Genomic DNA, 57,671 nt, shown 5'->3' with positions numbered 1-57,671 from the left:
GCCGCTCGGTGCGCTCGTCCACGGGGATCGGCCCGATCGCCTCGACGCCCAGGTCCGCCGGCAGGTCGGCCGCCAGCTTCTCCGGCTCGCCGTTCGGCCCGGTCAGCGCCGCGAACTTCATCACCGGCGGGAAACCGAGCTCGGCCCGGTCCTCGAGCTCCTGCCCGGCGAACCACGCCGCGTCCCAGCGGATCAGCGCCTGCACCACCGGCAGGCCGCCGTCCGCGGTGACCACCGCGGTGCCGCCGGGGGCGCACAGGGCCACCGCGTTCATCCAGATCCGCAGGGCCTCCTCGGAGGCGGTGAGCTCGGCCCGGGTCAGCTGCGCCCACGTGTCGACCAGCAGCACCGCGCCGTAGCCTCGCGGCGCGACGGGTTCGACCCCCGGCGTCGACACCACGACCCTCGCTCCCTCCGGGACCGAGTCGAGCCGCTCCGACGCGTTCGACTCCACCACCTCGACGCCGGGGAACGCGCTCGCGACCTCCTCCGCCGTGCGCCCGGCCCCGATCACCACGGCCCTGATGCGGTCCGACCCGCACTCGGCGCAGCGGTGCGAGCCGTCGACCCGGCCGCACCAGGTGCACACCGGGGGCCGGCGCGGCCCGGTCAGCCGCAGCGGCCCGGTGCACTCCGGGCACAGCGCGCGGGCGCGGCAGCGCTGGCACGAGACCGCCGGGACGTACCCGCGGCGGGGCACCTGGAGCAGCACCGGCAGGTCGGCGCCGAGGGCCTTCCGGGCGGCCTCCCAGGCGACCGAGGGCAGCCGGGCGGTCGAGCTGGAGGGGTCGATCGCGAGGTCGGCGTCGTCGCCGATCGGGACCACGCGCGGCGCGGCTGCGCGCAGCGCGTCGCGGCGGCCCGCGGCCGAGACGGCCCAGCCGGTCTCGACCAGCAGCTGCGCCTGCGCCGTCCGCGCGAAGCCGCCGACCGCGCAGGCGGCCCCGGCGAGCTCGGCCCGGGTCAGCAGCACCTCCCGGGCGTGCGGGTGCGGGGCGTGGAGGCTGACGAGGTTCTGGTCGCCGTCGTCCCAGACGGCGACCAGGCCGAGGTCGTCCACGGGGGCGAACATCGCGACCTGCGTGCCGGCGACGATGCGGACCTCGCCGCGGAGCGCCTTGAGGAAGGACCGGTACCGCGGCGTGGGGCCCATGGCGTTGGAGAGCGTGACGTGCCGGTCCGGGCCGAGCACGGCGGTCAGCGCGCGGTCCAGCCGCTCGAGGTCGTACTGGTCGGGGACCACCAGCAGCGCTCCGCGGCCGGCCGCGGCCGCCGCCGCGGCGGCCTCGGCGAGGCGGGAGGTCCAGTCCTCGCCGGGCAGGGCGCTCCAGACGATCCTCGGCGCCTTGCCTTCGCGCACCGCGCGCAGGAATGCCTCGCCTGCGTTATATCTATCCCAGTGAGTCGAGGTCGGGGGGTCCACCGGCAGGCGTTCGGCCGGGGGCTCCTTCTCGACGCGGACCTTCCGCTCGGGGAGGGCCAGGCGGAGGACGTCCGCGAGGTTGCCCGCGTAGCGGTCGGCGATCCGCTGCGCGAGCCCGGCGACCTCGGCGGTGAGCACCCGGCCGGGCGGGAGAACGTCGAGGATCGGCAGGATCGTCCCGGAGAAGTCGGCGTGGTCGCGGACGGCGAGGACGGTGCCCTTGAGCCTGCGGTTGCTGAACCGGACCGCCACGCGGCACCCGGGCTCGACCCGGTCGAGCAGTTCGGCGGGGATGCGGTAGTCGAACAGCTGGTTGAGCTGCGGCAGTGGGTGGTCCACGCAGACCGCGGCATACCTGGCTGGGGACTCGTCCATCCGAATAAAATACCGGGCGCCCCCGACCGTCGGGGGCGCCCGGTGCGAAGCCGTGGGGCGCTAGTTGACGGCCTCCTTGAGGGAGGCGGCGCGGTCGGTGGCCTCCCAGGTGAACTCCGGGAGTTCGCGGCCGAAGTGGCCGTACGCGGCGGTCTTGGAGTAGATCGGGCGGATCAGGTTGAGGTCGCGGATGATCGCGGCCGGGCGCAGGTCGAAGACCTCCAGCACGGCGCGCTCGATCCGCGAGGGGTCCACGGTGCCGGTGCCGAGGGTGTCGACCGCGATGCTCACGGGCTTGGCCTTGCCGATCGCGTAGGCGACCTGGACCTCGCAGCGCTCGGCGAGCCCCGCGGCCACGACGTTCTTGGCGACCCAGCGGGCGGCGTACGCGGCCGAGCGGTCGACCTTCGACGGGTCCTTGCCGCTGAAGGCGCCGCCGCCGTGGCGGGCGTAGCCGCCGTAGGTGTCGACGATGATCTTGCGGCCGGTCAGGCCCGCGTCGCCCATGGGGCCGCCGATCTCGAAGCGGCCGGTCGGGTTGACCAGGAGCTTGTAGTCGGCGATGTCGAGGTCGAGGCCGGAGACGACCGGGGCGATGACGTGCTCGGCGATGTCGGGGGCGAGCAGCGAGTCGAGCGAGATGTCGGGCGCGTGCTGGCTGGAGACGACCACGGTGTCCAGGCGCACGGGCTTGAGCCCGTCGTACTCGATGGTGACCTGGGTCTTGCCGTCCGGGCGCAGGTACGGCACGGTGCCGTCCTTGCGGACCTCGGTGAGGCGCTGGGAGAGGCGGTGGGCCAGGGCGATCGGCAGCGGCATCAGCTCGGGGGTCTCGCGGCACGCGAAGCCGAACATCAGGCCCTGGTCGCCCGCGCCCTGGAGGTCGAGCTCGTCGAGCTCCCCGGCGTCCAGCCGGGACTCCCAGGCCTTGTCGACGCCCTGGGCGATGTCGGGACTCTGACCGCCGATCGAGACGTTCACGCCGCAGGAGGCGCCGTCGAAGCCCTTCTTGGAGGAGTCGTAGCCGATCCGCAGGATCGTGTCGCGCACGATCCGCGGGATGTCCGCGTACGCGTGGGTCGTCACCTCGCCCGCGACGTGCACCTGGCCGGTGGTGATGAGGGTTTCGACCGCGACGCGGCTCAGCGGGTCCTCGCCCAGGAGGGCGTCCAGGATCCCGTCGGAGATCTGGTCGGCGATCTTGTCCGGGTGGCCCTCGGTGACCGACTCGGAGGTGAACAGGCGACGTGCCACGGCACTCCTCAACACACATATCCACGCCGCCGGGCGGCGCTCTCAAATGACTTCGCAGCTCACAAGTCTATGCGGTCCCGATCTTGCCACCAACTCGGCGCGCGGGGCCCAGGCGGTGCCCCGGGCGTCCACTGAGCGGGAGCGGCGTCAGGGCAGCGCTGCGGAAACGGCGTCCCAGATGGCGTGGGCGACCGATTCCTTGGAGGCGTGGGCGAGCGCGTCGACTTCGCCACGTTCGTCGAAGAGGGTGACCGAGTTCTCCGCCGAGCCGAACACGGCGCCGCCGGAGACGTCGTTGAGGACCACGAGGTCGGCGTTCTTGGCCTCGCGCTTGGCGCGGGCGTGCTCGGGGCCGTCGTGGGTCTCGGCCGCGAAGACGACGAGGACCTGGCCGGGGCGCTTGGTCCGGCCGACCGCGGCGGCGATGTCCGGCGTCGAGGTCAGGGCCAGGTCGAGGTCGCCCTTGCGTTTGAGCTTGCGGTCCGAGGAGGACTTGGGGGTGAAGTCGGCCGGGGCGGCGGCGAGCACCGCGGCGTCGGCCCCGGCGGCGGCCTCGACGGTGGCGTCGTAGAGCTCGGCGGTGGTCGCGACGCGCTCGACGCGGACGCCGGCGGGCAGGGGGGCGTCCACGTGGGCGGCGATGAGGGTGACGTCGGCGCCGCGCGCGGCGGCCGCGGCGGCGAGGGCGATCCCCTGGCGGCCCGAGGAGTGGTTGCCGATGAAGCGGACCGGGTCGATCGGCTCGCGGGTGCCCCCGGCCGAGACGACGACCTTGCGGCCGACCAGGTCGCGTCGGCCGGTAACGGATGGAGCGTCCGCTCCGGTTCGGGGGTCGGCGTCGCGCAGCGGCGCCGGGTGCCGGAGGAAGCCCTTGAGGAGGACGAAGAGCGACTCGGGCTCGGGCAGGCGCCCGGGGCCGGTGTCGGCGCCGGTGAGGCGGCCCGAGTCGGGCTCGACCACGTGGGCGCCGCGCTCGCGCAGCAGGGCGACGTTGGCGCGGGTGGCCGGGTGCTGCCACATCTCGGTGTGCATCGCCGGGGCGAAGACGACCGGGCAGGTCGCGGTCAGGAGCGTGGAGGTGAGGAGGTCGTCGGCGCGGCCGTGCGCGGCGCGCGCGAGGAGGTCCGCGGTGGCCGGGGCGACGACCACGAGGTCGGCCTCGCGGCCGAACCGCACGTGCTTGACCTGGTCGACGTCGGTGAACACGCCGGAAGCCACCGGGTGGCCCGACAAGGCCTCCCAGGTGGCTTCACCGACGAAGTTGAGCGCCGCCGCGGTCGGCACGACGCGGACGTCGTGGCCGGACTCCTTGAGCAGGCGGAGCAGTATGCAGGCCTTGTAGGCGGCGATGCCGCCCGACACGCCCAGGACGACGTTCAAGGCCTACGCCTCGGGGTCGTCGAACGCCTTCGTTTCGAGGAGGCCCTTGTCGAGCTCGCGCATGGCGATCGACAGCGGCTTCTCCTCGGGCGTGGTCTCGACGAGCGGGCCGACGTACTCGAGCAGGCCTTCGCCCAGCTGCGAGTAGTAGGCGTTGATCTGGCGCGCCCGCTTGGCCGAGTAGATGACCAGCTGATACTTCGACTGGCTCTTCTCGAGCAGGTCGTCGATCGGCGGGTTGGTGATGCCGACGGGGTCGGCGACAGTCCCTGGCACGTGTAATCCTTCGTGTGCGACTTGTGGTTGCCTCAGAAGCTTCCGGTCTTGACGATGGCCGGAGAACTGAGCAACTCTACCAGCTCAGCGGCCGCCTGCTCGATCGACACGTTCGTGACTGTGTGATCGAACTCGGCTTCCGACGCGAGCTCGGAGCGGGCGGCGTCCAGGCGGCGCGCGATCGTGGCCTCGTCCTCGGTCCCCCGCCCGGTGAGGCGGCGGACGAGCTCGTCCCACGACGGCGGCGCCAGGAACACCAGCTGGGCGTCGGGCATGGCCCGGCGGACCTGGCGGGCGCCCTGCAGTTCGATCTCCAGCAGCGCCGGGAGTCCGGCGCGCAGGCGCTCCTCGACCGGGCCGCGGGGGGTTCCGTAGAGGTTCCCCGCGTAGGAGGCCCATTCAAGGAACTCCCCCGCGGCGATCATCGACTCGAACTGCTCGGTCGACACGAAGTGGTAGTCGGCGCCGTCGACCTCACCCGGGCGCGGCTTGCGGGTCGTGCAGCTCACGGAGAGCCAGACCCACGGGTAGTACTCCTGGATGAGGGCCTTGACGCTGCCCTTGCCCACGCCGGACGGGCCGGAGAGCACTGTCAGGCGCTGGGCGAGGGCGGCGTGGTGGTGGTCGATGCTCACGCGACTACTACTACCCGAACTTAGGCCTGGTCGCCCTTGAATTCATCCAGAAGCGCGGCGCGCTGGTGCTCGCCCAGGCCGCGCAGCCGACGGGAGTCGGCGATCTTGAGCTTCTCCATGATCTGGGCGGCGCGCTTGTCGCCGATGCCCGGGAGGGCCTTGAGCACGGCCGAGACCTTCATCTTCCCGGAGATGTCGTCGGTGGCAGCGGACTTGAGGACCGCTTCCAGGGTGGTCTCGCCCGACTTCAGCTTCTCCTTGAGCTCGGCGCGGGCCTTGCGGGCCGCGGCGGCCTTCTCAAGGGCTGCGGCGCGCTGTTCCGGAGTCAGTTTAGGGAGCGGCACGGGGTCTCCTTGCAGTCGATGGTTTCGTCCCTGTGGACCTTGACGTGCGGGTATCGGTGAAGCATACCCAGCTCGGGAACGGTAACCCCAGGGTCCGACACGCCTGCGACCGGGGGTGGGGCATTTCCCGGAGGCGGAATGGGGCGGTTCATTCCCCGGTCGCGGCGCGGCATTCCTCCTGCAACGCCTCGACGGCGGTGCGAATGCTCGCCACGGCCGGTCCCGGCTGTGCAATTTGTCGGGAATAGGACGGTATTGCGAAGTTTGCAGCCGGGCCGAGGACGCGCGGAAGATCACTCGGGCGACCACCCTGGGCGCCCATGCCCGGGACCAGGATAGGGCCGTTGAACTGGGACAGGTCGTGAGCGGAGTCACGTTGGCTCACGGTGGTGTGGGTGATTCCGTAAGTCGACTCACGCAGGCGCGCCTCGCCCTCGCTGACGCAGGCGCCGATGGTCGCGCCCATGACGATGCCCAGCGAGCCCATCGGCTCGGCGTCGCCGTTGCGGGCGGCCACCTCGTCGATGATCCCCTGGGCGACCGACTTGCCGTCGCGGCGCTTGGCCATCTGGACCTGCTTGCCCTCGGGGTTCGAGGTGCGCGCCAGCACGAACACGCCCTTGCCGTGCGCCGAGGCGAGGTCGAAGGCCGGCTGGAGGGAGCCGGTGCCCAGGTACGGGCTGACTGTGATCGCGTCGACCGCCAGCGGCGAGGCCGGGTCGAGGTAGGCCTGGGCGTAGGCGGCCATCGTCGAGCCGATGTCGCCGCGCTTGACGTCGAGGATGACCAGGGCCCCGGCCTTGCGGGACTCGGCGATCACCCGTTCGAGCAGCGCGATGCCGCCCGAGCCGAAGCGCTCGAAGAACGCCGACTGCGGCTTGACGAACGCGCACTGCTCCGCGACCGCCTCGGTCAGGGTCAGCGCGAACCGCTCGGCCCCCGCCAGGTCGTCGTCGAGGCCCCAGCTCAGCAGCTGCGAGCCGTGCGGGTCGACGCCGGCGCACAGCGGCCCGCGCTCGCGCGCCAGGCGGTGGGCGCGGGCGCCGAAGTCCTTGGTGGTTGACATGTGGAGGCTCCTCAGGGGCGGGCGGTGGCTCCGCGGCGGGCGGTGGACTTCTTGTAGCGGCGCACGCTGCGGCGCACCACGCCGGGCCCGTTGAAGACGAGCCCGGAGTAGAACTGGACGAGGCTGGCCCCGGCGTCGAACATCGCCTGGGCGTCGTCGGCGGTCATGACCCCGCCCGAGCCGATGATGGGCAGGCGGCCGCCGGTCTCGCGGTGGACGAAGCGCACGATCTCGCGGGCGACCGCGGACAGGGGCCTGCCGGACATGCCGCCGGGCTCGGCCGCGATCGCGTCCTCGACCGGGTCGACCCCGTCGCGCCCGAGCGTGGTGTTCGTGGCGATGACGCCCGCGACGCCGGACTCGAGGCAGACCTCCAGGAGCTGGGCCATGGCCGGCTCGGTGAGGTCGGGGGCGATCTTGACCAGGACCGGGCGCACGGGGCGCCCGGCGGCCAGGCGCGCCCCCTCGTCCCGCAGCGCCCCCAGCAGGGCCCTGAGGGCCCCGGCGTCCTGGAGGCTGCGCAGGCCCGGGGTGTTGGGCGAGGACACGTTGACCGCGAAGTAGTCGGCGAAGGGGTAGAGGAACCGCATCGACTGGAGGTAGTCCTCGACCGCGCCCTCGAGCGGCACGTCCTTGGACTTCCCGATGCTGATCCCGAGGGGGCAGTTCACGGCCGGGGCGGCCGAGAGGCGCATGGCCAGGGCCTGGGCGCCGTTGTTGTTGAAGCCCATGCGGTTGACGATGCCCTGGGAGCGGGGCATCCGGTACATGCGCGGCTGGGGGTTGCCGGGCTGGGGCAGGGCGGTGACGGTGCCGATCTCGGCGAAGCCGAAGCCGAGGGCGGGCCAGGCGCCGACGGCGACGCCGTTCTTGTCCATGCCGGCGGCGAGGCCGACGGGGTTGGGGAAGGGGATGCCGCAGACGGTGACGGGGGCGCTGACCCGGTTGAGCTTGATGAGGGCGTTGCGGGCCTGGCGCTGCCCGGACAGCCTGGTGAGCCAGCGCAGCGTGAACTCGTGCGCCCGCTCGGCGTCGCCGCGTCCGATCCGGAACAGGACCGGGCGGGCCAGATTCTGGTACAGCATGGTCATTCCTGTATACGTCAACGCGCCGGGTGAGCGACTCGTGGCCGCTCACCCGGCACTGCCTTAGGCCGTTGCGGACTCGCGGGTCGCGAGCGCCGCCGGGGAGGTCTCGGCGCCGCGCAGGCGCCGGTGGAGCTCTTGGAGCGAGGCGACGCGGATCTCGCCGCGGGAGGCCGACTCGATGGCCTGGGTGGCCGCCGCGGCGCCCTGGATGGTGGTCACGCAGGCCACGTCGGCGACGACGGCGGCCGAGCGGATCTCCCAGCCGTCGGTGCGCGGCCCCGAGGAGGCCGAGGGCGTGGTGATGACCAGGTCGACCCCGCCGGAGGCGATGAGGCCGACCGCGTCCTGGACGTCGCCGTTGTTGCCGCTGTGGCGCGCCACGGGCGTGAAGTCGATGCCGTGGCGCTTGAGGACCAGGCCGGTGCCCTCGGTGGCGTAGACGGTGAAGCCGAGGTCGACGAGGCGGCGCACCGGGAAGACCACGGCGCGCTTGTCGCGGTCGGCGACGGACACGAAGAGCCTCCCGGAGGCCGGGAGCCTCCCGTAGACGGCGAGGGTGGCCTTGGCGAAGGCCAGGCCGAAGGACGAGTCGATGCCCATGACCTCGCCGGTGGACTTCATCTCCGGGCCCAGGACGGCGTCGAGCCCGGCGCCCTCGACGGTGCGGAAGCGCTTGAACGGCAGGAGCACCTCCTTGACGGAGATGGGGACCTCGGGCCCGGCGTCGGAGCCGTCGCCCTCGGGCAGGAGCATCCCCTCGGCGCGCAGCTCGGCGATCGTGGCGCCGAGGGCGACGCGCGCGGCGGCCTTGGCGAGCGGGACGGCGGTGGCCTTGGAGACGAACGGGACGGTGCGGGAGGCGCGCGGGTTGGCCTCCAGGACGTACAGCTGCTCGTCCTTGAGGGCGTACTGGACGTTCATGAGGCCGCGCACGCCGATGCCGAAGGCGAGCTTGGCGGTGTAGTCGCGGATCTGCTCGATGACGGCGGCGCCGAGCGTGATGGGCGGGAGCGCGCAGGAGGAGTCGCCGGAGTGGACCCCGGCCTCCTCGATGTGCTCCATGATGCCGCCGAGGTAGAAGTCGGTGCCGTCGCAGAGGCAGTCGACGTCGATCTCGATCGCGTCGTCGAGGAACCGGTCGATGAGGATCGGGTGCTCGGGGCTGGCCTCGGTGGCGCGGGAGATGTACCCGGCGAGGGTGTCCTCGTCGTAGACGATCTCCATGCCGCGCCCGCCCAGGACGTAGGAGGGCCGGACCAGGACGGGGTAGCCGATCTGGGCGGCGACCTCGCGGGCCTCCTCGTAGGAGGTGGCGGTGCCCCCGTCGGGGGCGACGAGGCCGAGCTCGTCGAGCAGGCGCCCGAAGACGCCGCGGTCCTCGGCGTTGTCGATGGCCTTCGGCGAGGTGCCGACGATGGGCAGTCCCGCCTCCTCGAGGCGCTCGGCGAGGCCGAGGGGGGTCTGGCCGCCGAGCTGGACGACGACGCCGACGACGCCGGGGCCGCCCGCGGCCTTCCCGGACTCGTGCTCGGCCTGGAAGACCTCGGTGACGTCCTCGAAGGTGAGCGGTTCGAAGTAGAGCCGGTCGGCGGTGTCGTAGTCGGTGGAGACGGTCTCGGGGTTGCAGTTGACCATGATGGTCTCGTAGCCGACCTCGCGCAGCGCCTGGACGGCGTGGACGCAGGAGTAGTCGAACTCGATGCCCTGGCCGATGCGGTTGGGCCCGGAGCCGAGGATCATGACCTTCGGCCGGTCCGAGGGCGCGACCTCGGTCTCGTCCTCGTAGGTCGAGTAGTGGTAGGGCGTGTGGGCCTCGAACTCGGCGGCGCAGGTGTCGACGGTCTTGAAGACCGGGCGCAGGCCGAGCCGGTGACGCAGGCGGCGCACGCCGGCCTCGCCGGCGAGCTCGGGGCGCAGGGCCGCGATCTGGGCGTCGGAGAACCCGTTGCGCTTGGCGCGCAGCAGGAGCGCCTCGTCGACGACGGCGGCGGCCTCGATCTCGCCGCGCAGGTCGATGAGCTGGGCGACCTGGTCGAGGAACCACGGGTCGATCTTGCAGGCCTCGTGGACCTGGGCGACCGTCGCGCCGAGGCGCAGGGCGCGCTCGGCGGTGTAGAGGGTGCCGTCGTGGGCGGTGCGGAGCGCCTCGAGCGTGTTCTCGAGGGTCGCGCCCTCGGGGTCGGGGCGGGTCCAGAACCCGGCGGCCTTGGTCTCGGTGGAGCGCAGGGCCTTCTGGAGGGCCTGCTTGAAGGTGCGGCCCAGGCTCATGGCCTCGCCCACGGACTTCATCGTGGTGGTCAGGACCGGGTCGGCGCCGGGGAACTTCTCGAAGGTGAAGCGCGGGACCTTGACGACGACGTAGTCGAGGGTCGGTTCGAACGCGGCCGGGGTGGCCCTGGTGATGTCGTTGGGGATCTCGTCGAGCGTGTAGCCGATGGCGAGCTTGGCGGCGATCTTGGCGATCGGGAAGCCGGTGGCCTTCGAGGCGAGCGCGGAGGAGCGGGAGACGCGCGGGTTCATCTCGATGACGATCATGCGGCCGTCGGCGGGGTCGATCGCGAACTGGATGTTGCAGCCGCCGGTGTCGACGCCGACCTCGCGCAGGATGGCGATGCCGATGTCGCGCATGTGCTGGTACTCGCGGTCGGTGAGGGTCATCGCGGGGGCGACGGTGACGGAGTCGCCGGTGTGGACGCCCATGGGGTCGACGTTCTCGATGGAGCAGACCACGACGACGTTGTCGTCGCGGTCGCGCATGAGTTCGAGCTCGTACTCCTTCCAGCCGAGCACGGACTCCTCGATGAGGACCTCGGTGGTCGGGGACTCGGCCAGGCCGTTGCCGGCGATGCGGTCGACGTCCTCCCAGGTGTGGGCCATGCCGGAGCCGAGGCCGCCCATGGTGAAGGAGGGGCGGATGACCACGGGCAGGCCGAGGTCCTTGACGGTGTCGTGGACCTCGTCCATGGAGTGGCAGACCGCCGAGCGCGGGACCTCGCCGCCGACCCTGAGGACGACCTCCTTGAACTGCTGGCGGTCCTCACCGCGCTGGATGGCGTCCATGTCGGCGCCGATGAGCTCGACGCCGTGCTTCTCGAGGACGCCGGCCTCGTGGAGGGCGACGGCGGCGTTGAGGGCGGTCTGGCCGCCCAGGGTCGCCAGGACCGCGTCGGGCTTCTCCCTGGCGATGATCTGCTCGATGACCTCGGTGGTGATCGGCTCGACGTAGGTGGCGTCGGCGAACTCGGGGTCGGTCATGATCGTGGCGGGGTTGGAGTTGACGAGGGTGACCCGCAGGCCCTCCTCGCGCAGGACGCGGCAGGCCTGGGTGCCGGAGTAGTCGAACTCGCAGGCCTGGCCGATCTGGATGGGCCCGGACCCGATGACGAGGATGTGCTCGAGATCGTCGCGCTTAGGCATCGGCCTTGGCCCCCTTGCTGTTCACGGCTCCGCCGTGTTGAGTGTCGATGAGTTCGATCAGGCGGTCGAACAGGTAGTCGGCGTCGTGCGGCCCGCCGGCGGCCTCGGGGTGGTACTGCACGGAGTAGGCGGGCACGTCGAGGCAGGTGAGGCCCTCGACGACGTCGTCGTTGAGGCACACGTGGCTCACCTGGACGCGGCCGAACTCGGTCTCGAAGAACTCCCCCGACTCCGGCGCCGCCAAGGCGAAGCCGTGGTTGTGGGCGGTGATCTCGATCTTCTCGGTGTGGCGGTCGAGCACGGGCTGGTTGATGCCGCGGTGCCCGTACTTGAGCTTGTAGGTGCCCAGGCCGAGGGCGCGGCCGAGGATCTGGTTGCCGAAGCAGATGCCGAAGACCGGGACGCGGCGGCGCAGCAGCTCGCGGGTGAGCTCGACCTGGTGGTCGGCGGTGGCCGGGTCGCCGGGGCCGTTGGAGAGGAACACCGCGTCGGGGCCCTCGGCGAGGAGCTGGTCGACGGTGGCGTAGGCCGGGTAGACGGTGGTGGTGATGCCGCGGGCGGCGAGGCGGCGCGGCGTGTTGCGCTTGATGCCGAGGTCGAGGGCGGCGACGGTGTACTTCGCGGTGCCTTCGGCCGCGTAGGTGTACGGCTCGGAGGCGGTGACGGCGCCGACGTGGTTGGCGCCGGCCATCTGCGGGCTGATGCGGACCTTCGCGAGGAGTTCCTCGACGTCGGTCGAGCGGGAGGAGATGCCCACGCGCATGGCGCCGGCCTCGCGCAGGTGCCGGGTGAGGGCGCGGGTGTCGACCTCGCAGATGCCGACGACGCCCTGGGAGGCGAGCTCGTCCTCCAGGCCGCGCTCGGCGCGCCAGTTCGAGGTGATGCGGGAGGCGTCGCGCACGACGTACCCGGCGACCCAGATGCGGCGGGACTCGTCGTCCTCGTCGTTCCAGCCGGTGTTGCCGATCTGCGGCGCGGTCTGGGCGACCACCTGCCCGTAGTAGGACGGGTCGGTGAGGGTCTCCTGGTAGCCGGTCATGCCGGTGCTGAAGACGGCCTCGCCGAAGGTCTCGCCGACCGAGCCGAACGCTTCGCCGCGGAAGACGCGGCCGTCCTCGAGGACGAGGATCGCTGGTGCCCTGCTGCTCATTCGGTCGTCTCCTCTTCGCTGTCGTTCGGAAGCACTGCGCCGTTCAAGACGGTGGCGCGCCCGCGCAGGAACGTCGCCTGGACGGTGACCGGGAGTTCCATCCCGGCGTAGGGGGTGTTCCGCGACAGGGACGCGAGTCCTTCGGGGACGACGGTCCAGGTCGCGGCGGGGTCCACGAGGGTGAAGTTGGCCTCGGCGCCCGGCCGGGGGTCGCGGCCGTGGGCCTCGAGCCCGGCGATGCGCGCCGGGGTGCGCGAGGTGCGCTCGGCGAGGACGTCCCAGTCGACGCCGGCCGGCCCGCCGAGGGCGAGCACGCTGATCGACAGGGCGGTCTCCAGGCCGAGCATCCCGGGCCGCGCGGCGGCCCACTCGCACTGCTTGTCCTGCGGGGCGTGCGGGGCGTGGTCGGTGGCGACGGCGTCGATGACGCCCTCGGCGAGGGCGGCGCGCAGGACCGCGACGTCGGCTTCGCGCCGCAGCGGCGGGTTGACCTTGTAGACGGGGTCGTAGCTGCGGGCGGCCTCGTCGGTCAGCAGCAGGTGGTGCGGGCAGACCTCGGCGGTGACCTTGGCGCCGCGGGCCTTCGCCTCGCGGATGATGTCGACGCTCCGGGCGGTGGAGACGTGGCAGAAGTGGACGCGCGCGCCGGTGTACTCGGCGAGGAGCACGTCGCGGGCGATGATCGCCTCCTCGGCGACCGCGGGCCAGCCTGGCAGGCCGAGCTCGGCCGAGACGGCGCCCTCGTTCATCTGGGCGCCCTCGGTCAGGCGCGGCTCCTCGGCGTGCTGGGCGACGAGCCCGCCGAAGGTCTTGACGTACTCGAGGGCGCGGCGCATGAGGACCGGGTCGGACACGCAGTGGCCGTCGTCGGAGAACATGCGCACCTTCGCCGCCGAGTGGGCCATCGCGCCGATCTCGGCGAGCCGCTCGCCTGCGAGGCCGACGGAGACGGCGCCGATGGGCTGGACGTCGGCGTACCCGGCGGCGCGCCCCAGCGCGGCGACCTGCTCGACGACCCCGGCGGTGTCCGCCACGGGGTGGGAGTTCGCCATGGCGCACACGGCGGTGTAGCCGCCCTTGGCGGCGGCGCGGGTGCCGGTGTGGACGGTCTCGGCGTCCTCGCGGCCGGGCTCGCGCAGGTGCGTGTGGAGGTCGACCAGGCCGGGCAGGAGGACCAGGCCGTCGGCGTCGACGGTCTCGGCGCCCTTGGCGTCGATCGAGCCGATCTCGGCGACGCGGCCGTCGCGGACGAGGACGTCCTGGCGTCCCCTGCCGATCAGGTCGGCGCTCTTGATGAGGAGGTCGGTCACCGGGCTTCTCCGTTCGTGAGGAGGAGGTAGAGGACGGCCATGCGGACCCAGACGCCGTTGGTCACCTGCTCGGTGATGGTGGCGCGGGGCGAGTCGGCGACGGTGGCGGCGATCTCCATGCCGCGGTTCATCGGGCCGGGGTGCATGACGATCGCGTGGTCGGGCAGGAGCGCCAGGCGGCGCTCGTCGAGCCCGTAGAGGCGGGAGTACTCGCCCGCGGTCGGGAAGAACGCCGCGTTCTGGCGCTCGCGCTGGACGCGCAGCATCATGACCGCGTCGACGCCCTTGAGGCTCGCGTCGAGGTCGTAGCCGATCTCGACCGGCCACCCGTCGATGTCCTTGGGCAGCAGGGTGGGCGGGCCGATCAGGCGCACGTTGGCGCCCAGTTTGGACAGCAGCCACACGTTGGAGCGGGCGACCCGCGAGTGGAGGATGTCGCCGACGATCGCGACGGTGCGGCCCTCGACGCCGCCGAGGCGCCGCTTCATGGTGTAGGCGTCGAGCAGGGCCTGCGTCGGGTGGGCGTGGGTGCCGTCCCCGGCGTTGAGGACCGCGCCGTCGAGCCACTCGGTGAGCCGCTGCGGGGCGCCCGCGGCGGGGTGGCGGATGACGACGGCGTCGGCGCCCATGGCCTGGAGGGTGAGCGCGGTGTCGCGCAGGCTCTCGCCCTTGTTGACGCTGGAGGTCTTGGCCGCGAAGTTGACGACGTCGGCGCTGAGGCGCTTGGCGGCGGTCTCGAAGGAGGTGCGGGTGCGCGTGGAGTCCTCGTAGAAGAGGTTGACGACGGTGCGCCCGCGCAGCGCGGGGAGCTTGGGGACCTCGCGCCCGGTGACGGCCTCGGCCATCTGCTCGGTGACGTCGAGGATGAGCTCGGCCTCGTCGCGGGTCAGGTCCTTGGTGGTGAGCAGGTGCTTCATCGCTCCCGGCCTCCGGTCAGCACCACCGCGTCGAGGCCGTCGTACTCGACCAGGCGCACGGCCACGTTCTCGTCGCGGGCGGTGGGGATGTTCTTGCCGACGTAGTCGGCGCGGATGGGCAGCTCGCGGTGGCCGCGGTCGACCAGGATGGCGAGCTGGACGCTGGCGGGCCGGCCCAGGTCGTAGAGGGCGTTGAGCGCGGCGCGCACGGTGCGCCCGGAGTAGAGGACGTCGTCGACGAGGATGACGCGCTGGTCGTCCACGCCGCCGGGCGGCAGCTCGGTCGGGCCGAGGGCCCGGAGGGCGTTGCGGCGCAGGTCGTCCCGGTAGAGGGTGATGTCGAGCGTCCCGGCGGGGACGTCGAGGTCGGCGAAGCGCCTGATGCGGTCGGCGAGGCGGCCCGCGAGGGCGACGCCGCGCGTGGGGATGCCCAGGAGCATGGTGTCGGGGGCGCCCTTGGTCTTCTCGAGGATCTGGTGGGCGATCCGGTCGAGGATGCGGCCGATGTCGTCGGCCGCGAGGATGTGCTTGCCCGACGGGTCTTCCTCGTTCTGCCTGAGGGCAGGGGAAACCACGCGAACCTCCTTCTCCGCCTCACTGGACGGTCTGTTAAAGAACGGTTTCGTCGCGGGCCATCCTACGTCGCCGGTGACGGAGCGTAAAGACCGATCCCAAATGCAGGGCGCCGATACGCGGCATGATGACGGGTTTAGTAAGGTTTGCCTGGCGGTTGCGAGGGGTCCACGCGACGAAGAACACTGTTTGGGGGCACCCCAACGGCCGATGGTCACCGACCGTAGTCAACAATAGGATTCCTCTCGTACCGAAAATTGGAGTTGATCCCAGCATGGCGACATCTGACTACGCCAAGGCGCTCGGCAACCGGCTGCGTGACATCCGCATGCAGCAGGGGCTGTCGCTGCAAGGCGTCGAGGACAAGTCCGGCGGCAAGTGGAAGGCCGTCGTCATCGGTTCCTACGAGCGGGGCGACCGGTCCATCACGGTCAGCCGCCTCGCCGAGTTGGCCGACTTCTACCGGATCCCGGTCTCCGAGCTGCTCCCCGAGGGCGTGCCGCTGCCGGTCGAGCAGGCCGAGAAGATCGTCCTCAACCTCGAGGCGCTCTACGACCACCCCGACCCCGAGCTGGAGCACGTGGCCAAGCTGGCGCGCTCCATCCAGCAGCGCCGCGGCGACTACAACGGCCGGATCCTCTCGATCCGCGCCGACGACCTCTACACCCTCGCGGTGGTCTACTCGACCACGCCTTCGGGCCTGATCGAGAAGCTCGAGGACTACGGCGTCCTCGTGCACGACCTCCAGGCGTTCTTCGCCTCGGACGGCGAGTAGCGCCCCACCCCTCGAAGACGAGGAAGCGGCCGGGCCCCGGATCGGGGGGCCCGGCCGCTTCCACTTCGCCTGCGGCACCGACGCGCCCGGACCCCGACCACGCTCACCGGAACGGGCCCCGGCCGCTTTCACTTCGCCTGCGGCACCGCATGGCCTGACCGGGCTCAGGGGGCCCCGGCCGCCTTCGCTCTAGAACTCGTCCCGGTCCTCGTCCAAGGCGACCCGGTTCCAGCCCGGCACGTCCTCTTCCGGCTTCGGGGCGGCCTTGGCGGCCGCGTCGAGGACGGCGTTGACGAACGAGGTGTCGTCGGAGGAGCCGATCTGCTCGGCGACGCGCATGGCCTCCTTGATGGCCACCGCCGTGTCGACGTCGTCGACGTGGCGGATCTCGTAGAGGCCCACGCGCAGGACGTTGCGGTCGACGGCGGGGAGTCGCTCGACGGCCCAGCCGGAGGCGGCCCGGCCGATGGCGTCGTCCAGCTCGTCGAGCTGCTCGGCCACGCCGCGCACGAGCGTCTCGGCGTAAGCGGGCAGACGCGGGGCCTCGGGATCGTCGAAGGCCCGGGACGCGCGCTCGGCGAGGACCTTCGAGGGCTCGACGTCGCGGCTCTCGGCCTCGTACAGGATCTCGACGGCGCGCATCCGCCATTTGGTGCGGGCGGAGAGTCGTGAGGGTCCGTGCTGCTGGTTCCCCACGCCTATGCCCGGGAGAGGTATTTGCCGTCGCGGGTGTCGACCTTGATCTTCTCGCCGTTGTCGATGAACAGCGGCACCAGGACCTGGGCGCCGGTCTCGACGGTGGCGGGCTTGGTGCCGCCGGAGGAGCGGTCGCCCTGGAGGCCGGGCTCGGTGTAGGTGATGACGAGCTCGACCGAGGCGGGCAGCTCGACCGAGAGCGCCTTGCCGTCGTGCCAGGCGACGGTGACCTCGGAGTTCTCCAGCATGAACTTGGCGGCGTCGCCGACCAGGGCGGGGCCGAGCGGGAACTGCTCGTAGGACTCCATGTCCATGAACACGAAGTCCTCGCCCTCCTTGTAGAGGTAGCTCATGGTGCGGCGGTCGACGTTCGCGGTGTCGACCTTGGTGCCGGCGTTGAAGGTCTTGTCGACGATCTTGCCCGAGGGGATCTGCTTGAGGGTGGTGCGCACGAACGCCGGGCCCTTGCCGGGCTTGACGTGCTGGAATTCCTGGACCTGCCAGAGCTGGCCCTCCAGGTTGAGCACCATGCCGTTCTTGAGGTCGTTCGTGGATGCCACGGGCGTTCGTCTCTTTCGGTAGAGGTTCTGACTTGACCGACCGTCAATGGTAGCGGGCGGGCGGGCACCGGCCCTTCCCGCCCGCACCGGCTGTGAACAGCGGCGCAGCGCTCCTGCTCAGGAGGCGGCGGCGCCGAGCACCAGGAAGGCGCAGACGAGCACGAAGAGGATCAGGAGCAGCGGGGCGACGAAGCGCAGGTAGCGGTCGTAGCGGACCTTCGCCAGGGCGAGGCCGCCCATGACGACGGCGGTGGTCGGGGCGATGAGGTTCATCCAGCCGCTGGCGGACTGCCAGGCGGTGATCACCAGGGAGCGCGGGACGCCCGCGAAGTCGGCCAGGGGCGCCATGATCGGCATGGCGAGCGTGGCGTGCCCGGAGGTGGAGGGGATGAGGAACGCCAGCGGGATGTTCACGACGAAGACCGCGACGGCGAAGACGCCCGAGGAGGTCCCCGAGACCACTCCTTCGAGGGAGTGCAGGACCGTGTCGGTGATGTGGGCGTTGTTCATGATGACGGTGACGCCGCGGGCGAGGACGATGACCAGGCCCGCGCCGACGAAGTCGCCGAACCCGGCGACGATCTTCGACGTCAGGCCCTCCTCGCCGAGCCCTGCGACGATGCCGGTGACCACCGCGGCGACCAGGAACATGGCGGTGAGCTCGGGGAAGTACCAGTCGAGCTGCCACGGGTAGGACGCGGCGTCGGGCCCTTCGACCACGGAGGCCCACGGGATGATCGCGAAGATCATGAACAGGAACGTGAGGGCGACGAACCAGAGCGCGAACCGCTGGCGGCCGGTGAGCGGGTCGGGCACGGGCGCTTCGGAGGCGCTCGCCTCGCGGTCGCCGTCCTGCCAGCCCGAGAGGGACTTGGCGGGGTCCTTCTTGACGCGCCGGGCGTACCAGAGGACGTAGCCGATGGTGGCGGCGGTGAGGACGACGAGCATCGCCAGGCGCAGGCCGATGCCGTCCCCGATGGCGACGCCCGCGGCGGAGGAGGCGGTGCCGGTGGCGAAGGGGTTGACGGTGGAGCACAGGACGCCGACGCCCGCGCCGAGGATGATCGCGCCGACGGCGGTCATGCGGTCGTAGCCGAGCGCGAGGGTCAGGGGCACCAGCAGGGCGTAGAAGCCGAGGGTCTCCTCGGCGAAGCCCTCGACGGTGCCGGCGATCGCGAAGACGACCATGACGCCGAGGACGAGGAGGATGCCGCGGTCGCGCAGGCGGTGGGCGAGGCGGCCGATGCCGCGGTCGAGGGCGCCGGTGGCGAAGGTGACGGTGATGAAGGCGCCCACGGCGAGCACGAAGAGGAACACCGAGACCGCGCCGTAGAGGTCGCCGGTGTTGCCGGGGGCGACCAGGCCCGTGGCGGGGTCCTGGACGCCGTAGAGGCCGTTGACCGGGGAGAGGAACAGGTCGTAGAGGCGGTCGCCGAAGGACTGGTCGCCGTCGATCCGCTCGTAGGAGCCCTGGACGGGGCGGCCCTCGTCGTCGAGGGCGTACCGGCCGGGCGGGATGACGAAGGCGAGGGCCCAGACGGCGAGGGTGACGACGGCGAGCACGGTGTAGGCGGTGGGGAACTTCCACTGCCTGGACTCGGGTTCGCCGGTGCCGGTGCCATCGGTACCGGTGCCGTCGGTGCCGGCCCCGGCGCCGCTCGTCTCGGCGCTCATCGCCGGGCCGCCTTCGCGTACTCGTCGAAGAACGCGGCCTCGGCGAGGACGGTCTTCTCGACCTCGTCGAGGAGGACCCTCTCGTTGGGGCCGTGGAGGCCGCATTCGCCGTCCTCGGCGCCGAACATGAGGATCTCGGCGTCCGGGTGGGCCGCGGCGAGCGCGTTGACGAGCGGGATGGACCCGCCGGAGGCCATCTCGACGACCTCGGTGCCCCAGGCGGCGCCCATCGCGCGCTGCATGGCGCGGTAGGCGGGCCCACCGGTCTTCGCGGCGAACCCGGCCCCGGCGTCCCCGGCAGTGACCTTGAGCTCGATGCCGAAGGGCCGCAGGGACTCCAGGTGGCGCATGACAGCGGCCCGGCCTTCCTTGACGTCCTGCTCGGGGTGGACGCGGACGTTGAGGTAGGCGCGCGCGTAGGGCACGACGGCGGAGGCCGCGGTGTCCACGGCGGGCGCGTCGAGGCCGATCACGGTGATCGCGGGGCCGTGCCAGAGGCGCTCGCCGATGGGGCCGGTGCCGAGCTGGGCGGTGCCGGGGAGCATCCCGGTGAGGTCGGCGAACTCCTCGTCGGTGTAGGCGGTGCCGTCCCAGGCGTCGCGGCGCAGCTCGGGGACGGCGACGTTCCCGTCCGCGTCGTGGAGGCTCGCGAGGGCGGCGACGAGGGTGAGCAGGGCGTCCGGCGCGGCGCCGCCGAACTCGCCGGAGTGGACCGGCCGCGCGAGCGTGCGGACCTCGACGAAGACGTCGGCCGCGCCGCGCAGGGCGACGGTGAGGGTGGGCGAGCCGGGCCGGACGTTCCCCATGTCGCAGATGAGCATGGCGTCGGCGGCGAAGCGGCCGGGGTCGGTGGGCGGGTAGTCGTCGAAGGCGGAGCCGTACTCCTCCTGGCCTTCGAAGGCGATGCGGACGCCCACGGGCGGCCTGCCGCCGTGGGCGCGGAGGGCGCCGATGTGGGCGATGAGGTTGCCCTTGCAGTCGGCGGCGCCGCGGCCGTGGATCGCGCCGTCCCTGCGGACGGGGGTGAACGGCGGTGTGTCCCAGGCTGTTTCGTCGCCGGGCGGTTGGACGTCGTAGTGCCCGTAGAGGAGCACGGTGGGCGCGCCGGGCGGGGCCGGGATGCCGCCGGTGATCACGGGCGCGGTGTCGGGGAGGTCGAGCCGCTCGATGTCCTGAACACCCGCGTCGCGGAGCAGTTCGACCACGTGGTCGTGGGCCTGCTCGACGGGTTCGCTCGGATGGTTCGGGAAGGCGATCGACGGGATGGCGACGAGCCGTTCGAGGTCGTCGGCGAGCCGCGGCATGAGCCCGGCGACGGTGTCCTTGAGTTCCACCAGGTCATATAACCACCGCGGCGGGGCGGTCACGCCCGGTTTCGGCAGCTCCGCCGCGGTCGGCGCCTCCGGGCCGCCGCGGGGTTCAGCGGGCGGCGAGGTGCCGCAGCGCGGCCGTGTAGCCGTCGGGGCCGAGGCCCGCGATGACGCCCTCGGCGTGGGCCGACACGAACGAGTGGTGCCTGAACGCTTCGCGTTTGTGGACGTTGGAGAGGTGGACCTCGATGAGCGGGGCCGTGAGCTGGGCGCACGCGTCGCCGACGGCGACGGACGTGTGGGTCCAGGCGGCGGCGTTGAGGACCACGGGGCAGGCCTCGTCGGCGGCCTCGTGGAGCCATTCGAGGAGTTCGCCCTCGTGGTTGGTCTGGCGGAAGTCCACGTCGAGGCCCAGCTCCTCCCCCGCCTTGGCGCAGAGCGCCTCGAGGTCAGCGAGCGTCTGCGACCCGTAGATCGCGGGCTCGCGCTTGCCGAGCCGGTTCAGGTTGGGGCCGTTGAGGACGAGGACCTTCATGCCGTGAGCCTCTCGTAGGCCTCGCGCTGCTGCTCGGCCGTGACGTCGTCGACGACCACGGGTTCGGCGAGCGCGTCGAGGAGCACGAACCGCTGGGTCGCGCCGACGTTCTTCTTGTCGATCTTCATGACCTTGAGGAGGTCGTCCCAGCGCCCGGCCTCGTACGCGGTCGGCAGCCCGAGCGAGGCGAGCACGGCCTTGGTGCGCTCGACGAGGTCGACGCGGCCGGTGATCGCGTTCAGGTGGGCGGCGTAGACCATGCCGACGGCGACGGCGTCGCCGTGGCGCCAGCGGTAGTGCTCGAGCTTCTCGATGGCGTGGGCGAAGGTGTGCCCGTAGTTGAGGACGGCGCGCAGGCCGCCCTCCTTGAGGTCGGCGGCGACCACGGCGGCCTTGACGGCGATGGCGCGCTCGACGAGCTCGGCGACCACGGGGCTCGCGGCGTCCAGGGCGGCCTCGGGGTCGGCCTCGACGAGGTCGAGGATGACCGGGTCGGCGATGAACCCGGCCTTGACGACCTCGGCGAGGCCCGCGGCGAGGTCGCGCACGGGCAGGGTCGCGAAGTTGTCGAGGTCGACCAGGACCGCGCGCGGCGGGTGGAAGGCGCCGACGAGGTTCTTCCCGGCGGCGGTGTTCACGCCGGTCTTGCCGCCGACGGCCGCGTCGACCGCGCCGAGCAGGGAGGTCGGGACGTGGACGACGCCGACGCCGCGCAGCCAGCAGGCGGCGACGAACCCGGCGAGGTCGGTGACCGCGCCCCCGCCGACGCCGACGACGAGGTCGGTGCGGGTGAAGCCCTCGGCGCCGAGCGCCTCCCAGCACTGCTCGGCGACGGCGACGGTCTTGCCGTCCTCGGCGTCGGGCAGCTCCATGAGGGTCGCCTCGACCCCGTCGGGGACGAGGGCGCCGACGCGTTCGGCGAGCTGGGCGGTGCTGGCGGTGTGGAGGACGGCGACGCGGGCGGCCTTCCCGAGGAACTCGGAGAGGCGGTCGGTCGTGCCGTGTCCGATGAGGACGTCGTACGGCGCGTCGGCGTCGTTCACGGTCACGATCCGCACGGCCAGGCGCACGGTGATCTCGTCGGTCACGTCGGCCACGTCCCTTCCGGTGGTGTCGATCTCGATGTCGGCGACCTCGCGGTAGAGCGGCAGGCGCTCGTCCATGAGCCGGCGCAGGGTGGCGCGGGGGTTGACCTGGAGGAGCGGGCGGCCCCGGTCGAGTTCGGTGCGCTTGACCGCTTCGGCGAGGTCGACCCGCAGGTGGACGACGGTGACGTCGGCGAGGAGCTTGCGCGTGGACTCGGCGAGGACGGCGCCGCCGCCCAGGGCGAGGACGCCGTCGTGCTCGGCGACGGCGCGGCGGACCGCTTCGCGCTCGAGGAGGCGGAAGTGGTCCTCGCCGTCGTCGACGAAGATGTCGGGGATCGGCTTGCCCGCGGCGGCGGCGATGTCGGCGTCGGCGTCGCGGAAGGGCGCGCCGAGCGCCTCGGCCAGGGCCTGGCCGATGGTGGTCTTGCCCGACCCGGGCGGCCCGACGATGACGACAAGACTCATCAGTGTTCACTCCGGTTCGGGGAAGGCGAGCGCAGCGAGCCGGCTGGGCGGGGCGGCGGGTGCGGGCTCATCGGCGTTCACTCCGGTTCGGGGAAGGTGAGCGCAGCGAGCCGGCTGGGCGGGGCGACGGGTGCGGGCTCATCGGCGTTCACTTCCGTTCGAGGGAGGCGGGTTCCGGGAGGGGCCGCCCTGCGGCGGCCCCTGCGGGCGGGTCTACTTCACCCGCAGGTGCTCGAGGTAGCCCTCGAAGTTGCGGCGGGACTCGGCGACGGCGTCGCCGCCGAACTTCTCCAGGGCCGCCTCGGCGAGGACGTAGGCGACCATGTGCTCGGCGACGACGGCCCCGGCAGGGACGGCGCAGACGTCCGAGCGCTGGTTGATCGCCTCGGCGGCCTCGCCGGTGGCGGTGTCGACGGTCCGCAGGGGGCGCGTCAGCGAGGAGATGGGCTTGAGCATGGCCGAGACGCGCAGCGGCTGGCCGGTGGTGATGCCGCCTTCGAGGCCGCCGGCGCGGTCGGTGAGGCGCTCGACGCCGTCGGGGCCGGGCACGATCTCGTCGTGGGCGGAGGAGCCGCGCACCGAGGCCTGCACGAGGCCGTCGCCGATCTCCACGGCCTTGACCGACTGGATCGACATGAGGGCGGTGGCGAGGCGGGCGTCGAGCTTGCGGTCCCACTGGACGTGGGAGCCGAGCCCGGGCGGGAGGCCGTAGGCGAGGACCTCGACGACGCCGCCGAGGGTGTCGGCGTCCTTCTTGGCGGCGTCGACCTCGGCGACCATGCGGGCCGAGGCCTCGGGGTCCATGCAGCGCAGCGGGTCGGCGTCGACGGCCGCGGCGTCGCCCGGGGCGGGGACGAGGCCGTCCTTGGCGCGGACGGGGCCGAGGGCCTTGACGTGGGAGACGATCTCGATGCCGAAGGCCTGCTTGAGGAAGGCCTTGGCGACGGTGCCGCCGGCGACGCGGGCGGCGGTCTCGCGGGCGGAGGCGCGCTCGAGGATCGGGCGGGCGTCCTCGTGGTCGTACTTCTGCATCCCGGCGAGGTCGGCGTGGCCGGGGCGGGGCCGGGTGAGGGGGGCGTTGCGGGCGACTCCGGCGAGTTCGGCGGGGTCGACCGGGTCGGCGGCCATGACGGCCTCCCACTTGGGCCACTCGGAGTTGCCGACGCGGATGGCGACGGGCGAGCCGAGGGTGCGGCCGTGGCGCAGGCCGCCGATGAAGCTGACGACGTCGGCCTCGAACTTCATGCGGGCGCCGCGGCCGTAACCGAGCCGCCGGCGGGCGAGCTCGGCCGCCACGTCGCCGGTGGTCAGCTCGATCCCGGCGGGCAGGCCGTCGAGCGTGACCACGAGTTCGGGGCCGTGGGATTCTCCAGCTGTCATCCATCGCAACACGCCGTCAAGTCTGCCACTGGGGCGGGTGTGATTCGGCACCTGGTGGACGTGGCGTCCCACCGGCTGGGCGGCGCGGTGCGGCGGCGGCACGCGGGGCCCGCGGCGCGGGAGTGCCGGCAGTGGCGCGGGAGGCCCTGCGGGGCAGCGGTTCACGCGTCCGGCCCGGTTTCCGGGGTCCGGTCGGCGGGACGGGGACCGCTAGACTCGAACGATCATGTTCGCAGGTCAACCGCAAGATAGTGAAGATTTCAACAAAGCTGCGTACGGAAGGACGGCGGTGCGATGACCCCTCGACCCGCACGGCGATCCGCAGACCGCTCCCCGGCACCGCGGTCGCGCAAGCCCACGATGGCGGACGTGGCCGCCGAGGTCGGCGTCTCCCGCGCCCTGGTCTCGCTGGTCTTCCGCGGCCGGCCGGGCGCGAGCCCCGAGACCCGCGAGCGGGTCTTCGAGGCGGCGGCCCGGCTCGGCTACGAGCCCGACATGGCCGCCCGGCTGCTCGCGCGCGGGCGCAGCCGGGTGCTCGGCGTGCTGTTCACCGCGCGCAACCCCTACCACGTGGACCTGGTGGAGGCGATCTATCCGGCCGCCGAGGAGCTGGGCTACGACCTGGTGCTGAGCGCGGCGGTGCCGACCCGGGACGAGCGCAAGGCGATCGAGGCGCTGATCGGGCACCGCAGCGAGGCGCTGCTGCTGTGCGGGCCGAACATCCCCGACGCCGAGGTCACGACGCTGGGCGGGCGGCTGCCGACGGTCGTGATCGGCCGCCACATCAAGGACGCGGGGGTGGACGTGGTGACCTCGTACGACCGGCCCGGGGCCCGCGAGGTGGTCGACTACCTGGTGGGGCTGGGGCACCGGGACATCGTGCACGTGGACGCCGGGAGCCAGCCGGGCGGTCCGGAACGGCGGCGGGCCTACCGGGACGCGATGCGCTCCCACGGGCTCGGCGAGCGGATCAGGGTGATCCCCGGCAGCCACTCGCAGGAGGGCGGATCGGAGGCGGCGCGGCTCCTGCTGAAGGAGGAGCGGCCGCTGCCGACGGCGGTGTTCGCGGCGAACGACCAGTGCGCGCTGGGGCTGCTGGACGTGTTCACCAGGGCGGGCGTCAACATTCCCGAAGAGGTCTCGATCGTGGGCTACGACGACAGCCACATCGCCGGGCTCAGCCACATCGACCTGACGACGGTGCGCCAGGACGTGCCGCGCCTGGCGCGGCTGGCGGTCCAGGCGGCCGACGAGCAGCTGCGCGGCGCCCGGCGGCCGGGGGCGAGCCTGAAACTGGAGTCGCGCCTGGTCGTGCGCGGTACGAGCGGGCCGCCGAACGCGGGATGAGGCGGCCGACGCCCGAAATGAAAGCGCTTGCGGCCGTAGGGATCTCAAACGAACGCGAAACCGATTGCCGCAATTCCTGCGGAAATGGCTTATTGACATTCATAAATTTCAATGACAGGATGTGCGTGGTAACGCTCCCAAAATCCTTGCAGGAGGGCATTCCCATGCCGCTGTCCGCACCCGAACGACCGCCCTGGTCCCGGCGCCTGGCATTCGCCGCCGCGACCGCACTCGCCGTGGGGATGGCCGCGGCCGCACCCGCCGCGCAGGCCCAAGAGGAAGAACCGACGAACCTCGTCACCAACGGCGACTTCGCCGACGGCACCACCGCCTGGTGGACCACCGCGAACCTCACCGGCGCGGTCGCCGACGGCGAGTGGTGCATCGACGTGCCCGGCGGCACCCTGAACCCCTGGGACGCCATCGTCGGCCAGGACGGCCTGCCGCTGGTCACCGGCGAGTCCTACGAGCTCCAGTTCACCGCCCGGGCCTCGGCCGACGTGAGCGTCCGCGCCCTCGTCCAGCAGCCCGTCGACCCCTGGGTCACCGCGCTGGAGGAGTTCCCGGCCCTCACGGCCGAGCCGCAGTCCTTCAGCTACGCCTTCACCGCCGGCGCGGACTTCCCCGCGGCGCAGCTCGCGTTCCAGATCGGCCGCAACGACGAGCCCTGGCAGTTCTGCCTCTCGGAGGTCGCCTTGCTCACCGGAGCCGAACCGCCCGTGTACGAACCCGACACCGGCCCGCGCGTGCGGGTCAACCAGGTCGGGTACCTCCCCGACGGACCGAAGCGGGCCACGCTCGTGACCGAGGCGACCGACCCGGTCCCGTGGCAGCTGCACGACGCGGCGGGCACCCTCGTCGCCGACGGCGAGACCGCGGTCCACGGCGACGACGCCGCCTCGGGCGAGTCGGTCCACGTCATCGACTTCTCCTCGGCCGCCGCGACCGGCGAGGGCTTCACGCTCACGGCCGACGGCGAGACCTCCTACCCGTTCGCGATCGGCGGTGACGCCTACGGCGCCATGGCCGTCGACGCGCTGTCGTTCTACTACCCGCAGCGCTCGGGGATCGCGATCGACGACGCGATCGCCCCCGGGTACGGCCGCGAGGCCGGGCACGTGGACGTCGCGCCGAACCAGGGCGACGGGGCCGTCACCTGCTACGGCGGCGCCTGCGACTACGCGCTGGACGTCACCGGCGGCTGGTACGACGCGGGCGACCACGGCAAGTACGTGGTCAACGGCGGCATCTCGGCCGCGCAGGTCATGTCGGTCTACGAGCGGGCGCTCCACGCGCCCACCGGCGACGCGGCCCGGTACGCGGACGGCTCCCTGCGCCTGCCCGAGCACGGCGACGGCGTCCCCGACGTCCTCGACGAGGCGCGCTGGGAGGTGGAGTTCCTGATGTCGATGCAGGTCCCCGCGGGCGAGGAGCTGGCGGGCATGGCCCACCACAAGATCCACGACGAGAACTGGACCGGCCTGCCGCTCATGCCGGCCGACGACCCGGAGGCCCGGTTCCTCGAGCCGCCGTCGACGGCGGCGACGCTGAACCTGGCGGCCGCGGCCGCGCAGGCCTCGCGCCTGTTCGAGCCGTACGACGCCGAGTTCGCGGCGCAGGCCCTGGAGGTGGCCGAGACCGCGTTCGCTGCGGCGCTGGAGCACCCCGAGATCTACGCGGTCGACCGCGGCGCCGGCGGCGGCCCCTACGGGGACGACAACGTCACCGACGAGTTCTACTGGGCCGCGGCGGAGCTGTTCCTGACCACCGGCGAGCAGGCCTACCAGGACCAGGTGACCGGTTCGGAGCTGCACGAGGGCGACGTCTTCGGTCCGGGCGGCTTCTGGTGGGGCGAGGTGGCCCAGCTGGCCAAGATCGACCTCGCCACCGTGCCGAACGCGCTGCCCGACCGCGACGACGTGATCGCGCAGGTCGTGGCCGGCGCCGACGCCTACCTGGCCCAGCAGGACGCCAACCCGTGGGACCTGGGCTACGGGGCCTCGGGGACCTTCGACTGGGGCTCGAACAGCGCGGTGCTCAACCGGCTCGTGGTGCTCGGGACGGGCTTCGACCTCACCGGCGACGCGAAGTACCGCGACGGCGTGCTGGCCGGCCTGGACTACATCCTGGGCCGCAACGCCCTCGGGAACTCCTATGTGACCGGCTACGGCTCGCACTACTCGCAGAACCAGCACTCGCGCTGGTACGCCAACCAGCTCGACCCGAGCCTGCCGAACCCGCCCGTCGGGACGCTGTCGGGCGGGCCGAACTCGGCGGCCTCGACCTGGGACCCGGTCGCGCAGCGCTGGCTGACCGGCTGCGTGCCGCAGCGGTGCTACATCGACGACATCGGGTCGTGGGCGACCAACGAGCTGACGATCAACTGGAACGCGTCGCTCGCGCAGGTCGCGGCGTTCGCGGCCGAGCAGGAGGCGGCCGTGCAGGGCACCCCGTCGTGCTCGGTCGAGTACCTCGTCAACGGCCAGTGGCCCAGCGGGTTCAACGCGCAGGTGGCGGTCACCAACACCGGTGACGAGCCGCTGGAGGGCGTGACGCTGCGGTGGACGATGCCCACCGGGCAGTCGATCGTGCACTCGTGGAGCGCGGCCCTGGACCAGAACGGCCACACGGTGACCGCGACCGAGCTGGGCGGCGGCTACGCGCTGAAGCCGGGCCGGACGTTCACGTTCGGGTTCATCGGGGCGAAGGACGCCCGGGCCGCGGTGTCGCCGGCGACGGTGACCTGCACCGTCGGGTGAGGCCCGGCGCGAAGGTGACGCGCGGCGGCCCGTGACGGGGCGTCGGCGAACAGCACGAGGGCGGCCACAGTGACACTGTGGCCGCCCCGTCAGTCTTTCATGCCGCCGCATGAGGGACTTGCAGAGTCGGGACCGGCGCTGCGACGCGCCGCCCTAACTCCGGGTCGAGGACCTTAGTCGTCCCAACCGTGGTGCTTCTTGTGGTCCCAGTGGTGACCGCCATCGATGTCGGCGTCGGTGTCGTCGACCATCGTGTTGATGTCGGTGTCGTTCATGTCGCAGGAGGCGCCGCCGAGAGCGGTGAGCACGTCGACGTCCACCAGGTCGACAACGTCGGCGACGTTGACGCAGAGGTTGGACAGGATGTCGATCCCGAAGTCGTTCTGGCTCAGGTCGTAGTTCGACTCCGCCATGGCGGGCGAAGCCGCACCGACGGCGAGCAGCGTCGCGGCCCCGGCGACCACGGCGCCCTGAACTGCTTTGCGAAGCATAAAGGCTCCCTTGGTTTGATGTGACTGAACAGTCCTGATTGACAGGACTGACACGACCTTAGGTGATTTCACGGTGATTTTGAGTGATTTCTCCTGGCGCGTCGAAAAAATTACATTGATCCGATTTCGCAAGGATTTCGCATGTTCCTGCCGGGCGAGAGCGGTCACGCCCAGAGCGAAGGTGCGGCGGCGAGGCCCGCCGCCGCACCGAGCAGCATCGCCGGCCCGAACGGAAAGTCCTTGCGGCGCAACAGCAGCACTGCGACGGCCTGCACTCCTCCGATGAGGACGGCCGCGAGCGCGGCCAAGACCGCGGACTGCCACGACCCCCAGCCCAGCACCAGGCCGAGGAGACCGGCCAGCTTCACGTCGCCGAAGCCGAACTGCCCCGCGGCGCAGCCGATGCCGTAGAGCGCCATGCCGGACGCCGCGCACAGCGCCGCCCGCAGCATCGCGTCGCCGTCGCCGGTCGCCAGCAGCAGCGCCCCGACCGCCGGGTACGCCGGCAGGACGAGCACGTCGGGGAGGCGGCGCTCGTACGCGTCGATCCAGCCCGCCGCCGTCCCGGCGAGGGCGACCAGCGCCAGCGCGCAGCCGTACAGGAGTCCTTCGGCGCGCCAGGCGATCAGCAGCGCCGCGCCGACGCTGACGGCGGCGAGGAGGCGCGGGTCCGGGCGCCTCGCGGTCGCCAGCGCGACCCCCCGGATCAGACCGGGGACGGCGAGGATCGCGGCTGCCGCCGCACTCACGAGGACCATGCTGCCGAGGACCATGCCGCCGATGCTCGCACCCGGTTGCGGCGCAGCACGAGAGCGACGCGGCCGAAAACGGCCGCGTCGCTCTCGTCGATGTGGCGATCCGCCGCCCGGCCCTGCGGCCGCCGGCGGTGCGCTACTGCTTCTTGCGTCCGTTGCCGGACTTGGCCCTGCGGGCCGCCGGGCCGTCCCCGTTGCCCTCGCCGTCGAGGCCCAGCAGCGGGCGCAGGTAGGCGCCGGTGTGGCTCGCCGCGATCGCGGCCACCTCCTCCGGCGTGCCCGCCGCGACCAGGGTCCCGCCCTTGTCGCCGCCCTCGGGGCCGAGGTCGATGACCCAGTCGGAGCACTTGATCACCTCGAGGTTGTGCTCGATGGTGATCACCGTGTTGCCCTTGTCCACCAGGCCGTCGAGCACCCCGAGGAGCTTGCGCACGTCCTCGAAGTGGAGGCCGGTGGTCGGCTCGTCCAGGATGTACACGGTCTTGCCCGTGGAGCGCTTCTGGAGCTCCGAGGCGAGCTTCACGCGCTGCGCCTCGCCGCCCGAGAGCGTCGGCGCGGGCTGGCCGAGCCGCACGTAGCCGAGGCCGACGTCGTTGAGGGTCTTCAGGTGCCGGTGGATCGACTGGATCGGCTCGAAGAACTCCGCGGCCTCCTCGATCGGCATGTCGAGCACGTCCGAGATGGTCTTGCCGCGGTAGTGGACCTTGAGCGTGTCGCGGTTGTAGCGCGCGCCGCCGCACTCCTCGCAGGGCACGTACACGTCCGGCAGGAAGTTCATCTCGATCTTGAGCGTGCCGTCGCCGCTGCACGCCTCGCAGCGCCCGCCCTTGACGTTGAAGGAGAACCGGCCCGGGCCCCAGCCGCGCACCTTCGCCTCGGGCGTGCCCGCGAAGAGCTTGCGGACCTTGTCGAACACGCCGGTGTAGGTGGCGGGGTTCGAGCGCGGCGTGCGCCCGATCGGGGACTGGTCGACGCCGACCACCTTGTCGACCCCGTCGAGGCCGGTGATGGTGCGGTGCTTCCCGGCGACCAGCTTGGCCCCGTTGATCTCCGCGGCCAGCGTGTTGTACAGGATCTCGTTGACCAGCGTGGACTTGCCGGAGCCGGACACGCCCGTCACCGAGACCATGCAGCCCATCGGGAAGGCCGCGTCGATGCCCTTGAGGTTGTTCTCCCTGGCGCCCTTGACGACCAGTTCGCGGCCGGGATCGACGGGGCGGCGCTTGCCGGGCACCGGGATGTGGCGGCGGCCCGCGACGTAGTCGCCGGTGATCGAGCCCTCGGCCTCGGTGAGCCCGGCGACGGGCCCGGAGTAGATGACCGAGCCGCCGTGCTCGCCCGCGCCGGGGCCGATGTCGACGATGTGGTCGGCCACGCGGATGGTGTCCTCGTCGTGCTCGACGACGATGAGCGTGTTCCCCAGGTCCCGCAGGCGCTCCAGGGTCGCGATGAGCCGGTTGTTGTCGCGCTGGTGCAGGCCGATCGAGGGCTCGTCGAGGACGTACAGCACGCCGACCAGGCCCGCGCCGATCTGCGTGGCCAGGCGGATGCGCTGCGCCTCGCCGCCCGACAGGCTCCCTGAGGCGCGGGCCAGGGTCAGGTAGTCGAGGCCGACGTCGAGCAGGAACTGGAGGCGCGCGGTGACCTCCTTGACGATCGGCGCGGCGATCATCGTGTCGCGGTCGGAGAGCTTGAGCGCGTGGAAGAAGACGGCGCACTCGGCGACCGAGAGGGTGCAGACCTCGTGGATCGACAGGCCCTCGACGGTGACCGCGAGGACCTCGGGCTTGAGGCGGGCCCCGGCGCAGGTCGAGCACGGGATCTCCCGCATGAACTGCTCGTACTTCTCGCGGGTCCACTCCGAGTCGGTCTCGTGGTGGCGCCGCTCGACCCACGGGACCAGGCCCTCGAAGCGGGTCTCGTAGGAGCGGCGCTGGCCGCGCTTGTTGCGGTAGGAGACGTGGAGGGTCTCGTCGTAGCCGTACAGGACCGCCTTCTGGGCCCGGTCGGGCAGATCGGCCCAGGGCGTGTCGACGTCGAAGCCGACCGCCTCGCCGAGGGCGACGATCTGGAACAGGAAGTAGTCCCCCATGCCCACCGAGGACCACGGCGCCAGCGCCCCGTCCCGGATGGTGGCCTCGAGGTCGCGGATGACCAGCTCGGGGTCGACCTCCTTGCGCACGCCGAGGCCGTGGCAGACCGGGCAGGCGCCGAAGGGGGCGTTGAACGAGAAGGTGCGCGGCTCCAGCTCGTCGAGGGTGAGCGGGTGGTCGTTGGGGCACGCGAGCTTCTCGGAGAAGCGCCGGGTGCGGGCCGGGTCGCCCTCGGGGACGTCCACGAAGTCGAGGACCACCACGCCGTCGGCGAGGCCGAGCGCCGACTCGACCGAGTCGGTGACGCGCTGGATCGAGGAGGGCTTGACGACGAGGCGGTCGATGACCACGTCGATGTCGTGCTTCTCCTGCTTCTTGAGCTTGGGGACGTCGGTGAGGGCGTACACCTCGCCGTCGACGCGCGCGCGGGCGTAGCCCTGCTGCTGGAGGTCGGCGAACAGGTCGAGGAACTCGCCCTTGCGCTTGCGGACCACGGGGGCGAGCACCTGGAAGCGGGTGCCCTCGGGCATGGCCATGATCTGGTCGGTGATCTGCTGCGGGGACTGGCGGCCGATCTCCTCGCCGCAGACGGGGCAGTGCGGGACGCCGACGCGGGCGTACAGGAGCCGCATGTAGTCGTAGATCTCGGTGATGGTGCCCACCGTCGAGCGCGGGTTGCGCGAGGTGGACTTCTGGTCGATGGAGACCGCCGGGGACAGGCCCTCGATGAAGTCGACGTCGGGCTTGTCCATCTGGCCGAGGAACTGGCGGGCGTAGGCCGAGAGCGATTCGACGTACCGGCGCTGGCCCTCCGCGAAGATCGTGTCGAACGCCAGGGAGGACTTGCCCGAGCCGGACAGGCCGGTGAAGACGATGAGGGAGTCGCGGGGCAGGTCGAGGTCGACGTCCTTGAGGTTGTGCTCGCGCGCGCCGCGCACGACGATCGCGCCGGAGGCGTGCGTCTCGGTGTCAGTCATGTGCGCTGCTGAAGAAAGCTGCTCGTTCGCCACGGTGGGAATCTAACGTTCGGGTCCGACAGTTCTGGGAGGCCCGCTGTTCGAAGCCGTCGCGGTCGCGGGCCGCCCGTCGAGGCTACCTCGCGCGGAGCTGCGGGTTCCGCCGCCGGTGTGACCTTTCCCTCAGCGTTCGCGCAGAGCGCAGCGGCCCGGGGAGAACCCGGGGCCGCTGCGCCGTCGCCCGGCCGCGTCAGTCGAACCGGTAGAGGTCGTAGTCGTCCATGATCCCGATGAGCTTCTCGGCGTACTTCGGGTCGGTGGCGTACCCGGCCTTGTGGATCTCCTTCGCGAAGCGCCTCGGGTCGTCGGCGTGGTCCATGGCGGTGGCGTAGCGCGACCAGTTCGACAGCAGGTCGCCGTGGTCGCGGTAGGAGTCGGCCACCGTCTTGTAGGCGCGGAAGGTCGCGTCCATGTCGAAGCACCCGCCGGTGGGGCTGCACTCGAAGGTGGCGTAGTCGCGGCAGCCCACGGCGTGGTCGCCGGGCGAGCCGAAGCACTTCATGCCGAACAGGTTGTGGTCCTCGCGGGCCAGCGCGCCCCTGCCCCAGCCGGTCTCGAGGATCGCCTGGGCGAGGGTCACCGAGGCGGGCACGCCGGTGGCGTCGTCGCTGGCCTGGGCGGCGGCCGCGTGGGCGTCGATGAAGCCCTGGTTGCCGCCGCGCGGCACGGACGGCGGGTCCTGGCCGCACCACGGCAGCCACGGCTCGCCCCGGCTCCAGCCGACGTAGGCGGCGCTGACGTAGCGCTTGTCGCCGATCTTGTACCAGACGCCGGTGGTGCGGGCGGTGCCGTCGACCTCCTGGCCCCAGACCTGGCACTGGACGAGCAGGCCGGCGCCGTTGGCGTAGGCGCCCTGGTGGCCGGCCGTGGAGTTCGCCGCGGCGCGGACGTTGAGCTCGCCGCCGCCGGTGGTGACGCGGGCGGTGGTGGCCTCCTGGGTGGACGCGGCGCACCAGGGGACGTCCTGCGAGGGCGACCAGGCGACGTAGGCGTTGGCGATCCAGCGGTCCTTGCCGATGCGCAGCCAGGTGGAGGAGTTCCGCACGTGCCCCTTGATGAGCTCGCCGCGGACCTTGCAGAAGACCTCGGGGTTGGCGCCCTTGGCGAGGGTGCCGACGGTCTTGCGGTCGGTGGCGGGGCCCGAGCGCACGTTGACCGGGCCCGAGTCGGTGGAGACGACCGCTCCTGTGATCTTCGCGTAGGTGGGCAGCGCGCCGACGAGGATCGCTCCGGCGGCGAGTGCGAGAACCATAACGAATCGGATGGATATATGGAATACGCCCATAAATCGCAGTGTAAGTGTCGTCAGACATTCGATCATGAAAAGGCATAATGTGAGCGTTGTTTCCGTAGTGTTCGCCCACTTGGTGTCCGCGATCACCAGGGTTGACGCCAGGCCGGTCATGTGCTTAGGCGACAATGGTCGTCGTGTCTACACGCTCTGATCTGCGAAACATCGCCATCGTCGCCCACGTCGACCACGGCAAGACCACGCTCGTCGACGCCATGCTGAAGCAGGCCGGCGCCTTCCGCGAGGGCGCCGCGGTCGACGACCGCGTCATGGACTCGGGGGACCTGGAACGCGAGAAGGGCATCACGATCCTCGCGAAGAACACCGCGGTCCACTACACCAACCCGGCCGACGACTCCGCGATGGTCATCAACATCATCGACACGCCCGGCCACGCCGACTTCGGCGGCGAGGTCGAACGCGGCCTGTCCATGGTGGACGCGGTGGTCCTCCTCGTCGACGCCTCCGAGGGCCCGCTGCCCCAGACCCGCTTCGTGCTGCGCAAGGCCCTCACCGCGCGGCTCCCGGTCATCCTGTGCATCAACAAGACCGACCGCCCCGACGCCCGCATCGACGAGGTCGTCAACGAGACCTACGACCTGTTCCTGGACCTCGACGCCGACGAGGAGCAGATCGAGTTCCCGATCGTCTACGCCTGCGCCCGCGACGGCGTCGCCTCGCTGACCAAGCCCAAGGACGGCACCGTCCCCGAGGACTCCGACAACCTCAAGCCGTTCTTCGACACCATCATCGAGCACGTGCCCGCGCCCGAGTACACCGAGGGCGCGCCGCTCCAGGCCCACGTGACGAACCTCGACGCCGACAACTTCCTCGGCCGCATCGCCCTGTGCCGCGTCGAGGAGGGCGAGCTGCGCAAGGGCCAGACCGTCACCTGGATCAAGCGCGACGGCACCATGTCGAACGTGCGCATCACCGAGCTGATGATGACCGAGGCGCTCACCCGCAAGCCCGCCGAGAAGGCCGGCCCCGGCGACATCTGCGCCATCGCGGGTATCCCCGACATCATGATCGGCGAGACCCTCGCCGACCCGGAGAACCCGGTGGCGCTGCCGCTGATCACCGTGGACGAGCCGGCCATCTCGATGACCATCGGCACCAACACCTCGCCGCTGGTCGGCAAGGGCGGCAAGGGCCACAAGGTCACCGCGCGCCTGGTCAAGGACCGCCTCGACCGCGAGCTGGTCGGCAACGTCTCGCTCCGCGTCCTCCCGACCGAGCGCCCCGACGCCTGGGAGGTGCAGGGCCGCGGCGAGCTGGCCCTGGCGATCCTGGTCGAGCAGATGCGCCGCGAGGGCTTCGAGCTCACCGTGGGCAAGCCCGAGGTCGTCACCAAGCAGATCGACGGCAAGACCCACGAGCCGGTCGAGCGCCTGACCATCGACTCCCCCGAGGAGCACCTGGGCGCGATCACGCAGCTCATGGCGGCCCGCAAGGGCCGCATGGAGACGATGACCAACCACGGTTCGGGCTGGATCCGCATGGAATGGCTCGTGCCTTCCCGCGGCCTCATCGGCTTCCGGACCGAGTTCCTGACGCAGACCCGGGGCACCGGCATCGCGCACTCGATCTACGAGAAGCACGAGCCGTGGTTCGGCGAGCTGCGCACCCGCAACAACGGCTCGCTCGTGGCCGACCGGGCCGGGGCGGTCACCGCGTTCGCGATGATCAACCTCCAGGAGCGCGGCACGCTGTTCGTGGGGCCGACCACCGAGGTGTACGAGGGCATGATCGTCGGCGAGAACTCGCGCTCGGACGACATGGACGTGAACATCACCAAGGAGAAGAAGCTCACGAACATGCGCGCGGCCTCGGCGGACTCGACCGAGAACGTGGTCCCGCCGCGGGCGCTGTCGCTGGAGCAGTCGCTGGAGTTCTGCCGCGAGGACGAGTGCGTGGAGATCACGCCCGAGACCGTGCGCATCCGCAAGGTCGTGCTCGACCAGAAGGAGCGCGGCCGCACCGCCTCGAAGGCGAAGTACAACAAGTAGGCAAGTAGTTCGTGGAGTAGCGAGGGCCGGGGCCTGGCGGGCCGCGGCCCTCGCTCGTATTCAGTTGTGCGCGGCGCGGTCTGGTGGAGGTGCCCGGGCGCGGGAGCCACCCCGCGACCCGAGTCTTGCGGCGGTCCGCGCGGTCCCCTACTAACCGCCTACCTACACCAAAACTGGGGCAAGCTTTACGCAGAAAGTCAATGCGCTCAAGACATTCTTTTTGCCTGTGGATAACTCTGCGAGCAGGGGACGCGTTCGTTCGCGGGGCTGTGGACAACTGGTCGTCCTCGCCTCGCCGGCGTTCGGGCAGACGCTACTGGTCGTCCTCGCCCCGGTGAGGCGGTGGGCGGCTTGTCGTCTTTGCCTTGCTAACACTCGGCCAGGCCCTACTTGTCGTCCTCGCCTCGCCGGCGCTCGGCCAGGCTCTACTTGTCGTCCTCGCCTCGCTGGCGCTCGGCCAGGAAGTGCTCGAAGGCGGCGCCGAGTTCGTCGGCGGTGGGCATGCGGCCGTCCTGGAGCATCTCGTCGGCCTCGGCGGCCTCGGTGAAGGAGTCGTACTGGTCCTCGAGGGTCTTCACCACCTCGCCGACCTCTTCGGACTCGGCGACCTGCTCGGCGATGTCCGAGTCGACTTGGGAGCGTTCGAGTTCCAGTTCCTCGTCGTCGGGCAGGTCGAGGCCGGTGGCCTCGCGGATGCCTTCGAGGAGGCGCATGGTGGCGGCCGGGTAGGTCATCTGCATGACGTAGTGCGGCACGTGGACCGACAGGCCGATGGCGTCGCGCCCGGACTCGCCGAGGCGGTACTCCAGGAGCCCCGCGGCGTTGCCGGGGACCGTGACCTCGTTGAAGACGGGCCGGTTGTCGAAGACGAGTTCGGGGCGGGTGGCGTGGACGGTCATCCCGAGCGGGCGCGTGTGCGGGACGCCCATGGGGATGCCCTGGAAGCCCAGGGTCAGCGGCACGTGCCAGTGCTCGACCAGGTCCTCGACCGAGTCCACGAAGCGTTCCCAGGCGAAGTCGGGTTCGGGGCCGGTCATGAGCAGGAAGGCGCGGTCGGACGCGTCCCGCATGAGGTAGACCACCAGCTGGGGGGCTTCGAAGTCGGACCAGCGGTCGATCGAGAACGTCAGGTTGGGGCGCCGCGAGCGGTAGTCGATGAGCTGGTCCACGTCGAAGGACGCGATCGGGGTGTGCTCGCAGATCTTGAAGAGGTGGTCGACGACCCCGCGTCCCGCCTGCCCCGCGTCCATGTAGCCGTCGAGGAAGTGCAGCAGGACCGCTCCCCGGGCCTCCGGCGGCTCGGCGAGGACTTCACACAGTGCCCAAGGGTCAACGTTCAAAACAATCGGCTCCTTCTTCCTTGACGCCTTCGATGCTAACGCCCTGAGCCGACCCCCGATTCCCCCTCGGGGAGAACTTCGGAGGAGCGTCACTCGCCCCGTCTGCACCTGAGCGCGAGCGGGTTCGGTGCGCTTCGCCCGTGCCTGCCGCCGTGTCCTGGGCGCGGGTCGGGGCGGGTTCGCGGCGGTTCGGCTCCGCGCGCCCGCCGCCCCGCTCCGGAGGGGCTTCGCCGCGACTCACCCCCACACGTCGAACACCGGGGCGGGTTCGGTGGCGGGGCGGACCCCGAAGTAGCCCAGGGCGAACTCGTTGATCTCCTTGAACGCCTCGCCGGTCGTCGAGCCGCCGCCGCCCCCGCCGGGGACGTAGACGCTGACGGCCACCACGTACTGGGGGTCCTCGGCGGGTGCGAAGCCGACGAAGGAGGCGACGTGGCCCTCCGCGTACTCGCCGTCCACGACGAGGCCGCCGGTGCCGGTCTTCCCGGCCAGGTGGTAGTGCTCGAGGGCGGCGTTGCGGCCCGTGCCGGTCTCGTCGACGATCGGGGCCTGGAGCAGGTACTGGAGGTTCTCGGCGGTCTCGGTGGAGATCACCCGATGGGTGTCGGGTTCGGGGCCCTCCTCCTCGACTTCGCCGCTGGAGTCCAGGAGGTGGTCGATGAGGGTGGGTTGGACGTAGACGCCGTCGTTGGCGATCGCGGCGTACATGGCGGCCATCTGGATGATGGTGGCGGTGCCTTCGTGGCCGATCGGGACGGAGCCGTAGGAGGTGCCCGACCAGTTGTCGGGCGGTTGGAGGATGCCGGCGGCCTCGCCGGCGACGCCCACGCCGGTGGGTTCGCCGAGGCCGAAGGCGAGCTGGTACTCGTAGAGCTTCTCGGGGCCGAGGCAGTCGGCGAGTTGGATGGTGCCGACGTTGGAGGACTGGGCGATGATGCCGGCGAGGCTCAGGACGGCGTCGCCGTGCGGGTAGCCGTCCTCGTAGATCTCGCCGCCCTTGTTGATGGTCTGCGCGACGGGCATGGTGCCGTCCGGTTCGATGCAGCCCTCTTCGAGGGCGGCGGCGAAGACGATGGCCTTGTGGATCGAGCCGGGGTCGACGGTGGCCTGGGTGCCGTAGTCGCGGTAGGCCTCGTCGCCGTCGACGTCGAAGGGGTTGGCGGCGTCGTAGGTCGGGGTGGAGGCCATGGCGAGCATCTCGCCGGTGCCGACCTCCATGACCATCGCGGAGCCGAACTCGGCGTCGTGCTCCTCGACGGTGTCCTCGAGGATGTTCTGCACCTGGAACTGGAGGTCGGCGTCGAGGGTGAGCTGGACGTCGTTGCCGGGGACGGCCTCCTCTTCGCGGTAGAACGCGCCGGGGATCGGCTGGCCGGACTGGCTGCGCTCGTAGGAGACCTCGCCGTCCTCGCCGGAGAGCCATTCGTCGTAGGCGGCCTCGAGGCCGCCGAGGCCTTCGCCGTTGTCGCCGCCGGTGAAGCCGATGACGTTGGCGGCCAGGTCGTGTCCGGGGACGATGCGGCGCTCGTCGTCGCCGATGATGAGGCCGGGGTCCTTCATCTCGCGGATCTGGTCGCCGATGGCGAGGTCGACGCCGCGTTGGAGGTAGGTGAAGCGGATGGCGTCGCCTTGGGGGGTCTCCTTGGTGGCGATGAGGGGTTCGAGTTCGGAGGCGGGGCGGCCCAGGAGGGGTCCGAGTTCGGCGGCGACGGCGGCGGGTTCGCCTTTGAGCATGACGGGGTCGACGGCGATGTAGTTGGCCTCGATGGAGTAGGCGAGGCGGTTGCCGTTGCGGTCGAGGATGGAGCCGCGTTCGGCGGGGAGGGGTTCGGTGGTGAGGCGCTGGTTCATGGCCTCGGCGGCGTAGGCGGCGGAGTCGGTGACCTGGAGTTGGATGAGCCGGGCGCCGGAGACGGCGAGGAGGACCATGACGAAGGCCGCGGCCATGCGCATGCGCCGTGAGGAGCTGCCGAGGCGCGGGAGGCGCGGGGCGGGGCGGACGGGGACGGGCCCGGTGGTGCGGTTCGCGGGGCGGCGCTGGGAGGCGATGGTGCCGGTGCGGCGGGTCCGGGCGGGTCGGGGGGCGGTGGTGCGGCGGGTCTGCTCGCGGGTGGCGCCGGTGCGGCGCACCGGTTCCGATTTGACGGTGCCGGTGCGCCGGGTGCCGGTGGCGCCGGGTTCGGCGGTGACGGCGCCGGTCTCGCGTTGGCGCCGTTCGCGGGAGCGGGCGGCGGCCTCGCGGCGGCGTTTGGCCGCGAGGTCGCCGGTCTCCTCCTGTTGGGCCCGGTTGCGTTCGCGGCGCGCGGCCTCGCGGTCGCGCGCCCCGTTCTCGCGGGCCCGGTTGTCCTCCGGCCCCGCGGCCTCGCGGACGGTGCGTCCGCGGGGCGTGTAGCGGCGCGCCCGGCTGATCGAGGAGGGGTCGCGCCGCCTGCGGGGGTCGGACTCGGTCATCGGCGTCCCTACTCCTTGGTCCAGGGCAGCTCGACGGTCTCGCCGCCGGGCAGGTACAGGTAGGTCACCTTCTCGGGGCGGACCATGCCGTACTCCAGGGCCCGGGCCTCGAGGTTGTTGGGCGAGTTCAGCCTCGTGAGGTCGTCGGCGAGGGTCTGCTCGGCCTGGTCGAGCTCGCCGGCCTGGGTCCGCAGCTCCTGGAGCCGGTAGGCGTCCTGGTTGATGACGGTGTTGAGCAGGAGCAGGCCGACGATGCCGGCGACGACCAGTGCGATCACGCCGCCGACGAACGCCGGGCGGGGCACCTCGACCGGTTCGGGCGCGGGGTTCGCGGCCGGGCGCTCGGCGGTCCTGGTGCGGGGGATGACGACGGTCTCGCGCTGCGGCGCGGCGGGGGCCGGGGCCTCCACAGGGGATTCGACCGGGGCGGGCTGGACCGCGAGGTTCCCGTCGAAGACGGGGGCGTCGGCGGGCTCGCCCACGAGGGACCTGCGGCGCGAGGACGCGGCGCGGGCCCGGCGGCGGGCGGCCTTGATGATCTCCTCGGGGTCGGCTTGAGCACGGCGGTACTGGTCGCTCATGGTGCGCCTCCTGGTCCTGTGGACGGTGCGATGCGTTCCGCGGCGCGGAGCCGGGCGGGCGCCGATCGCGGGTTGCGGTCGAGTTCGTTCTGGGTCGGTTGCTGGGCCTTCTTCGTAAGGAGTCGAAAGGTGGGCTCGGTGCCGGGGAGGTCGACCGGGAGGCCGGCCGGGCTGGAGGAGCTGGCTCGGCGGGCCAGTTCCCGTTTGGTGATGCGGTCTTCGAGCGAGTGGTAGGACATGACCACCACGCGCCCGCCGGGGGCGAGTCGGTCGAGGGCGGCGGGCAGGGCCCGCTCCCAGGTGTCGAGTTCGCCGTTGACCTCGATGCGGAGGGCTTGGAAGGTGCGTTTGGCGGGGTTGCCGCCGGTGCGGCGGGCCGCGGCCGGGATGGCGTCCCGGACGAGGTCGGCGAGGGCGGTGCTGGACGTGATGGGTGCTTTGTCCCTCGCGTTCGCGATGGCCTTGGCGACGCGGGGGGCGAACTTCTCCTCGCCGTACTCGCGCAGGATGCGGACGAGTTCGGGTGTGTCGTAGGTGTTGACGACGGTCTCGGCGGTGAGGTCGTCGTCGGGGTTCATCCGCATGTCCAGGCGCGCGTCCTGGCTGTAGGCGAAGCCGCGGTCGGCTTGGTCGAGCTGCATCGAGGAGACGCCGAGGTCGAACAGGACGGCGTCGGCCTCGTCGAAGCCGTTGTCTCCCAGTACCTCAGGGATCGCGTCGTAAACGGCTCGGGCCGGGATGAATCGCCGGCCGAAGTCGACGAGCCGCTTGGAGGCGAGTTCGAGGGCGTTCGGGTCGCGGTCGACGCCGATGACCGTGAGGCCGGGGTGAGCGGTCAGGAGGGCCTCGGTGTGGCCTCCGGCGCCGAGGGTGGCGTCGACGGCCACCGCGCCGGGGCGGGCCGCGGCGGGTGCGAGGTGGTCGAGCACCTCGTCGAGCATGACGGGGATGTGCGGTGCGAGCATTTCGCTCACCTCCTTCTCTACAGTCCTTCGGGCAGGTCGCCCTCTTCGATGTCGGCGAAGGCCTCTTCGGAGGCCTCCAGGTATTCGTCCCAGGTGGCGGTGTTCCAGATCTCGACGCGGTTCGAGGCGCCGATGACGGCCAGGTCGCGGTCGAGGCCGGCGTATTCGCGCAGGCGGGGCGGGATGGTGACGCGGCCCTGCTTGTCGGGGACCTCGTCGTGGGCTGAGGCGAAGAACACCCGGCTGTAGGCGCGGGCGGTCTTGCTGGACATGGGGGCCTGCTGGAGGGCTTCGGCGATACGCCCGAACTCCGCTTGGGGGAAGACGTAGAGGCACCGCTCCTGGCCCTTGGTGATCACGACTCCCTCCGCCAATCCCTCCCTGAATTTGGCGGGGAGGATGACGCGGCCCTTGTCGTCCAGGCGGGGGTTGTGGGTACCGAGGAACATCGGCGCCACCCCCCGTGACTCTCAGGCTGCGCGGCCTCCCCGACCGCGCCGGCGGGCCACCAGTCCCGCCAGTGCGCCCCACCTTACTCCACTCTCCCCCACCTTTGGGGGTTGTTTCCGCGCGGCTTTCATGGTGAGTGGGGTGTATCGGCTGGTCATCATCTGTGGAGGAGAGTGGAGTGACGGGTGGGCGGCAGGGGGGCTCACAAGTGAGATTCATTCGATGTTCACCGCTTCGGGTGCCAAGGGCGGCAACCGGAACGGCGGCGAGGGCGACGGTCCGGCCACGCAGGGCCACGACGGTCGGCACGGTCCGAGAGCGAACGATCACTGTGGAGTGAGTGCGCGGCGGGCGGCGGGGCGCGGGCGCGGCCCGGGGGGCGGGAGCGGCGGCGGCGCCCGGGGCGCGGGCGGGGCGGCGGGTGCGGGGGCATCGGCGTTCGTCACTGCGGCCGGAGCGGGGCCTGTCGCAGCTCACGGACCGGTGCCACGCATCACCGGTTCCGGGGGCCGTGTGACAAACTCTTCTTCGTAGTCGTCGCGTCCGATCAAGCCGAAAGCGAGTCCGCATGAGCGCGAATCTGACCCCACGCGCGAAGTTCGCCACCACGCTGCTCAGGACCGCGGCCGCGCTCTCGCGGGCGACCGGCCGGGGCGACGGGTCGGTGATCGGCGGGCGCGTCGGGTTGATCGTCGAGCCCCGGCTCCTGGAGCTCCTGGCCGAGGGGCGCCATGTGGTGCTCGTCTCGGGCACCAACGGCAAGACCACGACCACGCGCTTCGCGACGGCCGCACTGGAGGCGATCGGGAAGGTCGCCACGAACTCGTTCGGGGCGAACATGCCCACCGGGCACACGACGGCGCTCGCGAAGGCCCCGAAGGCCGAGTACGCGACCCTGGAGTGCGACGAGCACTACCTGGGGCAGCTGCTGGACGCGGCGAGCCCGAAGGTGGTGGCGCTGCTGAACCTGTCGCGGGACCAGCTCGACCGGGCCATGGAGGTCACGGCGCTGGCCGCGAAGTGGCGCCAGACGCTCCAGGCATCGGCGGGGCAGACCACGATCGTCGCGAACGCGGACGACCCGCTGATCGTGTGGGCGGCCTCGGTGTGCCAGCGCGTGGTGTGGGTCGCGGCGGGCCAGAGCTGGACGGCGGACTCGGCGATCTGCCCGAACTGCGGGGCGCACCTGGACCGGTTCGGGGAGTTCTGGCGCTGCACGAACTGCGGCCTGAACCGCCCGAGCCCGCAGTGGTCGGTGGCGCAGCAGGGCGAGGCCGTGGTGGGTCCCGACGGGCGCCGCTACGAGTTGAACCTCCAGCTGCCGGGGCGCGTGAACCGGGCGAACGCGGCCACGGCGCTGGCGGTGGCGAGCCTGTTCGGGGTGGACCCGGCGCAGGCGGCGCCGCGCCTGTCGGAGGTGGCGTCGGTCGCGGGCCGGTACGCGAAGGTCGAGCGCGAGGGCCGGCAGCTGCGGCTGCTGCTGGCGAAGAACCCGGCGGGCTGGCTGGAGTCGTTCGACATGATCGAGCAGGGCCCGCCGGTGGTCCTGTCGCTGAACGCGCGGGAGGTCGACGGGTTCGACACCTCCTGGATCTACGACGTGGACTTCACGTCCCTGGCGGGCCGGAAGGTGGTCGTCACGGGCGACCGCCGCACCGACCTGGCCGTGCGGCTGGAGGTCGACGGGGTCGACTTCCTGGTCGTGGACGACGTCAGGGCCGCGATCGCGGCGGTGCCGCCGGGCCCGGTGGAGGTCGTGGCGAACTACACGGCGTTCCAGGACATCCGCGCCGAATTCAACCGGGTCAACTGAGAGAGCGAGTCTCCCATCGTGGCACTGAGCACCCTGCGCATCGTCTGGCTCTACCCCGACCTGCTGTCGACGTACGGGGACCGGGGGAACCTCCTGGTCCTGGCCCACCGGGCCCGCATCCGCGGGATCGACGTCGAGCCGATGCAGGTCCGCAGCGACCAGCACGTCCCGCACACCGCGGACATGTACCTCATCGGCGGCGGCGAGGACGGCCCGCAGGCCGTCGCGGCCGAGCGGCTGCTCCAGGACGGAGCGCTGGGGCGCGCGGCCGAGGCCGGGAAGCCGATCCTGGCGATCTGCGCCGGGTACCAGCTGCTCGGTTCGTCGTTCTACGCGAACGGGCGGGCGTACGAGGGGTTGAACATCCTGGACCTGCGCTCGGACCGGGGCCCGTCGCGGGCCGTGGGCGAGATCGCCGGGGAGTCGGCGCCGCAGCTGGGGATCGGCCCGATCACCGGGTTCGAGAACCACGGCGGCCGCACGCACCTGGGCGAGGCGGTGCAGCCGCTGGCGCGGGTGTCCTCGGGGGTGGGGAACGACGGCGCGACCGAGGGGGCGTGGGCCGGGCACGTCATCGGGACGTACATGCACGGTCCGGCGCTGGCGCGGAACCCGAAGCTGGCGGACCTGCTGCTGGCGTGGGCGGTCGGGGTGCACCCGGCGCAGCTGCCGCCGGTGGACGACACGTGGCCCGAGCGGCTGCGCCACGAGCGGTTCACCGCGCTGAGCGCGGCCCAGTAGATCCGAGTCCGATTCGCACGCATTAGGCTGGCCGAACCACCCGAGAACAGTTAGTTTTGTCAGGCAACTAACTGTTCCCCCACCGCGCCGCCGCGCGCTGTGAACGTGCACCTCGGAGGACCCCCATGGACTGGCCCAAAGGCGTCGACGGCTTGAGCTACGGCGGTGACTACAACCCCGAGCAGTGGCCCGAGGAGGTCTGGGACGACGACGTCATGCTCATGCGCGAGGCGGGCGTCAACCTCGTCAACGTCGGCGTGTTCGCCTGGTCGCGGCTGGAGCCGCGCGAGGGCGAGTACGACTTCGGCTGGCTCGACCGGGTCATGGACAAGCTCCACGCCGGGGGCATCGGCGTCGGCCTCGCCACCCCGACCGCCTCGCCGCCGCCGTGGTTCGGCATCGCCTACCCGGACGCGCTGAACACCCGCCCCGACGGGGTGCGACAGGTGCACGGCTCGCGCGACACCTACGACGTCTGCGCGCCCGCCTACCGGGAGGCCTCGCGGCGCATCGCGGGAGCGCTCGCCGAGCGGTACGCCGGGCACCCGGCGCTGGCGATGTGGCACGTCCACAACGAGTACGGCTCGGCGACCTACTCGCCGCACGCCGAGCGGGCCTTCCGGACCTGGCTCCAGGAGAAGTACGGGAGCCTCGACGCGCTCAACGAGGCGTGGTGGGGCTCGTTCTGGAGCCAGCACTACGGCGAGTGGGAGCAGGTCCTCGCGCCCCGCGCGACCCAGTACCTGCCCAACCCCGCGCACGAGCTCGACTACAAGCGCTTCACCTCGGACGCGATGCTGGAGCACTACAGGGAGCAGCGCGAGATCCTCCGCGAGGCGAACCCCGAGGTCCCGATCACCACGAACTTCGTGTTCGGCCAGTGGGTCCCGGTCGACCCCTGGAAGTGGGCGGGCGAGGTGGACCTGGTCGCGTTCGACTCCTACCCGTCGGCGCCCGACGAGCGCGCCGAGCAGCAGAGCGCCCTCCACGCCGACCTCTCCCGCTCGTGGGCGGGCGGCGGCGACTGGCTCCTGATGGAGCAGGCCGCCGCGACGGTCCACTCCAAGGACGGCGCCATCGCCAAGGCCCCGGGGCGGATGGCCCGCCACTCGATGATCCACATCAGCCGCGGCTCCAAGGGCGCCATGTTCTTCCAGTGGCGGGCCGGGCGCGGCGGCGCCGAGCAGTGGCACTCCGCGCTGGTCCCCCACGCGGGCAAGCACACCCGCATGTTCCGCGAGGTCGTCGAGTTCGGCGGCGCCCTGCCGGGCATCGCGCACGCCGCCGGGTCGCCCGTCGAGGCCGAGGTCGCGATCCTGTGGAGCCCCGAGTCGTGGTGGGCCACCGCCGGCGCGCACCTGCCCGGCCCGGTCGACTACCTGGAGAACGTCGCCCAGATCCACCGGGTGCTGCGCGACCGCGGCGTGGTCGTCGACTTCGCCGCCCCCGAGGGCGACCTGTCGAAGTACTCGACGGTGATCGCCCCGACCACGTACATGCTGAGCGGGGCCGCCGCCGAGAACCTGCGCTGGTTCACCGCCGGCGGCGGGCGCCTCGTGGCCTCCTACCTCACCGGGGCCGTCGACGAGCACTGCCAGGTGTGGCTCGACGGGTACCTCGGCGGGCTCACCGACCTGTTCGGCATCCGCGTCACCGAGCACCTGCCCCAGCCGGGCGGCGAGCTGCGGGCGCTGTGGAACTTCGGGGCCGCCGAGCGGTTCTGCGAACTGGTCGAGCTGCGCGGGGCCCAGTGCGTCACCCAGTACGCCACCGGGGACGTGATCGAGAACCAGCCCGCCGTCACCGTCAACCCCTTCGGCGAGGGCGAGGCCTGGTACGTCTCGTGCAAGCTCGTCGACGAGGCCTGGGACCGGCTGTTCGAGGAGCTCCAGCTGGCCGGCCCCGGCTGCGCGGGCGTCGACGTGGTCGACCGCGGCGAATGGCGGTTCATCGTCAACCACACCGAGCGGGAGGCGCAGGTCGGGCAGGTCGTCGTCCCGGCCGGGGCGTGGACGGTCGACAAGAGGCCCTAGGCGGCGGGCGGGGCCCTTAAGCGCCGTTTCGGCCCGCCTGCGCGCAGGCGGGCCATACGCTCGGCGGTATGAGCGAACGGACCGGCGCCGCGGACATGAGCCGCAGGGAGCTCTACACGCTCTTCGGCGCGCTCATGCTCACGATGCTCCTGGCCTCGCTCGACCAGACCATCGTCGGCACCGCCCTGCCCACGATCGTCGGCGACCTCGACGGCATGGGCGACTACACGTGGGTCGTCACCGCCTACCTCATCGCCACGACCGCCTCGACGCCGCTGTACGGGAAGCTCTCCGACCTCTACGGCAGGCGGCCGGTCATCCTCACCGCCATCGTCATCTTCCTGGTGGCCTCCGCGCTCGCCGGGCTCTCGCAGAACATGCTCCAGCTCATCCTCTTCCGCGGGCTCCAGGGCCTGGGCGGCGGCGGCCTCATCTCGCTGGCGTTCACCGTCGTCTCCGACGTCGTCTCACCGCGCGAAAGAGGCAAGTACCAGGGGTTCTTCGGCGCGGTCTTCGGGATCTCGTCGGTGGCCGGGCCGGTCCTCGGCGGCTGGCTCGCCGAGGTGGACTGGCGGTGGATCTTCTACATCAACCTGCCGCTGGGCTTCGCGGCCATGATCGCGGTCGACCAGATCCTGCGCCGCCACCACTTCCCGACCAGGCGGCGCAGGATCGACTACCTGGGCGCGGCCTGCCTCGTCCCCGCCGTCGTGTGCCTGCTGCTGGCCGTCACCTGGGGCGGCAACGACTACGCGTGGGACTCGGGCGTGATCATCGGGCTGTTCGCTGCGGCCGCGGTCCTGACCGCCGCGTTCCTGGCCGTGGAGACGCGGGCCGAGGAGCCGATCCTGCCGCTGCGCATGTTCCGGCAGGGCACCTTCGCGCTCGCCGCCGTCATCGCCCTCGTCTTCGGCGTCGGCATGTTCTCGGGGATCGTCTACATCCCGCTGTTCTTCCAGATGGTGCGCGGCTACTCCCCCACCGCGTCGGGCCTGCTCATGATCCCGATGATGGCCGGGATGGTGCTCACCTCGGTGTCCTCGGGCTTCGTGATCTCCCGGATCGGGCGCTACAAGTGGTTCCTCGTCGCCGGATCGGTCGTGATCACCGCCGGGCTGGCCCTGTTCACGCAGCTGCGCGTCGACACGCCGCTGTGGCTCAGCGGGATCTACCTGCTCGTGCTCGGCGTCGGCATGGGCATGTTCATGCAGCCGCTCGTACTGGCGATGCAGAACATCGTGAAGGTCGAGGACCTCGGCGCGGGCACGAGCACCAACAACTTCGCCCGGTCCCTCGGCGGCGCGATCGGCACCGCCGTGCTCGGCGCGGTCATGACCACCAGGCTGAACGGCGAGCTCGCCGCGAACCTGCCCGGCGCGGTCGCGCAGCTCTCGCCCGAGCAGGCCGCGGGCTTCGGCGAGACCGACCTCTCGGCGGTCATGGAGTCGCCCACCGTGGTGGCGCACCTGCCCGAACCGGTCAGGCTCGTGGTCCAGCAGGCCTTCACCGACGGCCTCGACCTCGTGTTCCTCGTGGCCGCGTCGATCGCGGCCGTCACCATCGCGCTGGCCCTGTTCATGCCGAACCTGACGCTGCGCGGGACCCAGCGCCCGGTCGAGGACCCCGACGCGAAGGCCTGCGAGGTCCGGGCCGAGACCTCCCCGTGAGGCGGCGGACGGGAGTGGCGGGGCGAATGTCGTTGTGCGCGTGCGCGGTACGGGGCACAATGGTCCGATGCGCACCATAGGGTTGATCGGCGGCATGTCCTGGGAGTCCTCGGCCGAGTACTACCGGCTCGTCAACGAGCACGTCCGGGCCCGGCTCGGCGGGCAGCACAACGCCGCGAGCGTCATGGTCACCGTGGACTTCGCCGAGATCGAGGCGATGCAGCGGGCGGGCGACTGGGACGCGGCCGGGAAGCGCCTGGCCGAGGCCGCCGTCGCGCTGGAAGGCGCCGGGGCCGACATGATCGGATTGTGCACCAACACGATGCACCTGGTGGCCGACCGGATCGAGGCGGCCGTGTCGGTGCCGTTCGTGCACCTGGTGGACGCGACGGCCGAGCGGATCCTCGCCACCGGGCTGCGGCGCGTGGGCCTGCTCGCCACGCGGTTCACCATGGAGATGGCCTTCTACACCGAGCGGATGGCGCGGCACGGCGTGGAGGTGCTGGTGCCGCCGCGGATCGACCGGGACTTCGTGCACGAGGTCATCTACCGGGAGCTGACGCTGGGCGTCGCCGAGGAGTCCTCGCGCGAGGGGTACCAGCGGGTCATGAACGACCTGGCCGAACGCGGCTGCGAGGGGATCGTCTACGGCTGCACGGAGATCACGCTGCTGGTGGACGAGACGGACAGCCCGGTGCCGGTGTTCGACTCGACGCGGCTGCACGCCGAGCGGCTCGTGGACCTGGCGCTGGAGGGCTAGTCAGTCGGTCAGGCGGATCTGGAAGCCGATGGCGCGGTAGGCCGTCTCGGTCAGGAGCGCCGCCTTCGGCTCGGCGATGTCGCCGAAGTGGACGGCCGGTCGCAGCTCGGCGAGGCGCGGGTCCTCCAGGACGCCCTCGACCGGGCCGCCGGTGGCCAGGGCGTCGAACGCGGCGCCGCCGAGGACCGCGAAGGCCGCGTCCCGGGCGCGCTTCTCGGCGGCCTTGGCCTGGCCGTCGCGGCGGCGCGCGAAGCGCTGCTGCGACTGGCCGCCCGCTTTCGTCTTGCCTTGGACGTAGGCGGTGTCGGTCTTGGAGGCGAGGATCCGGCCGTCCTCGACGACGCCGACCGAGTAGGCGCCCTTGCGGACCAGGAGGACGGCGATGCGGCGGGGTTCGAGGGCGTAGTCCCGGAGGCGTTCGGCGGCCTTGACGGGGTCGTCGTCGAGGAGCCACGCCGACGGCAGGCCGCCGGCCAGTGTCCAGGTGACACCGGCCGACGGCCCGTCGTTCGATTCGACGGTCCAGGCGTCGCCCTCGGCGTGGTGGCCGGCGATGCCCCCGTTGCGGGCCGCGAAGTTCGCGACCCACTTGGGCAGCCGCTCGGGCTCGACCTCGACGATCCGGCCGCCGCCTGCGGCGGGACGGCCCTTAGACGTCGCTGCGCTCACCGTTCGAGTCCGACTTCGTCAGACGTTGCTGCACTCACCGTTCGAGTCCGACTTCGTCAGACGTTACTGCACTCACCGTTCAAGTCCGACTTCGTCAGACGTTGAACCCGAGCGCCCGCAGCTGGTCGCGGCCGTCGTCGGTGATCTTGTCGGGGCCCCACGGCGGGATCCACACCCAGTTGATCTTCAGGTCGGCGGCGAGGCCGCCCTCCGGGCCCGAGCACAGGGCCGAGCGGGACTGGTCCTCGATGACGTCCGTCAGCGGGCAGGCCGCCGAGGTCAGGGTCATGTCGAGGGTGACCACGTTCTGCTCGTCGACGTGGACGCCGTAGATCAGGCCCAGGTCGACCACGTTGATGCCCAGCTCGGGGTCGACCACGTCCTTCATGGCCTCGAGGACGTCGTCCTCCTTCGCCTTCACCGTGTCGGTCATGCTTCGGTCCTTCCTGGGGTCGAGGCGCGGACCAGGGCGTCCTTGAACGCCATCCAGCCCAGCAGCGCGCACTTGACGCGCATCGGGTACTTCGAGACGCCCGCGAACGCGACCGCGTCCTCCAGGGTCTCCTCGTCGCCCTCGGCCTGGCCCTTGGAGTTCATCAACTCGGTGAACTCGGCCAGGCGGGCCAGGGCGTCGTCCACCGTGGAGCCGTTGACCAGCTCGTACAGCACGGACGCGGAGGCCTTGGAGATCGAGCAGCCGACGTTCTCGTAGGAGACGTCGGCGACCTTGTCGCCCTCCACGTGGACCCGGAGGGTGATCTCGTCGCCGCAGGTCGGGTTGACCTGGTGGGACTCGCCCTCGAAGGGCTCGCGCAGGCCGGCGCCGCGCGGGTGCTTGTAGTGGTCCAGGATCACTTCCTGGTACAGCTCGTCGAGATTCATCAGCCGAACACCTTTCGCACCTGGCCCAACGCCTCCACGAGCCGGTCTATTTCCTCGCGGGTGTTGTAGACGTACCCGGAGGCGCGCGTGGTGGCGTTGACGCCGAAGCGGTCGCAGACGGGCTTGGCGCAGTGGTGGCCGACGCGGACGGCGATGCCCTCCGCGTCGAGGACCTGGCCGACGTCGTGCGGGTGGACCCCTTCGAAGGTGAAGGAGACCGTGGCGCTGCGCCCGATCGGCACGCGGGGGCCGACGACCTCGAGGCCGTCGACGGTCTCCAGCTGCTCGAGCATGTACCCGGCCAGCTCCTTCTCGTGGTTGCGCACGTTCTCCATGCCGAGCTTGTCGAGGTAGTCGACGGCGGCCGCGAGGCCCACGGCCTCGGCGATCGGCGGCGTCCCGGCCTCGAACTTGGCCGGTGCCGGGGCGAAGACCGTCTTCTCCATGGTGACGGTCTTGATCATCGAGCCGCCCGTGAGGAACGGGGGCATCGCGTCGAGCAGGTCCGCCTTCGCCCACAGGACGCCGATGCCGGTGGGCCCCAGCATCTTGTGGCCGGTGAAGGCGATGAAGTCGACGCCGAGCTCGGTCACGTCCACCGGGATGTGCGGCACGGACTGGGAGGCGTCGAGGCCGACCAGGGCGCCGACCTCGCGGGCGCGGGCGGTGATCTGCGAGGTCGGGTTCACGGTGCCGAGCAGGTTGGACACGGCGGTGAACGAGACGACCTTGCAGCGCTCGGTGATGACCTCGGGAACGCATCCGAGGTCGAGGCGGCCGTGGTCGGTGACGCCGATCCACTTCAGGGTCGCGCCCGTGCGCAGCGCGAGCTGCTGCCACGGGATGAGGTTGGCGTGGTGCTCCATCTCGGTCACGACGATCTCGTCGCCGGGGCCGAGCTTGAAGCGCGGGTCGGCGGACGGGTCGAACGCGGCGTTCTGGAACGCGTAGGCCAGCAGGTTGATCGCCTCGGTGGAGTTCTTGGTGAACACCACCTCGTCGGGGCTCGGGGCGCCGATGAAGGCCGCGACCTTGGCACGGGCGCCCTCGTAGGCCTCGGTGGCCTCGGAACCGAGCGTGTGGACCGAGCGCGAGATGTTCGCGTTCGAGTGGTCGGTGAAGCGGCGCATCGCCTCGACGACCTGGACGGGCTTCTGCGAAGTGGCGGCCGAGTCGAGGTAGGCCAGCGGCTTGTCCCCGATCATGCGGCGCAGGATCGGGAAGTCGGCGCGGATGGACTCGACGTCGAGCTTGCTTGCAGCCTCCACGGGCTCCTTCTTCCTGTTGGCTAGGCGGCCTTGGTGCCCACGTAGGACTCGTAGCCCTCGGCTTCGAGCTTGTCGGCGAGCTCGGGGCCGCCCTCCTCGGCGATGCGGCCGTCGACGAAGACGTGGACGAAGTCGGGCTTCACGTACCGCAGGATGCGCGTGTAGTGGGTGATGAGCAGGACGCCGGACTCGCTGGTGGCCTTGGCGTGGTTGATGCCCTCGGAGACGACGCGGAGGGCGTCGACGTCGAGGCCGGAGTCGGTCTCGTCGAGGATGGCGAACTTGGGCTTGAGCAGCTCCATCTGGAGGATCTCGTGGCGCTTCTTCTCGCCGCCGGAGAAGCCCTCGTTGACGTTGCGGTTGACGAACGCCTCGTCCATCTTCAGGTCGGCCATGGCGCCCTTGAGGTCCTTCATCCAGGTGCGGATCTTGGGGGCCTCGCCGTCGACGGCGGTCTTGGCGGTGCGCAGGAAGTTGGAGACGCTGACGCCGGGGACCTCGACCGGGTACTGCATGGCGAGGAACAGGCCTGCGCGGGCGCGCTCGTCGACGGTCATCTCGAGGACGTCCTCGCCGTCGAGGAGGACCGTGCCGCCGGTGATCTCGTACTTCGGGTGCCCGGCCAGCGAGTAGGCGAGGGTCGACTTGCCGGAGCCGTTGGGGCCCATGATGGCGTGGGTCTCGCCGGAGTTGATGGTCAGGTCGACGCCGTGCAGGATCGGCTTGGCGCCCTCTTCGGTGTTGACCGAGACGTGCAGGTCGCGGATCTCGAGCTTGCTCATGACTGTTTCCTTCGGGCGTTCAGGCGTTTTCGGTGGTCTTGGGTTTCAGGCTGAGGTAGACGTCGCCCTCGCGCAGCTCGACCGGGTAGGTCGGGACCGCGACGGTGGCGGGCGGGCCGGACGGCTTGCCGGTGCGCAGGTCGAAGCTCGACCCGTGCAGCCAGCACTCGATCGAGCAGTCCTCGACGTCGCCCTCGGAGAGCGCCACGGCGGCGTGGGAGCACTCGTCGTAGAGGGCGAACACCTCGTCGCCGCGGCGCACGAGCACGATCGACGTGCCGTGGATGTCGGCCGCGACGGGCTCGGCCTCCGGCAGGTCGTCGAGCGCGCAGACGCGCAGGAAGTCGGCGTCGGTCGCGGTTTCACTCATGCTGTGGCACCCGCCTCGGCAGGGGCGACGAAGGCCCCCGAGTCGAGGCGGGCGACGACGAGCTCGGTGAGCTCCTCGCGCAGGCCCTCGTCGGGGAGCTTCTGGAGGACCTCGTTGAAGAAGCCCTTGACGACCAGGCGGCGGGCCTCCGGTTCGGGGATGCCCCGCGACTGGAGGTAGAACAGGTGCTCCTCGTCGAAGCGGCCGGTCGCCGAGGCGTGGCCGGCGCCGGCGATCTCGCCGGTCTCGATCTCCAGGTTGGGGACCGAGTCGGCGCGGGCGCCGTCGGAGAGGACGAGGTTGCGGTTGATCTCGTACGTGTCGGTGCCGGTGGCCACGTCCTGGATGAGGACGTCGCCGACCCAGACGGTGTGCGCGGTCGCGCCCTGGAGGGCGCCGCGGTAGTTCACGTTGGAGCGGCAGTCGGGGACGGAGTGGTCCACGAGCTGGCGCTGCTCCAGGTGCTGCCCGGCGTCGGCGAAGTAGAGGCCGTAGGCGTCCACGGAGCCGCCGCGGCCGGCGTAGTCGATCGACAGGTACTGGCGGACCAGGTCGCCGCCGAGCGTGACGGCGATGTGGTCGAGCCTGGCGTCGGTGCCGAGGCGGGCCTTCTGGTGCTCCACGTGCGTGGACTCGCGGTCCCATTCGGCGACGACGACCAGGCGCAGGTGCGCGCCGTCGCCGACCGAGATCTCGACGTTGTCGCCGAGGCGGGCCTGGCCGGTGTGGCGCACGATCAGGGTGACGTCGGCGTGGCGGCCGACGTCGATGAACGTGTGGGCCCAGGTGGCGCCGTCGAGGCCGCCGCCGGTGACGTCGATCCAGACCGGTTCGGACACCTGCACCTCGGGGGCGACGGCGACGAGGAGGGCCTTCTCGCTCTTGGCCCAGGCGACGGCGCTGGGCCGGTCGAAGGGCGTGAGGATGGAGCCCAGGCGCTCGTCGTCCTTGCCGACGGCCTCGGCGGTGACCCCCTCGGGCAGGCTGCGGATCGCGTACTCGGCGGCGCGGGCCGCCGGGGCGGTCTCGTCCGAGTCGAGTCCGGCGAGGCGCTTGATCGGCGTGAAGCGCCAGTCCTCCTCGCGGCCGGTGAGGGCCGGGAAGTCGGCGGGCTCGAACGAGCGCAGCAGCTGCGACTTGGTCTTGGGGGGCACCTCGCCCTTGCCGTGGGTGTGCGGCTTCGGCGAAGTCGCCAATTCGATGCTCATGAAGTCTCTGGTTCCTAGTCCTGGTCCCGGTCGCTTACCCGACCGCGCCTTCCATTTGCAGCTCGATGAGTCGGTTGAGCTCCAGGGCGTACTCCATCGGGAGCTCCTTGGCGATGGGCTCGATGAAGCCGCGCACGATCATGGCCGCCGCCTCGTCCTCGGTGAGGCCCCGGCTCATGAGGTAGAACATCTGGTCCTCGCCGATCTTGGAGACCGTGGCCTCGTGGCCCATGTCGACGTCGTCCTCGCGGATGTCGACGTACGGGTACGTGTCGGAGCGCGAGACGGTGTCGACCAGGAGCGCGTCGCACTTGACGGTGGACTTGGAGTGGTGCGAGCCCTCGTCGACCTTGACCAGGCCGCGGTAGGAGGTGCGGCCGCCGCCCCGGGAGATCGACTTGGAGACGATCGTCGAGGAGGTGTGCGGCGCGGCGTGGGTCATCTTCGCGCCGGTGTCCTGGTGCTGGCCCTCGCCGGCCATGGCGACCGACAGGACCTCGCCCTTGGCGTGCTCGCCGACCATGACCACGGCCGGGTACTTCATGGTGACCTTGGAGCCGAGGTTGCCGTCGACCCACTCCATGGTGGCGCCCTGCTCGGCGATGGCGCGCTTGGTGACCAGGTTGTAGACGTTGGACGACCAGTTCTGGATGGTCGTGTAGCGGACGCGGGCGTCCTTCTTGACGATGATCTCCACGACCGCGGAGTGGAGCGAGTCCGAGGAGTACACGGGGGCGGTGCAGCCCTCGATGTAGTGCACGAACGAGCCCTCGTCGGCGATGATGAGCGTGCGCTCGAACTGGCCCATGTTCTCGGTGTTGATCCGGAAGTAGGCCTGGAGCGGGATCTCGACGTGGACGCCCTTGGGGACGTAGATGAACGAGCCGCCGGACCACACGGAGGTGTTGAGCGCGGCGAACTTGTTGTCGCCGACGGGGATCACCGAGCCGAAGTACTCCTTGAAGAGCTCGGGGTGCTCCTTGAGGCCGGTGTCGGTGTCCATGAAGACCACGCCCTGCTCCTCCAGGTCCTCGCGGATGGAGTGGTAGAGGACGGTGGACTCGTACTGGGCGGCGACGCCGGAGACGAGCTGCTGCCGCTCGGCCTCGGGGATGCCCAGCTTGTCGTAGGTCTTCTTGATGTCCTCGGGGAGGTCCTCCCAGGACTCGGCCTGCTTCTCGGAGGCCTCGACGTAGTACTTGATGTTGTCGAAGTCGATGCCCGTCAGGTCCGCGCCCCAGTTGGGCATGGGCTTGCGGCCGAAGAGCTTGAGGCCCTTGAGGCGCAGGTCGAGCATCCACTCGGGTTCGCCCTTGCGCGCGGAGATGCCGCGGACGACCGCCTCGGTCAGGCCGCGCTGGGCGTTCGCGCCGGCGATGTCCGGGTCGGCCCAGCCGTACTCGTACCGCTCCAGGGAGGCGAGCGCCTCCTCCTGGCTCAGCGGCTCGGTCTTCTGCGTGTCGGTCATCTCAAGTCTCACCTTTGACCTGTCGGGTTATCGGTCCGCGCGTTCGGGGTCGGGCAGCGGCACCGGTCCGCTTCCCCCGTCGGCGCCCGCGGCGCTGCGGCCGCGCTTCGTGCCGGGCACGTGGGTGGTGCACACCCCGTCCCCGTTGGCGATCGTGGCCAGCCGCTGGACGTGGACGCCCAGCAGGCGGCTGATCACCCGCGTCTCCGCCTCGCACAGCTGCGGGAACTCCGCGGCCACGCCCGCCACCGGGCAGTGGTGCTGGCAGATCTGCCCGCCGGAGGCGATGACCGACGCCGTGGCGGCGTAGCCCTCGCTCGACATGGCGGTGGCCAGCGCCTGGGCGCGGGCCATCGGCTCGTCCGAGTCGACCGCGTCGAGGGCGGCCCGGCAGCGGGCCTCCAGGCGCGCGACCTGCTCGGCGGCGAAGCCGCCGACGGCGTCCTCGCCTTCGAAGCGGCGGATCCAGCGCAGCGCCTCCATCGCGAGGTCGTCGTAGGTGTGGCCGAAGGTGGTGCGGGCGGCGGGCGTGAGCTGGTAGCTCCTGGCGGGCCGTCCGCGGCCGGCGGTCTTGACCACGCGGGTCTCGACCTGGCCTTCGGCCTCCATCGCGTCGAGATGGCGGCGGGTGGCGGTGGCGGTGATGCCGAGGTCCTGCGCGAGGTCGGCGGCCGTGGCGTGGCCGCGTTCGAGCAGCAGCCGCGTCACCCGGCGGCGGGTGTCCCCGTCCGTCGAGTGGCTGGTCGCCCTCGTCACCATTTCCACAAGATAAATGTTACTTAATTCGTTCCGAGCCGTCGAGACGCCTCGCGGTGAGACAGGGCACGCAGGTTTGCCTAACCTCACACGCCGCACAAGGCGCGGCCCACACCTGGCCACCCGGGGAAGAGCGTTGCGAGCGCTCAGGGATAAGTTCGCCGGGTGAAGCTCTTGCAGCGGTGGTTCGCCCAGCCGAAGGCGATTCGACGGTGGGCGTTCGCCAGCATCGTCGCGAACGTCGGCATCATCGTGACCGGTGGCGCGGTGCGCCTGACCGAGTCCGGCCTGGGCTGCCCCGAATGGCCCAAGTGCACCGAGGACTCCCTGGTCACGACCCCCGAGATGGGGATATACGGGGTGATCGAGTTCGGGAACCGGGTCCTGACGTTCGCGCTCGTGGCGATCGCGCTGGGCGCGCTGGTCGCGGCGTGGCTGCGCGTCCCGCGGCGCAGGTCGCTGGTGAGGCTCGCGGTGCTCGGGATGCTGTACGTGCCCGTGCAGGCGGTCATCGGCGGGATCACGGTGTGGACGAACCTGAACCCGTGGGTGGTGGGGCTGCACTTCCTGGCCTCGATCCCGCTGGTCGCGCTGTCGGTGGCGCTGTACGTGCGCGCGGGCGAGGCGGACGGGGCCGTGGTGCCGCTGGTGCCGCGCGCGGTGGCGCTGCTGAGCCGGTGGCTGGTGGCCGTGGGGGGCGCGGTGATCGTGCTCGGCGTGATCGTGACCGGCTCGGGCCCGCACGCGGGCGACGCGGACACGCCGCGCAACGGCCTGGACCCGGCGCTGATGTCGCAGCTGCACGCGGACCTGGTGTGGCTGCTGCTGGGGATGACGATCGCGCTGATCGCGGCGCTGCACGCGGTGAAGGCTCCCGCGAGGGCGAAGCGGACGGCGTACGTGCTGCTGGCGGTGGAGCTGGCGCAGGGGGTCGTCGGGTACGTGCAGTACTACCTGGACCTGCCGGTGCTGCTGGTGGGGCTGCACATGCTGGGCGCCGGGGTGCTGGTGGTCGCGGTGATGGCGGTGCCGTTCAGCCTGCGGCGGCGCGAGCCGCTGGTCGAGGGCGTGCAGGTGCTGCACTACGAGATCCACGGCGAGCGCGAGGGCGACCGGATCGTGGAGAAGGAGCCGGTCGCCTGATCCGAGGCTGCGGCAAGTGCCGCGGCCTCCTCGACCACCATGCGCCGCAAGTGCTCTTCAAGGCTCATCCGCTCCGCTGCGGCTCCAGCGCAGCTTCTTGTACACCGCTTCGGGTATTTCCGGAATCTCGACCGCGCCCATGGGCCGATCGCAAGGGTCGCGACCAGCGCCTCTGCTCAGGTATCATGATGATATCCACCATCTATGGATATTACAGGGAGAACAAATGTCGCTTACGCAGGTCGACATCGACGACGAAACACTGGCCGAAGCCATGAACCTGATGGGCACCAAGACGAAGAAGGAGACCGTCAACCGAGCTCTCGAAGAGTACGTGTTGCGCCTCAAGCGAATCAAGGCATCTGAGGAGCTGGCAGAGATGGGCGCAAGAGGCGATTTCGACACCGCGGAACAAGCGCACTGGGCTGCGAAGAAGGCGTGGAAGGCCGCATTCGAAGAACCCGAGCCGGGAATCGAGCAGACTGCCTGACCAGATGAGCTACCTGATCGACAGTTCCGCCTACTGGTTCCTCTACAAGCACCCTGAGGTGTTCGAACGCTGGGAGAACGTAATCCACTCGGGCCAAATGCGGTCGTGTGAGCCGACCAGGATCGAGCTGCTCTACTCCGCGAAGAGCCCGCGCGAACGCGATCTTCTATCCGAACGGCTGGACCTGCTGTTCCCGCTGAGCCCGGTTCCGAAAAAGGCGTGGGCGTGGTCCGAGACAGCGCAATATACATTGACGCAGCTGGGTCAACATCGCAGTGCAGGCGTGGTCGATCTGCTCGTCTGCGCGACAGCGGTCCACCACGGCTCGATAGTGCTCCATGTCGACAACGACTTCCGAACAGTCTCCTCCGTTCTCCCTGAG

50 protein-coding genes (1 of these 50 running past the window's edge) are annotated in these 57,671 nt (G+C 71.3%); 12 read left to right on the top strand and 38 right to left on the bottom strand.

The annotated features are described in order from the left end of the window. From LO763_RS24080 to pyrR, 13 genes are all read right to left on the bottom strand, one after another. Positions 1-1,798, bottom strand: the 5' portion of a protein-coding gene (locus tag LO763_RS24080; protein ID WP_230789968.1) for a primosomal protein N' family DNA-binding protein. The gene continues 128 nt to the left of window position 1, outside the view; only the first 1,798 of its 1,926 coding nucleotides appear in the window; the start codon lies at positions 1,796-1,798; the stop codon falls past the left edge of the window. A 60-nt stretch (positions 1,799-1,858) separates the two neighbouring features. Beyond that, positions 1,859-3,052: a methionine adenosyltransferase gene (metK, locus tag LO763_RS24075; RefSeq protein ID WP_230789966.1), complete on the bottom strand. Its 1,194-nt coding sequence runs from the start codon at positions 3,050-3,052 to the stop codon at positions 1,859-1,861. 147 nt (positions 3,053-3,199) lie between these two features. After that, positions 3,200-4,432 (bottom strand): bifunctional phosphopantothenoylcysteine decarboxylase/phosphopantothenate synthase, encoded by a 1,233-nt coding sequence (locus tag LO763_RS24070; protein WP_230789964.1) that lies wholly within the window; start codon positions 4,430-4,432, stop codon positions 3,200-3,202. A 3-nt stretch (positions 4,433-4,435) separates the two neighbouring features. Next, positions 4,436-4,708 carry a DNA-directed RNA polymerase subunit omega gene (gene rpoZ / locus LO763_RS24065; protein WP_230789961.1) on the bottom strand — a complete coding sequence of 91 codons (273 nt, stop codon included), beginning with the start codon at positions 4,706-4,708 and terminating at the stop codon, positions 4,436-4,438. A 32-nt stretch (positions 4,709-4,740) separates the two neighbouring features. Then, complete coding sequence (gene gmk, locus LO763_RS24060) at positions 4,741-5,343, bottom strand: guanylate kinase (RefSeq protein ID WP_230789959.1); 603 nt, start codon at positions 5,341-5,343, stop codon at positions 4,741-4,743. A gap of 20 nt (positions 5,344-5,363) precedes the next feature. After that, positions 5,364-5,687 carry an integration host factor, actinobacterial type gene (mihF, locus tag LO763_RS24055; protein ID WP_230789957.1) on the bottom strand — a complete coding sequence of 108 codons (324 nt, stop codon included), beginning with the start codon at positions 5,685-5,687 and terminating at the stop codon, positions 5,364-5,366. 148 nt (positions 5,688-5,835) lie between these two features. Continuing rightward, positions 5,836-6,753, bottom strand: a complete 918-nt coding sequence (gene pyrF / locus LO763_RS24050; RefSeq protein WP_230789955.1) for an orotidine-5'-phosphate decarboxylase — start codon at positions 6,751-6,753, stop codon at positions 5,836-5,838. Positions 6,754-6,764: 11 nt separating this feature from the next. Further along, positions 6,765-7,838, bottom strand: a complete 1,074-nt coding sequence (locus LO763_RS24045) for a quinone-dependent dihydroorotate dehydrogenase (RefSeq protein WP_230789953.1) — start codon at positions 7,836-7,838, stop codon at positions 6,765-6,767. A 63-nt stretch (positions 7,839-7,901) separates the two neighbouring features. After that, a complete protein-coding gene (gene carB / locus LO763_RS24040) occupies positions 7,902-11,258 on the bottom strand; it encodes a carbamoyl-phosphate synthase large subunit (protein WP_230789951.1) in 3,357 nt (1,118 codons plus the stop codon). Continuing rightward, complete coding sequence (gene carA / locus LO763_RS24035) at positions 11,251-12,408, bottom strand: glutamine-hydrolyzing carbamoyl-phosphate synthase small subunit (protein ID WP_230789949.1); 1,158 nt, start codon at positions 12,406-12,408, stop codon at positions 11,251-11,253. Before carA ends, carB begins: the two co-directional genes overlap by 8 nt. Beyond that, positions 12,405-13,718 (bottom strand): dihydroorotase, encoded by a 1,314-nt coding sequence (locus LO763_RS24030; protein WP_230789946.1) that lies wholly within the window; start codon positions 13,716-13,718, stop codon positions 12,405-12,407. Before LO763_RS24030 ends, carA begins: the two co-directional genes overlap by 4 nt. After that, positions 13,715-14,635, bottom strand: coding sequence for an aspartate carbamoyltransferase catalytic subunit (locus LO763_RS24025; protein WP_230789945.1), 921 nt, complete (start codon positions 14,633-14,635; stop codon positions 13,715-13,717). Before LO763_RS24025 ends, LO763_RS24030 begins: the two co-directional genes overlap by 4 nt. Next, a complete protein-coding gene (gene pyrR / locus LO763_RS24020; RefSeq protein WP_369432071.1) occupies positions 14,632-15,210 on the bottom strand; it encodes a bifunctional pyr operon transcriptional regulator/uracil phosphoribosyltransferase PyrR in 579 nt (192 codons plus the stop codon). Before pyrR ends, LO763_RS24025 begins: the two co-directional genes overlap by 4 nt. 272 nt (positions 15,211-15,482) lie before the next feature. Here pyrR and LO763_RS24015 point away from each other — a divergent pair, with 272 nt between their 5' ends. After that, positions 15,483-15,983, top strand: a complete 501-nt coding sequence (locus LO763_RS24015; RefSeq protein ID WP_230789942.1) for a transcriptional regulator — start codon at positions 15,483-15,485, stop codon at positions 15,981-15,983. A 189-nt stretch (positions 15,984-16,172) separates the two neighbouring features. Here the strand turns inward: LO763_RS24015 and nusB are convergent, their stop codons facing one another. The 7 genes from nusB to aroC all read right to left on the bottom strand — a co-directional run bounded on the left by nusB (position 16,173) and on the right by aroC (position 23,703). Continuing rightward, the gene (nusB, locus tag LO763_RS24010; protein ID WP_230789939.1) at positions 16,173-16,679 is read right to left on the bottom strand and encodes a transcription antitermination factor NusB; all 507 of its coding nucleotides are present in this window, start codon (positions 16,677-16,679) and stop codon (positions 16,173-16,175) included. Positions 16,680-16,681: 2 nt separating this feature from the next. After that, positions 16,682-17,239 (bottom strand): elongation factor P, encoded by a 558-nt coding sequence (efp, locus tag LO763_RS24005; protein ID WP_230789936.1) that lies wholly within the window; start codon positions 17,237-17,239, stop codon positions 16,682-16,684. Positions 17,240-17,356: 117 nt separating this feature from the next. Continuing rightward, positions 17,357-18,913, bottom strand: a complete 1,557-nt coding sequence (locus LO763_RS24000) for a YfcC family protein (protein WP_230789934.1) — start codon at positions 18,911-18,913, stop codon at positions 17,357-17,359. Then, positions 18,910-20,250 (bottom strand): M20/M25/M40 family metallo-hydrolase, encoded by a 1,341-nt coding sequence (locus LO763_RS23995; protein ID WP_255672956.1) that lies wholly within the window; start codon positions 20,248-20,250, stop codon positions 18,910-18,912. The genes LO763_RS24000 and LO763_RS23995 overlap by 4 nt, the downstream gene beginning before the upstream one ends. Before the next feature lie 82 nt (positions 20,251-20,332). Further along, positions 20,333-20,758 carry a type II 3-dehydroquinate dehydratase gene (gene aroQ, locus LO763_RS23990; protein ID WP_230789929.1) on the bottom strand — a complete coding sequence of 142 codons (426 nt, stop codon included), beginning with the start codon at positions 20,756-20,758 and terminating at the stop codon, positions 20,333-20,335. Further along, the gene (aroB, locus tag LO763_RS23985; protein ID WP_230789926.1) at positions 20,755-22,311 is read right to left on the bottom strand and encodes a 3-dehydroquinate synthase; all 1,557 of its coding nucleotides are present in this window, start codon (positions 22,309-22,311) and stop codon (positions 20,755-20,757) included. Before aroB ends, aroQ begins: the two co-directional genes overlap by 4 nt. 213 nt (positions 22,312-22,524) lie before the next feature. Beyond that, entirely contained in the window at positions 22,525-23,703 is a 1,179-nt protein-coding gene (gene aroC, locus LO763_RS23980) for a chorismate synthase (RefSeq protein WP_369432070.1), read from the bottom strand. Positions 23,704-24,051: 348 nt separating this feature from the next. Here aroC and LO763_RS23975 point away from each other — a divergent pair, with 348 nt between their 5' ends. Together LO763_RS23975 and LO763_RS23970 are read left to right on the top strand one after the other, a co-directional pair. After that, positions 24,052-25,038, top strand: a complete 987-nt coding sequence (locus tag LO763_RS23975; RefSeq protein WP_230790037.1) for a LacI family DNA-binding transcriptional regulator — start codon at positions 24,052-24,054, stop codon at positions 25,036-25,038. Positions 25,039-25,202: 164 nt separating this feature from the next. Continuing rightward, positions 25,203-27,797: a glycoside hydrolase family 9 protein gene (locus tag LO763_RS23970; protein WP_304608870.1), complete on the top strand. Its 2,595-nt coding sequence runs from the start codon at positions 25,203-25,205 to the stop codon at positions 27,795-27,797. 173 nt (positions 27,798-27,970) lie between these two features. On the opposite strand, the gene LO763_RS23965 is transcribed toward LO763_RS23970, so the two are convergent. The 4 genes from LO763_RS23965 to gsmA all read right to left on the bottom strand — a co-directional run bounded on the left by LO763_RS23965 (position 27,971) and on the right by gsmA (position 33,404). Next, positions 27,971-28,288 carry a hypothetical protein gene (locus tag LO763_RS23965; RefSeq protein WP_230789920.1) on the bottom strand — a complete coding sequence of 106 codons (318 nt, stop codon included), beginning with the start codon at positions 28,286-28,288 and terminating at the stop codon, positions 27,971-27,973. A 164-nt stretch (positions 28,289-28,452) separates the two neighbouring features. Next, positions 28,453-29,061: a prepilin peptidase gene (locus LO763_RS23960; protein WP_230789918.1), complete on the bottom strand. Its 609-nt coding sequence runs from the start codon at positions 29,059-29,061 to the stop codon at positions 28,453-28,455. 118 nt (positions 29,062-29,179) lie between these two features. Beyond that, positions 29,180-32,113, bottom strand: coding sequence for an excinuclease ABC subunit UvrA (uvrA, locus tag LO763_RS23955; protein ID WP_230789916.1), 2,934 nt, complete (start codon positions 32,111-32,113; stop codon positions 29,180-29,182). Between the two features lie 229 nt (positions 32,114-32,342). Continuing rightward, complete coding sequence (gene gsmA, locus LO763_RS23950) at positions 32,343-33,404, bottom strand: sporangiospore maturation cell wall hydrolase GsmA (RefSeq protein WP_230789914.1); 1,062 nt, start codon at positions 33,402-33,404, stop codon at positions 32,343-32,345. Between the two features lie 176 nt (positions 33,405-33,580). Between gsmA and typA the strand changes: the two genes are divergently transcribed. Beyond that, positions 33,581-35,452: a translational GTPase TypA gene (typA, locus tag LO763_RS23945; protein ID WP_230789912.1), complete on the top strand. Its 1,872-nt coding sequence runs from the start codon at positions 33,581-33,583 to the stop codon at positions 35,450-35,452. A gap of 425 nt (positions 35,453-35,877) precedes the next feature. Here the strand turns inward: typA and LO763_RS23940 are convergent, their stop codons facing one another. The 5 genes from LO763_RS23940 to mraZ form a co-directional block, all read right to left on the bottom strand. After that, entirely contained in the window at positions 35,878-36,792 is a 915-nt protein-coding gene (locus LO763_RS23940) for a proteasome assembly chaperone family protein (RefSeq protein ID WP_230789909.1), read from the bottom strand. 237 nt (positions 36,793-37,029) lie between these two features. Continuing rightward, positions 37,030-39,243, bottom strand: coding sequence for a peptidoglycan D,D-transpeptidase FtsI family protein (locus LO763_RS23935; RefSeq protein WP_230789906.1), 2,214 nt, complete (start codon positions 39,241-39,243; stop codon positions 37,030-37,032). A gap of 8 nt (positions 39,244-39,251) precedes the next feature. Continuing rightward, positions 39,252-39,824, bottom strand: coding sequence for a cell division protein FtsL (ftsL, locus tag LO763_RS23930; protein ID WP_230789903.1), 573 nt, complete (start codon positions 39,822-39,824; stop codon positions 39,252-39,254). Then, positions 39,821-40,789 (bottom strand): 16S rRNA (cytosine(1402)-N(4))-methyltransferase RsmH, encoded by a 969-nt coding sequence (rsmH, locus tag LO763_RS23925; RefSeq protein ID WP_230789900.1) that lies wholly within the window; start codon positions 40,787-40,789, stop codon positions 39,821-39,823. The genes ftsL and rsmH overlap by 4 nt, the downstream gene beginning before the upstream one ends. A 17-nt stretch (positions 40,790-40,806) precedes the next feature. Then, entirely contained in the window at positions 40,807-41,238 is a 432-nt protein-coding gene (gene mraZ, locus LO763_RS23920; RefSeq protein WP_230789897.1) for a division/cell wall cluster transcriptional repressor MraZ, read from the bottom strand. Positions 41,239-41,807: 569 nt separating this feature from the next. On the opposite strand from mraZ, the gene LO763_RS23915 reads away from it, so the two are divergent. The 5 genes from LO763_RS23915 to LO763_RS23895 all read left to right on the top strand — a co-directional run bounded on the left by LO763_RS23915 (position 41,808) and on the right by LO763_RS23895 (position 48,253). Then, complete coding sequence (locus LO763_RS23915; protein WP_230789894.1) at positions 41,808-43,052, top strand: Mur ligase family protein; 1,245 nt, start codon at positions 41,808-41,810, stop codon at positions 43,050-43,052. Between the two features lie 18 nt (positions 43,053-43,070). Next, positions 43,071-43,793 carry a type 1 glutamine amidotransferase gene (locus LO763_RS23910; protein WP_230789891.1) on the top strand — a complete coding sequence of 241 codons (723 nt, stop codon included), beginning with the start codon at positions 43,071-43,073 and terminating at the stop codon, positions 43,791-43,793. Positions 43,794-43,918: 125 nt separating this feature from the next. After that, entirely contained in the window at positions 43,919-45,826 is a 1,908-nt protein-coding gene (locus LO763_RS23905; RefSeq protein ID WP_230789888.1) for a beta-galactosidase, read from the top strand. 68 nt (positions 45,827-45,894) lie between these two features. Beyond that, positions 45,895-47,493 carry an MDR family MFS transporter gene (locus tag LO763_RS23900; RefSeq protein WP_230789885.1) on the top strand — a complete coding sequence of 533 codons (1,599 nt, stop codon included), beginning with the start codon at positions 45,895-45,897 and terminating at the stop codon, positions 47,491-47,493. A 67-nt stretch (positions 47,494-47,560) separates the two neighbouring features. Further along, on the top strand, positions 47,561-48,253 hold the full coding sequence (locus tag LO763_RS23895; RefSeq protein WP_230789882.1) for an aspartate/glutamate racemase family protein: 693 nt from the start codon (positions 47,561-47,563) through the stop codon (positions 48,251-48,253). Here the strand turns inward: LO763_RS23895 and LO763_RS23890 are convergent, their stop codons facing one another. From LO763_RS23890 to LO763_RS23850, 9 genes are all read right to left on the bottom strand, one after another. Then, entirely contained in the window at positions 48,254-48,922 is a 669-nt protein-coding gene (locus LO763_RS23890; protein WP_230789879.1) for an acVLRF1 family peptidyl-tRNA hydrolase, read from the bottom strand. 94 nt (positions 48,923-49,016) lie between these two features. Next, positions 49,017-49,355: a metal-sulfur cluster assembly factor gene (locus tag LO763_RS23885; protein WP_230789876.1), complete on the bottom strand. Its 339-nt coding sequence runs from the start codon at positions 49,353-49,355 to the stop codon at positions 49,017-49,019. Further along, on the bottom strand, positions 49,352-49,804 hold the full coding sequence (gene sufU / locus LO763_RS23880) for a Fe-S cluster assembly sulfur transfer protein SufU (RefSeq protein WP_230789873.1): 453 nt from the start codon (positions 49,802-49,804) through the stop codon (positions 49,352-49,354). Before sufU ends, LO763_RS23885 begins: the two co-directional genes overlap by 4 nt. Next, a complete protein-coding gene (locus LO763_RS23875) occupies positions 49,804-51,072 on the bottom strand; it encodes a cysteine desulfurase (RefSeq protein WP_230789871.1) in 1,269 nt (422 codons plus the stop codon). The genes sufU and LO763_RS23875 overlap by 1 nt, the downstream gene beginning before the upstream one ends. Positions 51,073-51,092: 20 nt before the next feature. Continuing rightward, positions 51,093-51,854: a Fe-S cluster assembly ATPase SufC gene (sufC, locus tag LO763_RS23870; protein WP_230789868.1), complete on the bottom strand. Its 762-nt coding sequence runs from the start codon at positions 51,852-51,854 to the stop codon at positions 51,093-51,095. Positions 51,855-51,873: 19 nt separating this feature from the next. Then, on the bottom strand, positions 51,874-52,224 hold the full coding sequence (locus tag LO763_RS23865; protein WP_230789865.1) for a non-heme iron oxygenase ferredoxin subunit: 351 nt from the start codon (positions 52,222-52,224) through the stop codon (positions 51,874-51,876). Beyond that, positions 52,221-53,432, bottom strand: a complete 1,212-nt coding sequence (sufD, locus tag LO763_RS23860) for a Fe-S cluster assembly protein SufD (protein ID WP_230789862.1) — start codon at positions 53,430-53,432, stop codon at positions 52,221-52,223. Before sufD ends, LO763_RS23865 begins: the two co-directional genes overlap by 4 nt. A 34-nt stretch (positions 53,433-53,466) precedes the next feature. After that, positions 53,467-54,900, bottom strand: coding sequence for a Fe-S cluster assembly protein SufB (gene sufB / locus LO763_RS23855; RefSeq protein ID WP_230789859.1), 1,434 nt, complete (start codon positions 54,898-54,900; stop codon positions 53,467-53,469). 27 nt (positions 54,901-54,927) lie between these two features. Next, the gene (locus tag LO763_RS23850) at positions 54,928-55,659 is read right to left on the bottom strand and encodes a helix-turn-helix transcriptional regulator (RefSeq protein ID WP_230789857.1); all 732 of its coding nucleotides are present in this window, start codon (positions 55,657-55,659) and stop codon (positions 54,928-54,930) included. Positions 55,660-55,821: 162 nt separating this feature from the next. On the opposite strand from LO763_RS23850, the gene LO763_RS23845 reads away from it, so the two are divergent. The 3 genes from LO763_RS23845 to LO763_RS23835 all read left to right on the top strand — a co-directional run. Next, positions 55,822-56,799 (top strand): COX15/CtaA family protein, encoded by a 978-nt coding sequence (locus tag LO763_RS23845; RefSeq protein ID WP_230789853.1) that lies wholly within the window; start codon positions 55,822-55,824, stop codon positions 56,797-56,799. A 226-nt stretch (positions 56,800-57,025) separates the two neighbouring features. After that, a complete protein-coding gene (locus tag LO763_RS23840; protein ID WP_230789850.1) occupies positions 57,026-57,289 on the top strand; it encodes a type II toxin-antitoxin system VapB family antitoxin in 264 nt (87 codons plus the stop codon). Between the two features lie 4 nt (positions 57,290-57,293). Beyond that, the coding region (locus tag LO763_RS23835; RefSeq protein WP_230789848.1) for a PIN domain nuclease at positions 57,294-57,671 on the top strand (378 nt) is incomplete at its 3' end.

Origin of the sequence: Glycomyces amatae, from assembly GCF_020991375.1 — a bacterium.
In the GTDB taxonomy this organism is placed as follows: Bacteria; Actinomycetota; Actinomycetes; order Mycobacteriales; family Micromonosporaceae; genus Glycomyces; species Glycomyces amatae.
This window is presented reverse-complemented; position numbering and strand designations above follow the sequence as displayed.

Coding starts and splice junctions, on each gene's coding strand:
- pyrF (WP_230789955.1), bottom strand. CDS start 6,753: ATGTCAACCACCAAGGACTTCGGCGCCCGCGCCCACCGCCTGGCGCGC.
- LO763_RS24045 (WP_230789953.1), bottom strand. CDS start 7,838: ATGCTGTACCAGAATCTGGCCCGCCCGGTCCTGTTCCGGATCGGACGC.
- carB (WP_230789951.1), bottom strand. CDS start 11,258: ATGCCTAAGCGCGACGATCTCGAGCACATCCTCGTCATCGGGTCCGGG.
- carA (WP_230789949.1), bottom strand. CDS start 12,408: ATGAGCAGCAGGGCACCAGCGATCCTCGTCCTCGAGGACGGCCGCGTC.
- LO763_RS24025 (WP_230789945.1), bottom strand. CDS start 14,635: ATGAAGCACCTGCTCACCACCAAGGACCTGACCCGCGACGAGGCCGAG.
- LO763_RS24015 (WP_230789942.1), top strand. CDS start 15,483: ATGGCGACATCTGACTACGCCAAGGCGCTCGGCAACCGGCTGCGTGAC.
- LO763_RS24000 (WP_230789934.1), bottom strand. CDS start 18,913: ATGAGCGCCGAGACGAGCGGCGCCGGGGCCGGCACCGACGGCACCGGT.
- aroQ (WP_230789929.1), bottom strand. CDS start 20,758: ATGAAGGTCCTCGTCCTCAACGGCCCCAACCTGAACCGGCTCGGCAAG.
- aroB (WP_230789926.1), bottom strand. CDS start 22,311: ATGAGTCTTGTCGTCATCGTCGGGCCGCCCGGGTCGGGCAAGACCACC.
- LO763_RS23975 (WP_230790037.1), top strand. CDS start 24,052: ATGGCGGACGTGGCCGCCGAGGTCGGCGTCTCCCGCGCCCTGGTCTCG.
- LO763_RS23970 (WP_304608870.1), top strand. CDS start 25,203: ATGCCGCTGTCCGCACCCGAACGACCGCCCTGGTCCCGGCGCCTGGCA.
- LO763_RS23965 (WP_230789920.1), bottom strand. CDS start 28,288: ATGCTTCGCAAAGCAGTTCAGGGCGCCGTGGTCGCCGGGGCCGCGACG.
- LO763_RS23960 (WP_230789918.1), bottom strand. CDS start 29,061: ATGGTCCTCGGCAGCATGGTCCTCGTGAGTGCGGCGGCAGCCGCGATC.
- uvrA (WP_230789916.1), bottom strand. CDS start 32,113: ATGACTGACACCGAGACGCACGCCTCCGGCGCGATCGTCGTGCGCGGC.
- gsmA (WP_230789914.1), bottom strand. CDS start 33,404: ATGGTTCTCGCACTCGCCGCCGGAGCGATCCTCGTCGGCGCGCTGCCC.
- LO763_RS23935 (WP_230789906.1), bottom strand. CDS start 39,243: ATGACCGAGTCCGACCCCCGCAGGCGGCGCGACCCCTCCTCGATCAGC.
- ftsL (WP_230789903.1), bottom strand. CDS start 39,824: ATGAGCGACCAGTACCGCCGTGCTCAAGCCGACCCCGAGGAGATCATC.
- rsmH (WP_230789900.1), bottom strand. CDS start 40,789: ATGCTCGCACCGCACATCCCCGTCATGCTCGACGAGGTGCTCGACCAC.
- mraZ (WP_230789897.1), bottom strand. CDS start 41,238: ATGTTCCTCGGTACCCACAACCCCCGCCTGGACGACAAGGGCCGCGTC.
- LO763_RS23915 (WP_230789894.1), top strand. CDS start 41,808: ATGAGCGCGAATCTGACCCCACGCGCGAAGTTCGCCACCACGCTGCTC.
- LO763_RS23905 (WP_230789888.1), top strand. CDS start 43,919: ATGGACTGGCCCAAAGGCGTCGACGGCTTGAGCTACGGCGGTGACTAC.
- LO763_RS23900 (WP_230789885.1), top strand. CDS start 45,895: ATGAGCGAACGGACCGGCGCCGCGGACATGAGCCGCAGGGAGCTCTAC.
- LO763_RS23895 (WP_230789882.1), top strand. CDS start 47,561: ATGCGCACCATAGGGTTGATCGGCGGCATGTCCTGGGAGTCCTCGGCC.
- LO763_RS23885 (WP_230789876.1), bottom strand. CDS start 49,355: ATGACCGACACGGTGAAGGCGAAGGAGGACGACGTCCTCGAGGCCATG.
- sufU (WP_230789873.1), bottom strand. CDS start 49,804: ATGAATCTCGACGAGCTGTACCAGGAAGTGATCCTGGACCACTACAAG.
- sufC (WP_230789868.1), bottom strand. CDS start 51,854: ATGAGCAAGCTCGAGATCCGCGACCTGCACGTCTCGGTCAACACCGAA.
- LO763_RS23865 (WP_230789865.1), bottom strand. CDS start 52,224: ATGAGTGAAACCGCGACCGACGCCGACTTCCTGCGCGTCTGCGCGCTC.
- sufD (WP_230789862.1), bottom strand. CDS start 53,432: ATGAGCATCGAATTGGCGACTTCGCCGAAGCCGCACACCCACGGCAAG.
- sufB (WP_230789859.1), bottom strand. CDS start 54,900: ATGACCGACACGCAGAAGACCGAGCCGCTGAGCCAGGAGGAGGCGCTC.
- LO763_RS23850 (WP_230789857.1), bottom strand. CDS start 55,659: ATGGTGACGAGGGCGACCAGCCACTCGACGGACGGGGACACCCGCCGC.
- LO763_RS23840 (WP_230789850.1), top strand. CDS start 57,026: ATGTCGCTTACGCAGGTCGACATCGACGACGAAACACTGGCCGAAGCC.